The organism is Marinobacter sp. EN3, assembly GCF_000475315.1.
In the GTDB taxonomy this organism is placed as follows: domain Bacteria; phylum Pseudomonadota; class Gammaproteobacteria; order Pseudomonadales; family Oleiphilaceae; genus Marinobacter; species Marinobacter nauticus.
Genome location: NZ_AXCC01000025.1, coordinates 1 through 57671 on the forward strand (window position 1 = coordinate 1; position 57671 = coordinate 57671).

54 protein-coding genes (1 of these 54 running past the window's edge) are annotated in these 57671 nt (G+C 56.8%); 29 read left to right on the forward strand and 25 right to left on the reverse strand.

Going from position 1 to position 57671, the window contains the following annotated elements:
• Positions 1-156: 156 nt before the first annotated feature.
• Positions 157-636 carry a pilin gene (locus Q675_RS38405; protein WP_051995620.1) on the reverse strand — a complete coding sequence of 160 codons (480 nt, stop codon included), beginning with the start codon at positions 634-636 and terminating at the stop codon, positions 157-159.
• A 391-nt stretch (positions 637-1027) separates the two neighbouring features.
• Between Q675_RS38405 and pilB the strand changes: the two genes are divergently transcribed.
• The 12 genes from pilB to Q675_RS29295 all read left to right on the forward strand — a co-directional run bounded on the left by pilB (position 1028) and on the right by Q675_RS29295 (position 14984).
• Complete coding sequence (gene pilB, locus Q675_RS29240) at positions 1028-2746, forward strand: type IV-A pilus assembly ATPase PilB (RefSeq protein WP_023011308.1); 1719 nt, start codon at positions 1028-1030, stop codon at positions 2744-2746.
• Positions 2747-2748: 2 nt separating this feature from the next.
• Entirely contained in the window at positions 2749-3966 is a 1218-nt protein-coding gene (locus Q675_RS29245; protein ID WP_023011309.1) for a type II secretion system F family protein, read from the forward strand.
• 81 nt (positions 3967-4047) lie between these two features.
• Positions 4048-4923, forward strand: a complete 876-nt coding sequence (locus Q675_RS29250; protein WP_031211381.1) for a prepilin peptidase — start codon at positions 4048-4050, stop codon at positions 4921-4923.
• Positions 4924-5541 carry a dephospho-CoA kinase gene (coaE, locus tag Q675_RS29255; protein WP_023011311.1) on the forward strand — a complete coding sequence of 206 codons (618 nt, stop codon included), beginning with the start codon at positions 4924-4926 and terminating at the stop codon, positions 5539-5541.
• An 88-nt stretch (positions 5542-5629) separates the two neighbouring features.
• Positions 5630-6619 carry a hypothetical protein gene (locus tag Q675_RS29260; RefSeq protein WP_023011312.1) on the forward strand — a complete coding sequence of 330 codons (990 nt, stop codon included), beginning with the start codon at positions 5630-5632 and terminating at the stop codon, positions 6617-6619.
• An 8-nt stretch (positions 6620-6627) separates the two neighbouring features.
• The gene (gene tsaA, locus Q675_RS29265) at positions 6628-7377 is read left to right on the forward strand and encodes a tRNA (N6-threonylcarbamoyladenosine(37)-N6)-methyltransferase TrmO (RefSeq protein WP_011786131.1); all 750 of its coding nucleotides are present in this window, start codon (positions 6628-6630) and stop codon (positions 7375-7377) included.
• A 44-nt stretch (positions 7378-7421) separates the two neighbouring features.
• A complete protein-coding gene (locus Q675_RS29270) occupies positions 7422-9776 on the forward strand; it encodes a response regulator (protein ID WP_023011313.1) in 2355 nt (784 codons plus the stop codon).
• A 33-nt stretch (positions 9777-9809) separates the two neighbouring features.
• The gene (yacG, locus tag Q675_RS29275) at positions 9810-9998 is read left to right on the forward strand and encodes a DNA gyrase inhibitor YacG (protein ID WP_011786133.1); all 189 of its coding nucleotides are present in this window, start codon (positions 9810-9812) and stop codon (positions 9996-9998) included.
• A 142-nt stretch (positions 9999-10140) separates the two neighbouring features.
• A complete protein-coding gene (locus Q675_RS29280; RefSeq protein WP_023011314.1) occupies positions 10141-10701 on the forward strand; it encodes a YfaZ family outer membrane protein in 561 nt (186 codons plus the stop codon).
• Between the two features lie 118 nt (positions 10702-10819).
• Positions 10820-13051, forward strand: a complete 2232-nt coding sequence (locus Q675_RS29285; protein WP_023011315.1) for a hypothetical protein — start codon at positions 10820-10822, stop codon at positions 13049-13051.
• Between the two features lie 69 nt (positions 13052-13120).
• Positions 13121-14053 (forward strand): glucosaminidase domain-containing protein, encoded by a 933-nt coding sequence (locus Q675_RS29290; protein ID WP_031211385.1) that lies wholly within the window; start codon positions 13121-13123, stop codon positions 14051-14053.
• Positions 14054-14084: 31 nt separating this feature from the next.
• A complete protein-coding gene (locus tag Q675_RS29295; protein WP_023011317.1) occupies positions 14085-14984 on the forward strand; it encodes an acyltransferase in 900 nt (299 codons plus the stop codon).
• Positions 14985-15010: 26 nt separating this feature from the next.
• Here the strand turns inward: Q675_RS29295 and Q675_RS29300 are convergent, their stop codons facing one another.
• The 5 genes from Q675_RS29300 to zapE form a co-directional block, all read right to left on the reverse strand.
• The gene (locus Q675_RS29300) at positions 15011-17686 is read right to left on the reverse strand and encodes a helix-turn-helix transcriptional regulator (protein WP_023011318.1); all 2676 of its coding nucleotides are present in this window, start codon (positions 17684-17686) and stop codon (positions 15011-15013) included.
• Positions 17687-17956: 270 nt separating this feature from the next.
• Positions 17957-19318, reverse strand: a complete 1362-nt coding sequence (locus Q675_RS29305; protein ID WP_023011320.1) for a DUF1329 domain-containing protein — start codon at positions 19316-19318, stop codon at positions 17957-17959.
• Positions 19319-19351: 33 nt separating this feature from the next.
• Entirely contained in the window at positions 19352-21205 is a 1854-nt protein-coding gene (locus tag Q675_RS29310; RefSeq protein WP_031211386.1) for a DUF1302 domain-containing protein, read from the reverse strand.
• Between the two features lie 218 nt (positions 21206-21423).
• Complete coding sequence (locus Q675_RS29315; protein WP_023011322.1) at positions 21424-22608, reverse strand: thiolase family protein; 1185 nt, start codon at positions 22606-22608, stop codon at positions 21424-21426.
• A gap of 35 nt (positions 22609-22643) precedes the next feature.
• Positions 22644-23741, reverse strand: coding sequence for a cell division protein ZapE (gene zapE, locus Q675_RS29320; RefSeq protein ID WP_031210185.1), 1098 nt, complete (start codon positions 23739-23741; stop codon positions 22644-22646).
• A 236-nt stretch (positions 23742-23977) separates the two neighbouring features.
• Between zapE and Q675_RS29325 the strand changes: the two genes are divergently transcribed.
• Entirely contained in the window at positions 23978-24415 is a 438-nt protein-coding gene (locus Q675_RS29325) for a YhcB family protein (protein ID WP_023011323.1), read from the forward strand.
• Between the two features lie 43 nt (positions 24416-24458).
• Here the strand turns inward: Q675_RS29325 and Q675_RS29330 are convergent, their stop codons facing one another.
• The 11 genes from Q675_RS29330 to Q675_RS29380 all read right to left on the reverse strand — a co-directional run bounded on the left by Q675_RS29330 (position 24459) and on the right by Q675_RS29380 (position 33129).
• Entirely contained in the window at positions 24459-25202 is a 744-nt protein-coding gene (locus Q675_RS29330) for a Nif3-like dinuclear metal center hexameric protein (RefSeq protein WP_031211388.1), read from the reverse strand.
• A 221-nt stretch (positions 25203-25423) separates the two neighbouring features.
• Positions 25424-26485: a histidinol-phosphate transaminase gene (hisC, locus tag Q675_RS29335; protein WP_023011325.1), complete on the reverse strand. Its 1062-nt coding sequence runs from the start codon at positions 26483-26485 to the stop codon at positions 25424-25426.
• The gene (hisD, locus tag Q675_RS29340) at positions 26478-27782 is read right to left on the reverse strand and encodes a histidinol dehydrogenase (RefSeq protein ID WP_023011326.1); all 1305 of its coding nucleotides are present in this window, start codon (positions 27780-27782) and stop codon (positions 26478-26480) included. The genes hisC and hisD overlap by 8 nt, the downstream gene beginning before the upstream one ends.
• A 26-nt stretch (positions 27783-27808) precedes the next feature.
• Positions 27809-28453, reverse strand: coding sequence for an ATP phosphoribosyltransferase (gene hisG, locus Q675_RS29345; RefSeq protein ID WP_011786147.1), 645 nt, complete (start codon positions 28451-28453; stop codon positions 27809-27811).
• A gap of 29 nt (positions 28454-28482) precedes the next feature.
• Positions 28483-29745 carry a UDP-N-acetylglucosamine 1-carboxyvinyltransferase gene (gene murA, locus Q675_RS29350; RefSeq protein ID WP_011786148.1) on the reverse strand — a complete coding sequence of 421 codons (1263 nt, stop codon included), beginning with the start codon at positions 29743-29745 and terminating at the stop codon, positions 28483-28485.
• Positions 29746-29764: 19 nt separating this feature from the next.
• Positions 29765-30013, reverse strand: coding sequence for a BolA family protein (locus Q675_RS29355; protein ID WP_014422100.1), 249 nt, complete (start codon positions 30011-30013; stop codon positions 29765-29767).
• A gap of 60 nt (positions 30014-30073) precedes the next feature.
• Positions 30074-30391, reverse strand: a complete 318-nt coding sequence (locus tag Q675_RS29360; RefSeq protein WP_011786150.1) for a lipid asymmetry maintenance protein MlaB — start codon at positions 30389-30391, stop codon at positions 30074-30076.
• The gene (locus tag Q675_RS29365) at positions 30388-31041 is read right to left on the reverse strand and encodes a phospholipid-binding protein MlaC (protein ID WP_014422102.1); all 654 of its coding nucleotides are present in this window, start codon (positions 31039-31041) and stop codon (positions 30388-30390) included. Before Q675_RS29365 ends, Q675_RS29360 begins: the two co-directional genes overlap by 4 nt.
• 26 nt (positions 31042-31067) lie before the next feature.
• A complete protein-coding gene (gene mlaD, locus Q675_RS29370; RefSeq protein WP_011786152.1) occupies positions 31068-31517 on the reverse strand; it encodes an outer membrane lipid asymmetry maintenance protein MlaD in 450 nt (149 codons plus the stop codon).
• Positions 31518-31537: 20 nt separating this feature from the next.
• Entirely contained in the window at positions 31538-32320 is a 783-nt protein-coding gene (gene mlaE / locus Q675_RS29375; RefSeq protein WP_023011327.1) for a lipid asymmetry maintenance ABC transporter permease subunit MlaE, read from the reverse strand.
• Entirely contained in the window at positions 32317-33129 is an 813-nt protein-coding gene (locus Q675_RS29380; protein ID WP_011786154.1) for an ATP-binding cassette domain-containing protein, read from the reverse strand. The genes mlaE and Q675_RS29380 overlap by 4 nt, the downstream gene beginning before the upstream one ends.
• Positions 33130-33303: 174 nt before the next feature.
• Between Q675_RS29380 and Q675_RS29385 the strand changes: the two genes are divergently transcribed.
• The 12 genes from Q675_RS29385 (at position 33304) to yjgA (ending at position 42580) form a co-directional block, all read left to right on the forward strand.
• The gene (locus Q675_RS29385) at positions 33304-34293 is read left to right on the forward strand and encodes a KpsF/GutQ family sugar-phosphate isomerase (protein WP_023011329.1); all 990 of its coding nucleotides are present in this window, start codon (positions 33304-33306) and stop codon (positions 34291-34293) included.
• On the forward strand, positions 34293-34862 hold the full coding sequence (locus Q675_RS29390) for a KdsC family phosphatase (RefSeq protein ID WP_022992008.1): 570 nt from the start codon (positions 34293-34295) through the stop codon (positions 34860-34862). The genes Q675_RS29385 and Q675_RS29390 overlap by 1 nt, the downstream gene beginning before the upstream one ends.
• Positions 34859-35458 (forward strand): LPS export ABC transporter periplasmic protein LptC, encoded by a 600-nt coding sequence (gene lptC / locus Q675_RS29395; RefSeq protein ID WP_023011330.1) that lies wholly within the window; start codon positions 34859-34861, stop codon positions 35456-35458. The genes Q675_RS29390 and lptC overlap by 4 nt, the downstream gene beginning before the upstream one ends.
• On the forward strand, positions 35442-36008 hold the full coding sequence (lptA, locus tag Q675_RS29400; protein WP_031211390.1) for a lipopolysaccharide transport periplasmic protein LptA: 567 nt from the start codon (positions 35442-35444) through the stop codon (positions 36006-36008). The genes lptC and lptA overlap by 17 nt, the downstream gene beginning before the upstream one ends.
• Positions 35986-36711, forward strand: a complete 726-nt coding sequence (gene lptB, locus Q675_RS29405; protein ID WP_023011332.1) for an LPS export ABC transporter ATP-binding protein — start codon at positions 35986-35988, stop codon at positions 36709-36711. The genes lptA and lptB overlap by 23 nt, the downstream gene beginning before the upstream one ends.
• A gap of 188 nt (positions 36712-36899) precedes the next feature.
• The gene (locus Q675_RS29410) at positions 36900-38429 is read left to right on the forward strand and encodes an RNA polymerase factor sigma-54 (protein WP_036193341.1); all 1530 of its coding nucleotides are present in this window, start codon (positions 36900-36902) and stop codon (positions 38427-38429) included.
• Between the two features lie 73 nt (positions 38430-38502).
• Positions 38503-38811 (forward strand): ribosome hibernation promoting factor, encoded by a 309-nt coding sequence (gene hpf / locus Q675_RS29415; RefSeq protein ID WP_011786161.1) that lies wholly within the window; start codon positions 38503-38505, stop codon positions 38809-38811.
• 88 nt (positions 38812-38899) lie between these two features.
• Positions 38900-39370, forward strand: a complete 471-nt coding sequence (ptsN, locus tag Q675_RS29420; RefSeq protein WP_023011334.1) for a PTS IIA-like nitrogen regulatory protein PtsN — start codon at positions 38900-38902, stop codon at positions 39368-39370.
• A gap of 54 nt (positions 39371-39424) precedes the next feature.
• Complete coding sequence (rapZ, locus tag Q675_RS29425) at positions 39425-40309, forward strand: RNase adapter RapZ (RefSeq protein WP_023011335.1); 885 nt, start codon at positions 39425-39427, stop codon at positions 40307-40309.
• Between the two features lie 6 nt (positions 40310-40315).
• The gene (locus Q675_RS29430; protein WP_011786164.1) at positions 40316-40585 is read left to right on the forward strand and encodes an HPr family phosphocarrier protein; all 270 of its coding nucleotides are present in this window, start codon (positions 40316-40318) and stop codon (positions 40583-40585) included.
• Positions 40586-40676: 91 nt separating this feature from the next.
• Entirely contained in the window at positions 40677-42038 is a 1362-nt protein-coding gene (mgtE, locus tag Q675_RS29435; protein WP_023011336.1) for a magnesium transporter, read from the forward strand.
• Positions 42039-42055: 17 nt separating this feature from the next.
• Entirely contained in the window at positions 42056-42580 is a 525-nt protein-coding gene (yjgA, locus tag Q675_RS29440) for a ribosome biogenesis factor YjgA (RefSeq protein ID WP_023011337.1), read from the forward strand.
• Here the strand turns inward: yjgA and Q675_RS29445 are convergent, their stop codons facing one another.
• The 7 genes from Q675_RS29445 to Q675_RS29475 are packed head-to-tail and all read right to left on the reverse strand — an operon-like array spanning position 42581 to position 51664.
• On the reverse strand, positions 42581-43405 hold the full coding sequence (locus Q675_RS29445; RefSeq protein WP_023011338.1) for a carbon-nitrogen hydrolase family protein: 825 nt from the start codon (positions 43403-43405) through the stop codon (positions 42581-42583).
• A gap of 10 nt (positions 43406-43415) precedes the next feature.
• Complete coding sequence (locus Q675_RS29450; RefSeq protein WP_023011339.1) at positions 43416-47126, reverse strand: YhdP family protein; 3711 nt, start codon at positions 47124-47126, stop codon at positions 43416-43418.
• Positions 47127-47163: 37 nt separating this feature from the next.
• Positions 47164-48645 carry a ribonuclease G gene (gene rng / locus Q675_RS29455; RefSeq protein ID WP_011786169.1) on the reverse strand — a complete coding sequence of 494 codons (1482 nt, stop codon included), beginning with the start codon at positions 48643-48645 and terminating at the stop codon, positions 47164-47166.
• Positions 48642-49244 (reverse strand): Maf family protein, encoded by a 603-nt coding sequence (locus tag Q675_RS29460; RefSeq protein ID WP_023011340.1) that lies wholly within the window; start codon positions 49242-49244, stop codon positions 48642-48644. Before Q675_RS29460 ends, rng begins: the two co-directional genes overlap by 4 nt.
• Positions 49245-49248: 4 nt before the next feature.
• The gene (gene mreD, locus Q675_RS29465) at positions 49249-49725 is read right to left on the reverse strand and encodes a rod shape-determining protein MreD (RefSeq protein ID WP_011786171.1); all 477 of its coding nucleotides are present in this window, start codon (positions 49723-49725) and stop codon (positions 49249-49251) included.
• On the reverse strand, positions 49725-50591 hold the full coding sequence (gene mreC, locus Q675_RS29470; protein WP_081698865.1) for a rod shape-determining protein MreC: 867 nt from the start codon (positions 50589-50591) through the stop codon (positions 49725-49727). Before mreC ends, mreD begins: the two co-directional genes overlap by 1 nt.
• A 29-nt stretch (positions 50592-50620) precedes the next feature.
• On the reverse strand, positions 50621-51664 hold the full coding sequence (locus tag Q675_RS29475) for a rod shape-determining protein (RefSeq protein ID WP_011786173.1): 1044 nt from the start codon (positions 51662-51664) through the stop codon (positions 50621-50623).
• Between the two features lie 392 nt (positions 51665-52056).
• Between Q675_RS29475 and gatC the strand changes: the two genes are divergently transcribed.
• From gatC to gatB, 3 genes are read left to right on the forward strand one after another with little or no spacing between them, the layout of a single operon-like run.
• Positions 52057-52344, forward strand: a complete 288-nt coding sequence (gene gatC / locus Q675_RS29485; RefSeq protein WP_014422114.1) for an Asp-tRNA(Asn)/Glu-tRNA(Gln) amidotransferase subunit GatC — start codon at positions 52057-52059, stop codon at positions 52342-52344.
• A 33-nt stretch (positions 52345-52377) separates the two neighbouring features.
• Complete coding sequence (gene gatA, locus Q675_RS29490; RefSeq protein ID WP_031211393.1) at positions 52378-53835, forward strand: Asp-tRNA(Asn)/Glu-tRNA(Gln) amidotransferase subunit GatA; 1458 nt, start codon at positions 52378-52380, stop codon at positions 53833-53835.
• A 22-nt stretch (positions 53836-53857) separates the two neighbouring features.
• Positions 53858-55309, forward strand: a complete 1452-nt coding sequence (gene gatB, locus Q675_RS29495) for an Asp-tRNA(Asn)/Glu-tRNA(Gln) amidotransferase subunit GatB (protein WP_023011344.1) — start codon at positions 53858-53860, stop codon at positions 55307-55309.
• Between the two features lie 474 nt (positions 55310-55783).
• On the opposite strand, the gene Q675_RS29500 is transcribed toward gatB, so the two are convergent.
• On the reverse strand, positions 55784-56731 hold the full coding sequence (locus Q675_RS29500) for a LysR family transcriptional regulator (RefSeq protein WP_023011345.1): 948 nt from the start codon (positions 56729-56731) through the stop codon (positions 55784-55786).
• A 131-nt stretch (positions 56732-56862) separates the two neighbouring features.
• Between Q675_RS29500 and Q675_RS29505 the strand changes: the two genes are divergently transcribed.
• A protein-coding gene (locus tag Q675_RS29505; protein WP_014422118.1) for an acetyl-CoA carboxylase biotin carboxylase subunit crosses the window boundary here: on the forward strand, positions 56863-57671 show its 5' portion. It continues 607 nt past the right edge of the window; 809 of the gene's 1416 nt are visible here — the first part of the coding sequence; the start codon lies at positions 56863-56865; the stop codon falls past the right edge of the window.

A 57671-nucleotide genomic window follows, 5' to 3' on the forward strand; every position in this document is an offset into this window, starting at 1 on the left:
GCTAGTGCCTGTCCACTATCATCCTTCCACTATCACTTACGTGTCCACTATCACTTCACGAACCAGAAACAACAAAGGCCCGGGTCGAAACGACCGGGCCTTTCAGGGGCTAGTCCGAATAGAACCGCTAACACCTAGATTCGAATAACATCGAATTTAACTGGCATTGCGACAACTTTGCGGCAAATATTTCGGATCAACTGTTGAACCTGAACCAGTTCCACACGTGGTTACCAGACCAGTATTAGTACCTGTGAACTTGAAGCCTACAGCATTTTTGCTGGCGTCTGAGGTGGTACCACCTAAGTCTTCAAGGGTCATAACATACTGTAGCGAGTCATCGGTTCGGGTGATGGCAACAGAATTTACTGTTGGCAGAGCAGTCAAGTTAGTTTGGATATCAGTTACAATACTATCTGTACTCAGCGGCATAACTCCTGCGGCCGCATAAGCCTCATAAATTGAGTTCTTCGCAGCAGCCGCAGCGTTAACCGGCTCCGCAATTTTCGCCCGAATCGTATAATCCTGATAAGCCGGAATAGCCACAGCCGCCAAAATACCAATAATCGCCACAACGATCATCAGTTCGATCAGAGTAAAACCCTGCTGACCTTTGTTCATCTGAATCTTTTGCATGTTCTCAACCTCAAAAGTTGTCATTTTTCGATTATCCAGCTCCGGGGCGGTGGAGCTTTGCCCCGTGTCCGCGCTGAGCGTGCTGTAAACTAAGCAGCTACCGTGCCAATTGCAAAAAAATGCTAAAACGTCCTTTTTTCACAGCACGCCGCAAGCTTTTGTGACGCATTTCACACACTGATTCGAAGTCGTTTTCCCGCCAAACAGCGTCTCGAAGTGACATTTTTCGTCACCCCAACCCGCGCATTTCGACGTGGCGCAGAGTGCGACAGATTATTGCGAATGATCAAGTCTGGGACGGGCTGCGCTTTCCAAACGTGAAGGACACATCTAAACTCTCTGAGCATAAACACGCGATTCAGCCACTTAGACGACTTTTCTCAGAGCATTTATGGCGAACAGCAACCGAAACGTGACTTTGACGGGCCTTGCTCGTCGTTTTGTAGACGACGGCCTTCTCGATGAAGAAACTGCAAAAGATGCTTTCATACAGGCATCCCAGAACCGAATACCACTGATTACCTACCTGACTCAGAATCAACTTGCAGACAGCTCCAAGCTTGCCTTCTCAGCAGCCATGGAATTTGGTGTTTCGGTGCTGGACCTGGATTCCTTTCTTCCGGAAATGATGCCGGAGAAAGTGGTCGACGAAAAACTGGTTCGCAAACATAACGCTCTCCCGCTCTATAAAAGGGGCAACAGACTTTTTATAGCAGTTTCAGACCCGACGAATATTCAGGCTTTGGATGAGATCAAGTTCAATACTGGCCTGAGTACCGACGCAATTCTTGTAGATGACTCCAAGCTCCGCGCTGCTATTGATAAATATCTGGAGTCCCAGGACACGACAATGGGCGACCTGGACGATGCGGATTTGGAAGGCGTTGAAACGGAAAGTGGTGAAGGCGAGGACGACGACGGTGCCGTATCCGCCACAGATGTTGATGATGCACCCATTGTTAAATATGTGAACAAGATGCTGCTGGACGCCATTCGGGGCGGGGCTTCAGATATTCACTTTGAGCCTTACGAAAAAATCTACAGGGTGCGTTACCGCACCGATGGCATTTTGAAGGAGGTTTCGCGGCCGTCCATCAAGCTGGCGCCCAAGATTTCGGCCCGTGTAAAGATTATGGCGCAGCTGGATATCTCCGAGCGCAGGGTGCCTCAGGATGGCCGCATAAAGATGAAACTGTCCAAAACCAAGGCCATCGACTTCCGGGTAAACACACTGCCCACCCTTTGGGGTGAGAAGATCGTTCTGCGGATTCTCGACCCAAGCCAGGCGAAGCTTGGCATTGACGTACTGGGTTACGAGGAAGACCAAAAGCAACTATACATGGATGCCCTGGCCCAGCCGCAAGGCATGATTCTGGTCACAGGCCCAACAGGTTCCGGTAAAACCGTGTCGCTCTACACCGGCCTCAATATTTTGAACACCCCAGGCATCAACATATCCACGGCAGAAGACCCGGCGGAAATCAACCTTGAGGGCATCAACCAGGTAAACGTAAACAACCGTGTAGGGCTTGGATTTGCCGAGGCACTGCGCGCCTTCCTCCGTCAGGATCCGGACGTCATCATGGTGGGTGAGATCCGGGATCTCGAAACCGCTAACATCGCCATCAAAGCCGCGCAAACCGGTCACCTGGTACTTTCCACGCTGCACACGAACAGTGCAGCCGAGACACTCACGCGTATGATGAATATGGGAGTGCCCGCGTTTAACATAGCCACATCGGTAAGTTTGATTATTGCCCAACGACTGGGCCGGCGACTCTGCAGTAGCTGCAAACAACCCGCGGATGTACCCAAAGACGTGCTTTTGAAGGAAGGGTTCACACAAGAACAAATTGATACAGGCTTCACGTTGTACCGCCCCAAGGGCTGTGATAAATGCAATGGTGGATATAAAGGCCGCGTTGGTATTTACGAGGTGGTCAAGATTACCGACGAGCTGGCAAGCATGATTATGGAAGAGGCCAGCTCCATCAAAATTGCAAAGCAGGCTCAGGCGGAAGGCTTCCGCAACCTCAGGCAATCGGCGCTACTCAAGGTTATTGAAGGCGTGACCAGTCTGGAAGAAGCCAACCGTGTGACGAAGGATTAAGCATGGCAGAAAAAGCGCAGAAGCTCGAAGCATTCGTATGGGAAGGCAAAGATCGCAAGGGCAATAAAGCCAAAGGCGAACTAGCTGGCTCGAATATAGCACTAGTAAAAGCGCAGTTGCGTAAGCAGGGCATTATTCCCGATAAGGTTAAAAAGAAACCTAAACCTTTGTTCGGTGGCAGCAAGAAGATTACGCCTTTTGATATTGCAATGCTCACCCGGCAGCTGGCAACCATGATGAAAGCCGGTGTTCCGCTAGTTCAGAGCTTCGATATCGTGGCCGATGGCCTCGAAAATAAAGGCTTACAGGAACTGGTGATGACTATTCGGAACGATATTTCTTCCGGAACCGGTTTCGCCTCATCTCTGAGAAAACACCCGAAGTATTTTGACGATCTGTATTGTAACCTCGTGGATTCCGGTGAGAAGGCCGGCGCACTGGAGCAGATGCTTGATCGTATTGCGACTTACCTTGAGAAAACTGAAATTCTCAAGAAAAAAGTTAAAAAGGCCATGACATACCCCATCGCGGTTGTCGTTGTTGCGATAGTGGTTACGGCCATCTTGCTGGTTAAGGTGGTTCCCCAGTTTGAAAGCTTGTTCCAAGGTTTTGGGGCCGATCTGCCAGTATTTACCCAATTTATTATCAGGATCTCGGAATGGATGCAGTCCTGGTGGTTTGTGGTTTTGCTCGGCATTGTCGGTACCATCTTCCTGTTCAAGGAATCCAAGCGGCGATCGCAGAAGTTTTCGGATTTCGTTGATAAATATGTATTGAAGTTGCCCATTGTTGGAGAAATCCTCGATAAATCCGCAGTAGCCAAATTCGGCCGCGTACTCTCTACCACGTTCGCGGCGGGCGTCCCGCTCGTTGACGCACTCGATTCGGTCGCCGGCGCAACGGGCAATGCCGTGTATAGGGACGCTGTGATGAACATCAAAAACGATGTCTCCAGTGGTACGCAACTGCAAGCTTCCATGCGGCAACAAGGCGTATTCCCTGTGATGGCAGTTCAATTGACCGCCATCGGCGAAGAGTCGGGCAATCTGGACGATATGCTGTCAAAAGTGGCCGAGCATTACGAAGGTGTCGTCGACGATATGGTTGATAACCTCACAGCCCTGATGGAGCCCATGATTATGGCCGTACTTGGCGTATTGGTTGGCGGCCTGATTATCGGCATGTACCTGCCGATCTTCCAGATGGGTCAGGTTGTCTAAAGGTTAACTCACCACACCTTTTTCATCTGCCCCTCTCCTCCAGGGAGAGGGGTCAAAACAAAGATTTAATTGAGTCTCTGAATGCTCCCCCTAGAAACCATCTTGTCCACCCCTTGGCTACTCTATCTCGCGGTCGTTTTCGTCTCTCTCTGTGTCGGCAGCTTTTTAAACGTCGTCATCTTGCGCCTGCCAAAAATGATGAAACAGGAATGGCGCTGCCAGTGCGAGGAGTTTCTGGAAGTACCGGAGAGCGGCCGCAAGCCGGATGAGCGGATTACCCTTTCCAAGCCGGCGTCCACCTGCCCCTCCTGCGGCCACAAAATTCGTGCCTGGGAAAACATTCCGGTCATCAGTTGGCTAATGCTTGGTGGCCAATGCTCTTCGTGCAAAACACGTATTTCGCCACGTTACCCCATCATTGAAGCACTGACTGCGGTTTTTTCCGTCGTAACGGTTTATCTGCTGGGGCCATCCGAGTCCGCACTCTGGGCGTTGCTGATGGTCTGGGCGCTGGTGGCGCTGACCATGATCGATTTCGACACTCAGCTCCTGCCAGACGGCATCACCCTGCCCCTGATGTGGCTTGGCCTGGTGCTTAACTACTTTGGTGTGCTGACGGATTTTGGCAGCGCTTTCTGGGGCGCTGTGGCAGGTTACCTCTCGCTCTGGAGCGTGTACTGGTTGTTCAAGCTGGCCACCGACAAGGAAGGCATGGGGCACGGGGATTTCAAGCTGTTGGCGGCGTTGGGCGCCTGGTTGGGTTGGCAACTGCTGCCTGCCGTCATTCTGCTTTCCTCCCTGGTGGGCGCCATTGTAGGTATCAGCCTGATGGTATTCCGTAAACACGGGCGCGAAGTACCGATTCCTTTCGGCCCTTACCTGGCCGCTGCAGGCTTACTCTCGTTGTGGTTTGGGCCTGAAATCCAGGCCATATGGTTCGGGTACCTAGGAGTCTGAATGTCCCGCTATTCGGTTATCGGCCTCACCGGTGGTATTGGCTCTGGAAAATCCACCGTTGCCCGCATGTTTGGCGCTCTTGGCGTGCATTGGGTGGACGCTGACGATGTCGCCCGACAGGTCGTAGAACCAGGCACACAAGCCCTCAGAGCCATCGCTGATCACTTCGGCGAAAGTATTCTTCAGGGTAACGGCGAACTGGACCGTGCTGCCCTGCGCCAGAAAGTATTTGAGGATCCGGAACAACGACGCTGGCTGGAGGGGTTGTTGCACCCCATTATCCGCCAGGAACTGATCCGCCAGCTGTCACCCGAGGATTACAATCTACCCTACGTGATGCTGGTCTCTCCCCTGCTTCTGGAGACCAACCAGCACGAACTGGTGGAGCGGATTGTTGTGGTGGATGTACCGGAAGAAACTCAGATTAACCGCACCATGACGAGAGACGGGAATAGCCGCGAACAGGTGGAGCGGATACTCGCCGCACAGATGCCCAGGGCCGCCCGGCGCGAAAAAGCCGATGCGATTATCAACAATGCGCAACCGCTGGAGCGCGTGGAAACTTCAGTACGCGCCCTGCACCAACGTTTTCTAGCGGATTTCAGCCAAGGAGCATAGTCTGATCCGCCCCGCACTTATTCGTACTGCACTTGCCACCGGCCTCCTCGCTTGTTCCTTCACGAAAGCGGCAGAACCGGTTATCACCATGCGTGATATCTCGGTGCCCGCCCTTCTGGCGCCGGAGCGCCTGCCGATTTCGTTCTATACCTTCAAACCCGATGAGTTCTGGGCAGAGCCCAGGGATTCCTGGTGGCTGGGAGTCAGCGACTGGGTTATTCGGCAGGAACGTCAGCATGGCCCAACAGTGCAGTCCCTGGGTGCATGGGCGGATCGAACACTGTCCGGCTCTTCCCAGGCGCTGCCAAATAACGAAAGCTACCTGAGACTGGGGTTTGCAGCAGAATCTGAATACAGCGATCCGGCCCAGTTTGAGCCGGAGCTCCGCTTTCGTCTCGATGTTCCCACCGCTGAGGAGAAGCTGAGGCTGGTGGTGGAAAGCGAAAGCGAAGAACTGATCCCGCTGGCGGAACGTGAGCGGGACAGGCAACTGACGGAACCGGAGCGAACCGACACCGAGACAACCGGCGCCCTGAGATTCCTGACGGATGTCGGAGATTCCATCAATCTCTCGACCGATATTGGTGGCCGGCTGAGACTACCGCCCGAACTCTTCTGGCGTATGAAAGCTCGAAAAGGCTGGAAGATTGACAATGACTGGTCACTGAATACTCAGCAACGCCTGTACTACTATCACACCGAAGGTTGGGGGGCACGCAGCTGGATCGGCCTGGATCGCTCACTAGGCAACGGCTGGCACTACTACAACTCGTCCGAACTGGAATGGGTTCATAGTGACCGCAAGTTTGTAGCGGCCCACGTTCATAGCGTGCAGAAACGACTGAACACTCGTTCGGTAATTACCCCTCGAGTTGGCATTCTTGGCGAAAACCAGCCAACCTGGCGAACCACAAGCTATTTCGCAGACGTAACCTGGCGCTACCGGATGTACAGCAACTGGCTTTTTGCCGAGTTGATACCAGCTCTGGAGTATCAGCGGGATGAGGGGTTTGACGATCAGGCCTCTATCGTATTCCGAATCGAAATGTACTTTGCAGGCACCATTGACCGGGAATGACATCAGAAATGAGCAGACCACTGCATAAAAGCCGGCCCGCCGAGGAAGCTCTGACACTCACACCGATTGCCATCACTCGCTCCTGCTTTCAGGACAAGTTCGGCGTTCCCAGGCAACCCGGCCTTACCCGCCACGCCCACGCGGAACTGGTTATACAAAGTCCCTTTGATCGTGAAGACGCTTTCCGGGGCCTTGAGTCAGCGAGCCATATCTGGCTTACCTTCCAGTTTCATGAAGCCGTTCGCGCCGAATGGCGCCCGGTGGTTCGGCCCCCGAGGCTTGGGGGTAACAAGAAAATCGGTGTGTTTGCCAGCCGTTCGCCTTTTCGCCCGAACAGTCTTGGTCTGTCAGTCGTCAGGAACGAAGGGCTCGCTCGCAAGAATGGCGAACTGGTCCTGAAGATCAGTAATCACGACCTGATTGAAGGCACACCGATTCTCGACATCAAGCCCTACCTGCCATTCTCGGATTCTGTCCCGGAGGCATCACTGGGCTGGGCAGACAGCGCGCCGACCGACAGATTGGAGGTGACCTTTGCACCGGAAGCCTCTGACCAGCTAAGCCAGCTTCCGGAGGCCGACTATCCGGATTTCCGCGCCCTGATTGAGGACGTCGTTAGTTACGACCCGCGCCCCTCGTTCCGCCGAGGACGGGATGAACAACGAATCTACGGAGCCAACCTGTTCGACAAGAATGTTCGGTTTCGATTTGTGAACGAAGATTCAATCATGCGTGTGGAAGTGATATCCGTCTGTTAAGATGCACCTTGGTGATTTTGTAGTCGACACAGGGAACTTGTGCCTTGCCTTCAAACCAGTTCTTCAAGCGTTTGGGTTTGCGCCCACTGGCACTGCGGTTGCTTGGGTGGGTGCTGCTGTACAGCCTGATATTGTCACTGGTGGCAACGGGTGTTCAGATGATTGGCGAATTCGAACGCCAGAAATCGGAATTGCAGAGCAGTCAGGAGCGCGCCGCTGACCTTATCGCCGGCGGCATGAGCACCAACCTGTGGGTGATGAATTTCAGCGAAGTAGCCAACAGCCTGGACGACATGCGTTCCATGCCTTTTATTGGCTATGCACGGGTAATCACGACCACCGGCGAAGAATTCAGTACCGGCTCCTACCCTGAAGGCCGGGTAATTACCCAGACATTCCCCCTCGAATTCAACCGTTCCAGTTTTGACCGTCCGCAACGGGTGGGTGAACTGACCATTGTTTCGTCGATTGAGCAGGTATATCAGGACATCTTGGAGCGCGCCCTGCTGAATCTCCTGTTCCAGTCCATTGTGGTGATGCTGGGCACATTGGGATTGCTGTTGATTGTACGGGTAGCACTGTCCCGCCACCTGGAAACCATGGCGGACTATGCGGCCAAGCTGAATCTGGATGCGCTTGTTGAACCTCTCAAGCTGCGCCGGCGCAACCCTTCCCGGCCCGATGAGCTTTCAGAACTGGAACAGGCATTGAATAAGATGCGGTTGCAGATTCTTGAGGACACCCGCTCCTTAAGGCAGACCACCATCCAGACTCAGGGCGAACGGGACGAAGCCATCCGAGCCAATCACGCCAAGAATCAGTTCCTGGCCAATGTCAGCCACGAGCTGCGTATTCCGCTTCAGTCTGTCCTCGGTTACGCCAATTTGCTGACCGACACGCCTCTAGACCAGGAGCAACGGGAGTATGTGAACACCCTCCTCAATGCCTCGGAAAGCCTGTCTTCCATCATCAATGACCTGCTGGATATCTCCAGCATGGAAGCCGGCAAGCTGGAGCTTGAGGCTATTCCTTTTGACCTGCGCGAAACCCTGAACGACCTGATTCATATGCTTGGCTCCAGGGCCCGGGAAAAAGGTCTGGCCCTGGAAGTACGGGTGGATGAAAACCTGCCCTGGGCGCTGACGGGAGACCCGGTACGCATTCGCCAGGTGTTGCTGAACCTGTTATCCAATGCCATTAAATTCACAGATTCCGGCCACGTGCTGATCAGCATCGAGTTTCTTGGCAGAAAAGAAGGCAAAGTGCGCCTTCGATTGGCGGTTGAGGACACCGGGGTTGGTATAAATCCGGAGGATATACCTCTGGTATACGAGCCCTATGTTCAACTTGGTCAGCGCTTCCAGCGTCAGTTACCTGGTGCGGGGCTCGGGCTCACCATCTGCCGTCAACTGGTCGATCTGATGGGCGGCTCGATGGATCTGGAGAGTCGCCCGGGTGAGGGCTCGACCTTTTGGGTGGAACTGTCACTCCAGGAGGCGACCGATGGCTCTGCCAAGGTGCGGCCGGATTCTCGGCAGGTGCAGGGCCGGCGGGTACTGGTCGTTGATTCCTACGAGCTGTCACGCAAGATTACTCTGGAGATGCTATCCCGGTACGATGTTCACATTGATGCCGTGCGGTCAGCCGGGGAAGCACTGACCGCCTTGCGACAAGCCTTTGATGCAGGCATACCCTACGACGCTACAATTCTGGACGGCTTCGTGCCCGACATGGATGCGGATTTACTGTGCCGCCAGGTACGGAGCAACCCGCAATGGGCCGAAATGAGGCTTCTGATCCTGTCCTCCAACCCCCAGCGAGGGGACGCCGAGCATTTTCGCCAGGCCGGTGCTGATGCCTTCTTGAGCAAGTCTCTCCGGGAATCCTACCTGATTCCGATCCTGAACCAGCTGTTTACCCATGACACTCAACAGGAACGCCGGTTTCTTACCCGCTTTTCTCTGAAAACCATGGCGGATGCCGGAAGTCGCCAGCGAGAAATCCCTTGCGGGCGGATGCGGGTGCTGCTGGTGGAAGACAATCCCGTAAACCGTACCCTTACCCAGCGGTTGCTGGAAAAACTGGGTTGCGAAGTACTGACGGCAAACGATGGCCAGGCCGCCACCTCTCTTTGGCAATGGCACCAGTTTGATGTGGTTTTCATGGACTGCGTTATGCCCCGGATGGACGGTTACGAAGCGACACGCCAGCTCCGCGCCTGGGAAACCAACCATGGTCGCAGACGAGTACCGGTTGTCGCGCTGACAGCCAGCGCCATGGAGGAAGATGAGGAACGCTGCCGCCAGGCCGGCATGGATTCCTTTGTGGCTAAACCTGTCAACCTTGAAATGCTACGGGCAGTGCTGGAACAATATTGTCAGGCTTCAGCAACCTCCTGATGGAGCCGCAAGTCACCTGCCCGGAATCAAGCTATGAATGTAGAGTGCCCCACCTGTAAGAAATCCGTGGAGTGGAGTGAGACCAACCCCTGGCGCCCCTTCTGCTCTGAGCGCTGCAAGTTAATCGATCTGGGCGCCTGGGCCAATGAGGAGTATCGGGTGCCCGCTGAAAATGCTTCTCCTGATGATCTCGATCAGGGTGGCGAGGTTACCCGCCATTGACGTTTTGGTTGCCAACCACTTACGGGCTTTTAAGTTGTTAACCCGCAGGCAGATGTTTAACATCCATCGAAGTTGAAACTATCGTTTATACCGGCAGTTACGCCGGCCACGCTTTCATAACGACAGCAATAAAGGTGTACACATGAAGATTACCCGCATCTCAGCACTGGCATTTTCTCTTGCCGCTGCGCCGGCTCTGGCCAGTGATCTGGACCTGAGCCTCACCAACGATTCGGTTAAGGGTCAGGTTAACTTCTTCGGCAGCCAGGACGAGCTGCAACTGGGTGCTGGATACACCTACCATGAAGGTAGTCGCCACATTATCAACGCCGATTTTCATGCCCAGGGCCGCACCGCCCTTGGGAATCTGCCAACAACTGCCGGCATCGGCATGCGTGGCGTCGGCTGGGATGACGACGATGTTGATGGCGGTGCCATCGGCCTTGGCGGTTTTGCCACGGTGAACATTCCGACCGTGCCCGGTCTGTCGTTTGGCGGCAGCCTGCACTACGCTCCAAGCATTCTGTCTTTCGGAGATTCCGACGACATGACCAGCGTAGAACTTCGGGGCAGCTACCGTGTTATCCGTAATGCGGAAGTGTTTGCCGGTTACCGTTACCTGAATACAGAACTGGATTTTGCCGGTTCTCCAGATGTGAATCTGGATGAGGGCGTGTTGGCCGGTATCAAGATCTTCTTCTGACCCCTTCGCCTCGGTTACCCGGCGCCTTGCCGGGTGACCGATTCGTGCAGCCATTCACGCCCTGCCCTCCTGATTACTGCTAGTCTGTCCGGACATTTGCAAACCGGACTGCGCTTTCATGAGACTGACAATCCCTTCCATACTGGCTACTTCCCTGTTGCTTTCCGCCTGTGGGGGCGGAGATAGTGCGATTGACGGCGCCAAAGACATTCCCAACCGGTTCGGCAACACTCAAAACGCGCTGGACGATTTCAGTTCCGGCAGTACCGGGGATTCCAGCAACGCCCGGGGCCTGGAGCCAAACCAGGTACGGGTTACCATGGAGCTACCCGCCAATCTGGCGCCAGAAGGCGAGCAAACCCGGCGAAATCTTCGCATTGTGATTCCCGACCAGGTTCGGGTGTACCGAACCAACACCAGCGAGCAGAAATTTGACGATGTTCGCTATTCCACCGAGAAGGGAACCGACGGCCATTTTATTCTGACCTTTGATAATGGCGTTCCGATTGGCCCGGATGTGATCATTGAGGCACGTTACGGCACGGCCACCATGACAGCCCTGGCGGCAGACGCCGACCGGGATGTGAAGGTGAACCCCTTCTCCCATTATCTGGTTACGGAGGTTCTCTGGAACCGGTATTCCACCAATGATTTTCAGACAGTCATGGCCTGCGTGGATAACGCGTCCTGCCTTAATAAATATGTATGGGGAACCCTGGCCGACCAGGTACACGATTTCGAGATTGATATCCCGGAGAACGCCAACATCAGCCAGGCGACGGCCAGCTTGGGAGCCCGGGCTGATTTTGCCAGTTATGTTGGAGATATGGCGGATTACGCACTGCTCGGCCAGGCATCCTCAGACCGTATTTCCGCCAGTGCGGCGGATTACAACTCCGTGTTTCTCGGCCTGGAGTTGGGCCAGACATTTCGCGAATCCAATGTCTCTGGGGCCGGCCAATGGGGCGTTCGTATGGCTCAGGAAGAACAGCTGACTGAGGACAACCGTGCCTTTTTGTATCCTGCCCTGACACTCACATCGTTCGATGCCTTTAACCTGAACATCACCTCGCTGGCCACCGATATTCCCTATGACCGACAGACACAGCTTCACGGTTTCTATGACCTGACTGAATCCGGCATCTCCGAGCAGGTCTTCTTTGAGCGGGGTACAGAAACCTGGGAACGAAACAGCCATTCCAGCGCCCCGGGTGCTGCCACACTGACCACCGAAACACCGGCTCGCTTGCTGGCAGGAAGAGCCCTGTACCAAACCATCACCAAACGAAACAGCAGCCTGATCAACGGCTGGACCAGAAACCCCTACTATCTGGATGCCTTCACTTCCGAACCCGTCGATGAACAAAGCGGGCCGGACCGGGTGCTGGCAAGCTATTTCACAGGTGGCAAGGCCATTGCCCTGGAAGATGATAACGGCAAGCTCAAACGCCGGGACACGCTCGAAAACCATTACCTGAGCATGTTCGAGTTGCACCTCCAGCGTGCGGAAGAGTTTCAGGTTTCCGATATGGCCGGACAGGCTTATAACGTGACCTACCTCACCACCCGCTTTTCCGATGAAGCCCCTGCGACATTCGAAACCGGGCACGGTCAGTGGACATTCGGCTCAGCGAGCGATCAGACCCTGAACGGCACCACCAATGTGGATCAGTTCACCCTGGCCCGCGACGCCTCCGGTGGCGTAGCCACACCCGATACCAGCAACGACACCTGGAATCTGATTAACCGACGTTCCCGCCTGAGCTCGGGTGATATTTATATGGGGCGGCTGGGGTTGTTCCGCAACGAGATCGACGAACGAACCGACTTCAACGACCCCAACTTTGGCATCCCCGACATGGGCCTGGGGGCGGCAACTCCAAATCAGGACCTGATGGCCTTCAATCTCAACGATGGCACGTTGGGCAGTGGCCTGCTAGTGGCAGGAAAAACACTCACAAACGGCGCACTGACAGAAGGCACCTATCGGTTACAGGGCGCCATAGTTGGCGTGACCCAGGAGGAAAACCGGCTCTACCACGTGAACAACGCGCGGCTGAACCTGGCGAATAATTCTGCCAGCTTCGAGGGCACAACCATGATGGTGAACCACCTTATCGAAGACAACGATGTGGAGGCCCCTGAAGAACTACCGATGCAGTTTAATGGCAGCGTCACAACAACATCGGAAGGGGGTATTTCGATTACCGGCGCCGGAGAGTACGAGATGCACGGTTTCTATACCACGGCCGGCAACCAGATCTTTTTGGTGATCAGCGACAGTACCGGGCTGGAAGTGAAAACCGGGCTATTGCTCGCAACCCTTGTTGAGGAATCCTCCGCGCCTTAAAACCTGAACCGCGGACAGCCCCGTATAACCTGTTATAATTCAAGCCATATCGATAGTAACGAGGGGTTTATGACTGCAGTTAACCGGGCGCTAATGCTGTTCGTACCGTTGTTTGCGTTTGCTTTTGCAGGTGCCATCTACACGCCAACCGCCAGTCAGAACACCCTGCCGGGAGAAGGGGAAGGAGAGGTTATCCTGTCTTCCCTGCCTCCACTTCCAAAATGGGCGAATGAGGGCCTCCCGGACTTTTCCAGGTATCAGGACACCACTGAAAAGAAAGTCGCCTTCTTCTCTTACCTCTACCCCAGAATTGTTCTCGCCAATTCCCGTATTCTGCTGGAACGTGAATATCTGGCATCACTTGAGGAAAAGGCAACACTGAGCAAAGATGAACTCGCCTGGTTAACGAACCAGGGAGATCGGCTGCGTATTGATGCTGAGCCTGGAAGTGACAAGCAGTTTGCCTTGCTTCGGAAACGCCTGGATGTCATCCCCCCTTCACTGATCCTGGCTCAGGCAGCGAATGAATCCGCCTGGGGGACCTCCCGGTTTGCGACCGAAGGTAACAATCTCTTTGGTCAATGGTGTTTCTCCCGGGGCTGCGGGCTGGTTCCGCAGAGTCGAATCGAGGGTGCCAATCACGAAGTGGCAAAATTCCCGTCACCTTATTACTCCGTACGCTCCTACATTCAGAACCTGAACCGTCATCCCACCTACCAAACGGTTCGGGATATTCGGCTCGCTGATCGCAAAGCCCGGAAACCCCTGTCTGGATGGGAGCTTGCAGAGGGCCTTCTGGGCTATTCCGAACGCGGTGAAGAGTACATAAAAGAGATTCGCGCCATGATCCGTTACAACAACCTGGAGTTCTACGACAAGGAGTTCAGAACCTTGCTGGGTGACCGGACCCCTGCTCAGTTTGAGCGCCTGGCATCGGCTATCCCGGATACAACACTCCTGCCCGGTGGTTCCGGTGGCCAAGCGACCCCATTCGAAGGCTGATTCCCGAACCTGACAAATCTGAGATTTTCCAATGCTTGATTTCTTGCCTGCACCGCTAAAAGGTGCTCTTGCAGTCCTGTTGATACTGATCAACACCCTGGTGTTTCTTCCGCTACTGCTGCTGGTAGCGCTGGCCAAACTGATTGTTCCTGTCCGGCCGTTTCGTAAAGCGTGCACCATCGCGCTGAACACCATTGCCTGGTACTGGATCGGCTTCAACAACACGTTGGTTAAACTGCTCCACAGAGTAGAGTGGGATGTTCGTGGAACAGAGAAACTCAGCAAGGAGCACTGGTATTTTGTCACCTGCAATCATCAGAGCTGGGCGGATATTCCCGCCATTCAGTATGTGCTGAACAGTAAGATCCCATTGCTGAAGTTTTTCCTGAAAAAGCAGCTGATCTGGGTGCCTCTATTAGGGGTTGCCTGGTGGGCGCTGGATTTCCCGTTTATGCACCGACATACCAAGGAACAGATAGCCAAACGGCCGGAACTGAAAGGCAAAGACATTGAAGCGACAAAGGCCGCCTGTGAAAAGTTTCGGTACACACCCGTGACCATTTTCAATTTTATGGAAGGCACCCGTTTCACCCCGGAAAAACACCGCCGCCAGAACTCACCCTACAAACACCTGCTTAAACCCAGAGCGGGCGGCACGGCCTTTGTATTCGGCGCCATGGGCGAGATGATTCATACCATGCTGGATGTCACTATTGTGTATCCCGGTGGCCGACCGGGTATATGGGACTATCTGTGCGGACGGGTGCGCAAGATCGTGATCGATATTCGCACCCGGGAGGTGCCGGAGCGTTTTCTTGGAATGGATTACGAAAACAACCGGGAGGTCAGGGTCGACTTCCAGCGATGGGTAAGTGAGATCTGGGCGGAGAAAGACCAGCGAATTGAAACACTGTTGGCCGAAAACAGCTAACGAATAATCCCTGCGGGGCTGCGGTATTACAGCAGCCCCAGCTCCCGGGCCCGGACAATTGCCTGTGTCCGTGATTTAACATCCAGCTTGGCGTTTATCCTTCTGGCGTGGGTTTTCACGGTATGCAGCGAAATGTGCAATTTGTCGGCGATTTCCTGGTTCGATAGCCCCTGGGCGATCAATTCCAGAACGCCCTGCTCTCGATCACTGATAGGCTCGGCCAGGGGGTCTGCCGCCGGTGCCACGGGCTCACAACCAAACAGCCGCCCAAGCGCTGCGGTGAAGTCCCCGTTATCAAGATGGCGATAACATTTGTCCATCAACGGGCCAAGCTCTTTCATAAGCTCTGCAAAGGGGCTTATAAAATGCTCCCGGCTCGCCTGGGCAACGACGCTCTCCAGCCTCTTCCGGGCGGCAGGAAGGCCTTTCTCGGCTTCCAGCAGAACAGCATCCAGCAAACCCGCATGCAGCTGCAGCCCCCAGGGCATGCCGCCCTCGTATTTCTCTGAGACAGCATCCAGATGTTCCCGGGCTCTCACCAGGTCGCCATTGGCCATATCAGCCCGCACCTGCAAGCAATCCAGCAGGCCTGGCATCATCGGGAAAAGCTCTGGAACACATCCACCTTTACGGTAAGGTTCCAGTTTGGCGATCGCCTGCGTCGCACTGTCGTGTTGGCCTTGAGCCAGCCAACAGCTGGCCTTCAACGCTTCCAGAACCGGTACGTACAGGCTCTCATCCACCTGCCAGGTATGCATGGTGCGCTCTGCCCGGCCCACCCAGACGAAGGCATCATCCATCCGGCCCTGGGCGCGACACATCAGTACCCTCAACGCCATGGCGAGCAGCAACCCGAGATCACGGGTCTGTTCGGCATGACGGGCACAGTTGACCAATAGTCGATCGGCTTCCGTCAGACGCCCCTGATGCCAGAGCACCAGAACCAGATTCAGCTGCAGGCGGGTTTCCCCGATTCGTGCAGGCCGGCTAAGCTCCTGCATGGCCGTATCCAGCCCGGTTCGCAACAGTTGCTCCGCGTGGCGCAGTGCCCCTTTGCCCAGTTCAATGCGGGCATGGGCGTATACCGCCAGGGCCTCGGACCCCGAATCGCCAGCTTCGCGGGCCAGCTTGGAAGCAACACGATTGGCATCCCGAGCCTCCTGAAAAGACCCGGCCGCACAAAGCGCGCTCGAACGAACAATTTGAGTCACCAACTGCGCCTGGGTCGACATACTACCCATCGCCAGCGCCTTGTCAGCCATGGCCAACGCGGGCTGCACAAAGCCCTCACCGCGCAATATAAACGCCTTCAAAGCGTAGATGCGGCCCTCATGCTCGTTCCGGTCCCGGTCATTGAAGCCTTCAAGAAGCTGCTTTGCCTGCTGGAACTGACCACCAATGGCATGTACCCAGCCGTAAACAATACGCAGCCGGGCGCTTCGCTCCAGCAATTCTGCAGGCAGGTTTTTTCTCAAGCTCAACAAAGAGGCAGTATCCTGGCCCAGTAACAGCGCCTCGGTACTCTCGGAGGCAATGCGCACGACCTCATCGCTATCACCGGCCAGGACCGCATACTTTAATGCTTCCGGGAATTGCTGGCGCTGCTCGAACCATCGGCTGGCCATAAGCATTCGGGTGATGTAGCCCCCCATCACCGGGGTTTTCAGCCAGGCCTGTAGCAATGGGTTCAGGCGATACCACCGGCCCCGGCCAGGGACCGGCTTCAAGGGCAGACCACGATCAGCAGCCTCAGACGGTGGCATCCCCGACTCTGACACGGAAGGCTCGATAGCGAAAAACAACTCATCCGAACAGCTGTCCAGCTCGGCAATCGCCCTCATTGATTTCAACTGAGCGGACCCCAGCTGGGCCGCAATACAGTCTTTCAGGAAACGCTCTACCGAAGGGGTTTCGTGCAGGGCCCGACGCTCCCCGCCCTGTTTCAGCTCCCGCCGATACAATGCCAGTGGCGTTGGCCAACCTTCAGTCAGCCCGAATAAATGATCAATCGCGACGCTGGTAATCAGGCTGTCGGAGCGTGCTTTCGCAAAAAACTCAAAGGTTTCAGACCGTGAAAACTCCAGGATATCTGGCCCCAGCCTGGTGTAGTTGCCATTCAATTCCAGTGTGTGACTCTCAAATGGCACCGGACGCCGAGAAGCCATAGCAACTGAAAGACCCGAAGGCAGATGGGTGACCAGCTGATGCAATAAGCCACTGACCGCCGGGTTGGTAAGATAATGGACATTGTCGAGGACCAGCACTTCTCTGGCCTCGCGGGCCTGCCGACCTCGATTGACCAGAAGCATGGTCATATGATCTTCAAAGGTTCCGCCATTGGGCGGAAGCACCTCTGCCACCCCCAACGCCATCGCAAGTATTGACAGAAAACGGGAGGGTGCGTTGTCTCCGGCATTAAGGGCGATCCAGCGAACATTCACATCCGGTGCACTGGCAAGCGCGCTGACTAGCGCATGGGTTTTGCCATAGCCTCCCGGTGCTTCTAACTGTAGCAGTTGCCCCGGCTGCAGAGCCTGACAAATCATTCGGTCCAGACTCGGCCTTGCCAGGATATCGCCCGTTACAGATGGAACCCGCAGCCGGTGCTCCATAAGATCCCGCACCAGCTCACCGCTCTGTAGACTACTGTTCGCTATTTGGAACTCGTCGTTGGCTGCACAGCCTTCTTTAAATGATTTCACGCACTGCCCCGTTTGAAACCGGCCAGGCGAACGCCTGAACCAGAAAATAAGAGTCTTGCTTTGGCCGAATACGGCATGGCGCCCTGCATGGGGTACGCCTTTAGTATGAGTCTTCAGGGAGAGGTTAAACTAAAGCAGGTGCCCGCTGCAAAAAATTGACGGGGAAAAAAGAGGTTAGAGGCGATTTTTTAACGCAGAGACACGTAGGAGTGACGAAAAAAAAGCGAGCCATGAAGGCTCGCTTTTTCTAACAGCTTTAAAGAGCCGCTATCAACGGGTTCCAGCCCGACGCAGAGCCGCGGGCGTGTAGTCCCGGGACTGACGCTCAACACCAAAGGTGTACGGCTGGTTTTCCTCGTTGGTCAGACCAAGGGCCAAATAACGACCGGAGAGCAGATCGTACAGTACTTCGATAGCGTACCAGGGCACGTTCTGGTCGTAGAACTGCATACCGTGCGCTTCTGCCACACGCCAGAGTTCGCCGCGACCGTCGTAATGATCGATAACCGCCGCCTGCCAGGAGTCCTCATCAATGTAGAAGTCACGCTGGGCGTAGACGTGGCGTTCACCGTCTTTCAGAGTCGCACGTACGTGCCACACGCGGTGCAGCTCGTAACGGGTCAGATCCTGATTGATGTGGCCAGGCTTGATAATCTCATCGTAGCTCAGGCTGCGATCCACCAGCTTGTAGGAGTTGTACGGAATGTACATTTCCTTCTTACCCAGCAGTTCCCAGTTATAGCGATCGGGAGCACCGTTGTACATGTCTAAGTTGTCAGAGGTACGCATGCCATCGGCCGCGGTACCCGGACCATCGTAGGCAACCTGCGGAGCACGGCGAACTCGACGCTGACCGGCGTTATAGATCCACGCCCGGCGCGGCTCTTTCACCTGATCAATCGTTTCATGTACCAGCAGTACGTTACCCGCCAGACGTGCTGGCGCAGTAATAGCCTGCTTGAAGTAGAACAGAACGTTGTCGTCCTCACCCGGCTGATAATCGCTCAGGTAAGTACGCCATGTCAGCTCGTCCTGGAAATTCACCACTGAGTAGTCGCCGCCGGCCGTCGGGGTAACCTGGCCAACGTTCCGCTGCACCGAACCACCGCGATATCGGGTGATATGGTTCCAGATAGCTTCCAGGCCGTTCTGGGGAATCGGGAACGGGGTCGCGCTCTCGTAATTACCCAGACCGTTACCGTTCTGAATCAACTCCACCTTGGTGGCGTTCTCAACGGTCTCATCCATCACTTCCTTTGGGTAGGCCGCCGTACGATGGGTCGGGTACACCGGAATCTTGTAATCAGAGTATTGACGAATCATCGCCACCTGGCCTGGAGACAGCTTGTCGGCGTACTGATCAACATTGCTCTGATCGATAACAAACTCAGGCTGCTCATCAGGGAACGGATTCACATAAATACCGTCGCCTTTGTAACCGGCTGGCGGAGTCGTTAACCCGCCGGTCCACGCCGGGATGGCGCCACCGTTACCGGACTTCTCTGCACCCATCGGGGTCAGAGTGTCTCCCAGTTTGGCCGCTTCTTCTGCAGAAACCGCGCCCCAGGCCTGACCGGTAAAGAGACTTGCAGCCAGTACACCTGTGGCCAGTAGTTTCTTGTTCAGTTTCATCTAAGTTACCTCGTTGAACGAATTCGGTCCGGTTCAGAATGAGTAGGAAACGCTCGCACTCACGAAATCACGGTCGGTCAACTCGTTATACGGTTTGCCACCGAAAAAGTTTGTGTAGCCGATGTTGCCTGTGATCTTGTTCTGGTAGACACCAGTCAGCGAGAGACCAATAGACTTGTTACCCTCATTGAACGCGCCTCCTGGCTGCGGTGCATAGCCTTTCACATCATGGCTCCAGGCAATCTGCGGTGACAGATTAATACCTGCGACAACGTTCGGATAATCCCAGACGAATCGCGCACGATAGCCCCAGGAGAAGTCGGTTACAAAACCATCGTTGGTGCAATAGTTAGTGTTGATGTTCGCGGATTCCCCGGACTCACACTGCCCATTGGGCAGAACACCAATACCAAAGGTCCCTGAACGGCCATAACGAGCCTCGTCCTTGCCTGGGAGATCGTGCACATAGGTTGCACCGAACTCTGTAATAAACGACAGGCGGCTTGCACCCATGACCTGATCGAAGAACTTGATCAATGTCATTTGAGCCTGCGATACACCGTAGCGGTCATAGCCTGATACTTCTACGTTATCAGTTGTGCCAAACTCTGCCTGCAACCGCTCCGCTTCACGCTGATACAGCAAACTGGTATCACGCTGAAGGCCACCATAGATAAGTTCAAAGGCGTTCCACTGAATTGGCAACTTATCCCGATAACTATATTCGGCACCAAGGGACCAACCGCCAGGTGTGGTCGTGTTGATACTGATTCCGTAAAGATCAATACCTTCCGGATACTCGATGAAGTAGCTCGGGAAACGCCCCCCAGCCGCCTGGTTACTGGTAACACCACTGATGTAGGGAAGTCGACTGTTGTACTTGATGTAGTAGAAGCCCAGCTCGGAATCATTAAGTGCAGGTACATACCATCGCAGCGCAACACCAAACTGGTCCTTCGAATCTGCCTCACGATCCCCGAGACGTGGCGCAATGAAACCCTGCTCATAAGCTTGACTGTCTGACAACTGACCGGCAAGGAGAATCGGACCACAGCCATCAGCTACGAAATCATTTGTGGAGAAAAAGGTACCGCAGTCATCTATGCGAACCTTTTCCCAGTCCGTCTGCACAAAAGCCTCAATAGTGACGTTTTCGGTAACGCCCGCAGAAATGTAAAACATCTCAACTGGCAGCAAAGCGTCCTTCAACTCCGCACCTGGCGCCCTGAAGGCCGGTACATCAATCGGGTTTATCGTATTGATACCACCTTGAATGAAGGTGCTTTCGCCCCAGGATACCACCTGTTTGCCATAGCGGGCGCTAACTGGGACATTACCGAAATACCAATCAGAAAACACATAAGCGTCGAGAATCTCACCGCCAGAAGCATTGTCCTGACCATCAGCACTCAGTTGCCGCCGCTGGCCCACCGGATCAACAGCGCGGTTTTCATCTTTGAGTTCAAAATCATACCAGTAGCGACCACGGAGCAAACCACCAACCCGCGTCAGGAACTGACTATCTACTGAATAATCGAGAAAAAGTTCGCTGTTACCCTTTACAACTTTGGAGTAGGTGTCACCTTTCTCAAAGTTCAAATTGCCATCATCGTAGTTATTCGTGGATGCACCGATATTGGAAAATTCGGGATCACCCCCAAACTGGACAGGAGCGTATTCGGGGCCGAGGTTACCCTGAGCAATCAAACGCTTATCTGCATCCTGGACTCGCCAGCCAATACCCGCACTTAGCGTGGTATTGAACTGAGCCTCAACATCACCCATGTAGAACGAGTATGCTGCTGCCTGGCCGGACACACCGGCGGCTATGGCTACGGCAAGTGGTAACTTGGTCCAACGCTGCCACGGTTGAGTTTTTCTTGTCATTGGAAGGCTACTCCGTTGTTGTTCTGAGTCGCTGCTCGATTGTTCTGGTGTTAGATGTCCTGACGGCTGTACACACAGTGCCGTGATGATTGCACTATAGCTAAGCCTTTCGGGGGCTTTGATCAGTCAAAAGTATGATTTTGCTGTCACTCTCTGTTCAGCCGGGGCTCGCACTCCCTCACTATAGACAAGATTCAGGAGTGCAACCACCTGTCGTCTTACAGCATTTCAATCGCCATTGCTGTGGCCTCGCCACCGCCGATACACAGTGCAGCGACGCCCTTCTTCTTGCCATAGCGCTTGAGGGCATGCATCAGGGTAACCAGAAGACGGGAACCGGTAGATCCAACCGGATGCCCCTGGGCACAGGCGCCACCGTGAATATTGACTTTGTCCGGATCCAGGCCCAGCTCTTTGATAGGCATCATGGCCACCATGGCGAAAGCTTCGTTGATCTCGTAAAGGTCGACGTCATCCTTGGTCCAGCCAGTTTTCTCAAAAAGCGTCTGGATCGCGCCCACCGGCGCACAGGTGAACTCGCTGGGATGCTGGGACTGGGTGCTATGGGCGACGATCCGCGCCAGGGGCTTGAGGCCACGCTTTTCGGCTTCGGATTCACGCATCAGCACCAGTGCTGAGGCGCCGTCGGAGATAGACGAAGAGTTGGCTGCGGTTACGGTTCCATCCTTGGCAAAGGCCGGGCGCAGGGTCGGAATTTTTTCGATATTGGCTGCGTGGGGCTGCTCGTCATCCTCTACGAGAACGTCGCCTTTGCGGGTCTTGACGGTAACCGGGATGATTTCGTCTTTCAGGGCGCCTTCTTCAATGGCTTTCTTGGCGCGGGTAAGGGACAGAATGGCGTACTCGTCCATTTCTTCCCGGGTATAGCCTTTCTTGTCCGCCATTTCCTGGGCGAAAGATCCCATCAAACGGCCGGTCTCGGCGTCTTCGAGGCCATCCAGGAACATATGATCCTGGGGCGCCTGCCCTGGCCCCATGCGGTAGCCCTGGCGGGCGCCCAGCAAAATGTGAGGCGCGTTGGACATACTCTCCATGCCACCGGCTACCATAATGTCGTTTGAGCCGGCTTTGATCAGGTCATGGGCGAACATTGTGGCTTTCATGCCGGAGCCACAAAGCTTGTTTATGGTGGTGGCGCCAGTACTGTCTGGCAGTCCCGCCTTGCGCATGGCCTGGCGAGCGGGCCCCTGTTTCAGGCCAGCTGGCAGCACGTTACCCATAATGACTTCCTGAATATCGGCAGGCTGCAGGCCGGCGCGCTTCACCGCCTCAGCGATGGCAATTGCGCCCAGTTCCGGCGCGGAAACCGGGGCAAGACTACCCATAAAACCACCCATGGGGGTGCGAACACCGCTCACGATGACAACGTTGTCCTGACTCATGCTGTGACCTCTCTGTTGGTTCTTTTTGGTTCTGGTTATGGTTTGTGGGGCGCTTCGAGATACTCCTGGGATTGCATTTCCAGCAACCGGGATTCCGTGCGCTCGAATTCAAAGCTCAGGCGCCCGCCCGAATAGAGCTCGGTGATGGGCGCCGCAGCGGAGATAATGACCTTGACGTTGCGGTCGTAGAACTCATCGATCATGTTGATAAAACGGCGCGCCTGGTCGTCCTTGTCGCCACCAAGCACCGGTACATTGCTGACGATAATGGCGTGGAACTGGCGCGCCATTTCGATGTAATCGTTCTGGCTTCGGGGGCCGTCACACACGTCTTTGAAGTCAAACCAGACCACATCGTCTGCGTGGGCCTGGGCCGGAATCTTGCGGCCGTTGATTTCCATGGTTTTACTGTGCTTTGCCGCTTCGACGGCCAGGGCGTCGAAACTGTTCCGCAAGCTGATATCCGCCTCATCATCCAGCGGACAGTGATAAAGCTCTGCCTGCTCCAGGGTACGCAGGCGATAGTCCACGCCGCCATCCACATTCACCACATCGGTGTACTTCTTTACCAGCTCAATGGCAGGCAGGAACCGGGCGCGCTGGAGGCCATCTTTATACAGGCCATCGGGGACGATATTGGACGTACACACCAAGGTAACCCCACGACCAAAAAGGCCATCCATCAGCGTGGCAAGGATCATGGCATCGCCAATGTCGGAAACAAAGAACTCGTCGAAACAGATGACACGGGTCTCGTCCGCAAACTTTTTAGCCACCATCTCAAGAGGGTTTTTCTCCCCCTTCAAAGCCTTTAACTCGTTGTGAACGCGCTGCATAAAACGGTGGAAGTGCACCCGCATCTTGCGCTCGAACGGCAGCGACTCAAAAAAGGTGTCCATCAGATAGGTTTTACCCCGGCCAACGCCGCCCCAGAAATACAGGCCTTTAACCGGCTCTTCCCGGCCCTTCTTGAGTTTGCGGCGCAGTTTGGCCAACCCTTTGTTGCGCTCGTTTTCAGCAGCCACCAATTTATCGTACAGTGCCTGCAGGCGTTGCACCGCATCGACCTGGGCGGGGTCCTTGTGAAAATCCGGGCGTTCAAGATCCTTTTGGTAACGCTCCCAAGGGGTCAGGTTCGCAACGGTATCGGAGGACGTGGCTGCAGTCATCAGGCTTCCTGAATAGTTGAGTCGAGTGAAAAATCGGCGCGGTATTGTCGCCTATTTCGCGTTTTTTCGCCACGCCGGGCGGCTCTCGGGGCAATACGACGATTGGCTCAGTGTTTCAGCATGGGCTCAATCGGTTTGGGGCGTTATACTCCGTTTACGGGGATTGGCTCACTTCCAGGCAATATAAGGACGATTTTCATATGACAAACCTGATTCTGGCGGCAGTTGCCGCGTTGGTAGTTGGCATTGTCATCGGGATTCTGGTTGGCCGTTCCGGCCAGGGAGCAACGTTGCGGCAGCGCCGGGCGGAGCAGCAGATTGAAGAGCTGCGCAGCGAGTTTACGCGCTATCAGGCCCAGGTGAACGAACACTTTATGGAATCCGCGCACTTGTTGCGCCGGTTCAACGACGCCTACCGGGATGTGAACCAGCATATGGCCCGGGGCGCCAACCGTCTGTGCAATGACGAAGACTGGATGGAAGAGCTGGACCAGGAATCCAAGGGCAGACTGGAGCATGGCAGTGATGGCGAGCCTTCAGAGCCGCCCAGAGATTATGCACCCAAGGCCGACCCTGAGGCCAAAGGCACGCTTGCCGAGGACTATGGCCTGGACAAGGGCGAGAAGCGCCCGGCTTGATTCGAAATCAGAGGCTGCGCCACGCGCAGCCTGACAACGATCTTCATACCGGATTATCACAATCGATGAAACGGTGTGTAACACCAAACGCCTCAGCAATCGCCGCCCCTAACGCCTGCACTCCATAACGCTCTGTCGCGTGATGGCCCGCCGCAAAGTAATGAATGCCGCATTCCCGGGCGGTATGAGTTGTCGGCTCCGAGATTTCACCGCTGATGTAGGCGTCTACGCCCGCCTCCAAAGCAACGTTGATAAAGCCCTGAGCGGCGCCCGTACACCAGGCGACGGTTTTGATTTTGTCTGCCCCGGCACCAACGTGCAACGGCTGCCTGTGCAGAGCCCGAGCCATCTCTAACTCAAACTTTTCCACTGACAAGGGCTCCGGCAACTCACCCTGCCAGACCAGCCCCCCCAGCGGCCTCGGATTCTGGATTCCGAGCACTTCCGCCAGTTGCCGGTTGTTGCCATACTCCGGATGATCGTCCAGTGGCAGATGGTAGGCGACGAGGTTGATGTCGTTGTCCAGCAACTGCTTGATCCGGTTTTTCTTCATGCCACGGATGGCCTGATCTTCGCCTTTCCAGAAGTAGCCGTGGTGGACAAGGATCATGTCTGCGTTTTGTGCGACTGCTGCGTCGATCAGTGCCTGGCTGGCCGTTACACCGGTAACAAGGGTCGTAACCTGCTCGTTACCTTCAACCTGGAGGCCATTCGGGCAGTAATCCTGGAAATTTTCAGGCTGGAGCCACTCATTGATTTTGGCAAGGATCTCGTTTCGATTGGCCATACTTTTCAACGCCCCATCTGTAATGTGTTTCAGATCGGAACGGCGCAGGAAGCTTGGGAGTGGTGCAAGGTACAGGACAGCCCTTCCAAAAACCGCTACAAGCACATCCATGTGCGCTTCTCTCCGGCCATCCATGGCCTCCGAAATTTTTGGAAGGGCTGTCCTGCACCTCGCAATCAACGCTGTTGCGCGCCGATTCCTCGTTCTACATAGATATTAGACTACAGCGCATCCAGGCCTTTTATCAGTGCATTGTTCTGGTCACTGGTACCAATCGTGATACGCAGAAAATCGCTGATTCTTGGCTTATTGAAATGCCGGACAATAATGCCCTGCTCCCGAAGCTTCGCCGCAATCGCAGCGCCTTCATGGCCGGGATGGCGGGCAAAAACAAAGTTTGCCTTGGATGGCAACACCTCAAAACCCAGAGTTTCCAACTCCCTGGTCACCCGCTCGCGCTCGCGGATCACGCCACTGCAGGAATCCTCGAACCACTGCTTGTCCTCAAACGCAGCCACGGCACCAGCCAGAGCCAGACGGTCCAGCGGATAGGAATTGAAGCTGTCTTTGACGCGGTTCAGAGCTTCTATCAGCTCCTCGTTGCCCACAGCAAAACCAACTCTCAAGCCGGCCAAGGACCTGGCCTTGGATAGAGTTTGGCAAACCAACAGGTTCGGGTACTGGTTCACCAGACGAATCGCCGTCTCGCCACCGAAATCAACATAGGCTTCATCAACCACTACCACGCTATCCGGGTTGGCCTGCAGGATATCCTCTACGTGCCCAAGTCCGAGGTAGCGTCCCGTCGGCGCATTCGGGTTCGGGAAGATAATGCCGCCGTTGTCACGCTTGTAGTCGTTCGGATCGATCTCGAAGCTGTCGGTCAGCGGAATAACCGCACTCTCGATCTGGAACAAGCCACAATACACAGGGTAGAAGCTATAGCTGATGTCCGGAAACAGGATCGGCTTGTCGTGTTTCAGTAGCCCCTGAAAGATATGCGCCAGCACTTCATCGGAGCCGTTGCCAACAAACACCTGTTTGGGGTTGATTCCAAAATCCACGTGGTATTCGGCAATGGCATCTTTCAGGGCCTGGCCTTCCGGGTCCGGATACAGGCGCAGGCTGTCATTTAACTCTCTCTGAATGGCTTCAATCACTTTTGGCGATGGGCCGAACGGGTTTTCATTGGTGTTCAGCTTCACCAGATCGGCCATTTTCGGCTGTTCACCCGGCACGTAGGGCTTGAGTTCACTGACCAGGTCGCTCCAGTACTTACTCATTGATCCGGTACTCCGCTGAACGTGCGTGTGCAGTCAGACCTTCGCCACGAGCCAGAACCGATGCCACCCGCCCCATACGATCGGCGCCCTGAGCGGTAAAGCCAATAAGGGAAGAGCGCTTCTGGAAATCGTACACACCCAGAGGTGAACTGAATCGTGCGGTGCCGCTGGTTGGCAAAACGTGATTCGGGCCTGCGCAATAGTCACCCAGGGCTTCGGCCGTGTGCCTGCCCATGAAAATCGCGCCGGCGTGGCGGATGTCGTCGAGCATGGCCTGCGGGTCTTCCACTGAGAGCTCCAGGTGCTCCGGCGCAATCCGATTACTCACTTCTGCGGCTTCTTTCAGATCTGCCACCTGAATCAGTGCACCCCGTCCCAGCATGGAGGTGCGGATAATTTCTTCTCGCTCCATGGTCGGCAGCAGCTTGTTGATACTGGCTTCCACCGCATCCAGGAAGTCTGCGTCCGGGCTGACCAGAATGCTCTGGGCCTGCTCGTCGTGTTCGGCCTGAGAAAACAGGTCCATGGCGATCCAGTCCGGGTCGGTCTTGCCGTCACAGATCACCAGTATCTCCGAAGGGCCGGCAATCATGTCGATACCGACAACTCCGAATACTTCGCGCTTGGCGGTGGCCACGAAGATGTTACCGGGGCCGACGATCTTGTCGACAGAGGGCACGGTGTCCGTGCCATAGGCCAGCGCAGCCACGGCCTGGGCGCCACCGATAGTAAACACGCGGTCTACCCCGGCAATGGCGGCCGCTGCCAGCACCATGTCATTCACCACACCATCCGGGGTCGGCACCACCATGATAACTTCAGAGACACCAGCGACTTTGGCCGGAATCGCATTCATCAGTACCGACGAAGGATAGGCCGCCTTGCCACCCGGCACGTACAGACCGGCGCGATCCAGCGGCGTTACCTTCTGGCCCAGCACGGTTCCGTCTTCGTCCTGGTATTGCCAGGATTGCTGATTCTGGCGTTCGTGGTAGTCACGGATGCGTTCCGCCGCTTTTTCCAGACCCTCACGCTGATCCTGGGGAATTCGGTCCAATGCTGCCTGCAAACGGCTTTTATCCATTTCCAGCTCAGCCATGGAGCCAACGTCCAGGCGATCAAACTTGGCCGTAAACTCCAGCACTGCCGCATCGCCCCGGGTCTTCACCTCGTGCAGGATATGCCGAACCGACTCATTCACCTGATGATCCACACTGTCGTCCCAGGCCAGCAGCTGGGCCAGCGCACTGTCAAAGTCGCTCTGGGTGGTGTTCAGTCTGGTGATTCTGTCGGTCATTTTTCAGATCCTGTCTTGGAGTAACACTACGAATCGCGGCGTCGTTCAACGGCCGCGGACATCTTCTCGATTATGGGGTTTATCTGGCCGTGTTTCATCTTCATGGAGGCCCGGTTAACCACCAGTCGGCTACTGATGTGGTCAATCAGTTCTCTTGGCTCCAGCCCGTTGGCCTTGAGGGTATTGCCGGTATCCACGATATCAACAATCTCATCGGCCAGATTCAGGATCGGTGCCAGCTCCATTGCCCCGTAGAGCTTGATGATATCGGCCTGCCGGCCCTGAGCCGCATAGTAGCGCCGGGCCAGGTTGACGAATTTGGTGGCAACACGAATCCTGCCTGCCGGTGGCTGCTCGCCTTTTTTGCCTGCGGTCATCAACCGGCAACGGGAGATGTTCAGATCAAGCGGTTCGTAGAGGCCGTCGCCACCGTGCTCCATCAGAACATCCTTACCTGTAACGCCCAGATCGGCGCCACCGTATTGAACATATGTGGGCACATCGGTCGCCCGGATGATCAGAATCCGCACGTTCGGGTCGGTGGTGGGAAACACCAGCTTGCGGGACTTTTTCACGTCGTCGACAAGCTCAATGCCCGCTTCCGCCAGCAGCGGCAAGGTTTCTTCCAGAATGCGACCCTTCGACAAGGCGATGGTGATGGAATCTGTCATGTATCCTTCCGGGTTCCCGTTGGTCAAATTCAGGCTGGCAGACGGCGGATGCTGGCACCCAACAGCTGCAATTTCTCTTCAATGCACTCGTAACCGCGGTCAATATGGTAAATGCGGTCGACAATGGTATCGCCGTCTGCCATCAGACCGGCGATCACGAGACTGGCTGAGGCCCGCAGATCAGTTGCCATCACCGGAGCACCGGTCAGGTGCTCAACACCCTTGATGATGGCAGCGTTACCTTCAAGGGTAATGTCTGCGCCCATCCGGATCAGTTCCTGCAAGTGCATGAAGCGGTTTTCAAATACGGTTTCGACGATGGTTCCGGAACCCTCGGCGACCGCATTCATGGCCGCAAACTGAGCCTGCATATCCGTTGGGAACGCCGGATACGGCGCAGTCCGCAGGCTGACAGCCTTGGGCCGCTTGCCCTTCATGTCCAGTTCAATCCAGTCCGGGCCGGTAGTGATGTGCGCCCCCGCCTCTTCCAGCTTGAGCAGCACCGCTTCCAGAATATCTTCCCGGGTATCTTTTACTTTCACCCGGCCACCGGTCGCAGCCGCCGCCACCAGATAGGTTCCGGTCTCAATCCGGTCAGGCAACACGTTGTAGTGGCATCCGTGCAGGCGCTCCACACCATTGATTTCAATGGTCGCGGTACCGTGGCCTTTGATATCGGCGCCCATGGCGATCAGGCACTCGGCCAGATCCACCACTTCCGGCTCGCGGGCCGCATTTTCGAGGATGGTTTTACCCTCGGCCAGCGCAGCGGCCATCATCAGGTTTTCGGTACCCGTTACGGTGACCGTATCCAGGAAAATGTGGGCGCCCTTCAGCCGGCCATTGGTCTTGGCCTTGATGTAGCCATTCTCCACCTTTATGTCGGCACCCATCATTTCCAGACCGTGGATGTGCAGGTTAACCGGTCGGGTACCGATGGCACAGCCACCCGGCAGGGAGACTTCGGCTTCGCCAAAATGTGCCACCAGCGGGCCAAGCACCAGTATGGAGGCGCGCATGGTCTTTACCAGCTCGTACGGTGCATGGAAGTGCTTGATGGTGTTGGCGTGCACTTCAACACTCATCTTTTCGTCAATGAGCAGCTCCACCCCCATGCGACCGAGCAGCTCGATCATGGTGGTAATATCGTTCAGATGCGGCAGGTTGCCGACGGTGACCGGCTCATCCGCCAGCAGTGTCGCCGCCAGAATGGGCAGGGCCGCGTTCTTGGCACCGGAAATGCGAATTTCGCCATCCAGGGGCTTTCGACCCCTGATCAATAGTTTGTCCACGGTAATTATCCTGTTCGGTTCAGGCGCCGGCCTGCTGATCGGCCCACTCGCTCGGGGTAAAGGCTTTCGGGTGAAGGGCGTGAATGGTGCCGTCCATGACATGCTGGAATAGCACCTTGTTGATCATTTGCTGCCGTTTGATGGTGGGCAGTCCCTCAAATACGTCACCCACCACCACAACAAGATAGTGGTTGCCATCAACCTGTACCTGAACCTCGCAACCGGGCAGGGCTTCTTTGACAAGTTCGGTAACCTGGGCGGCGTCCATAAGGATTCCTCGACTAAGTTGAAATCAGGGGCGGAATTGTAACCAATTCCCGGGCGCCGGTCAGCTGTGCTCGGCAAATCCGGGAATCTGATCCTGAAGATTACTGAGTGCGGCCAGAGAACGAAGTCGCTCACTGGCGCCTGTGAAGGAGAGATGGCAATGTCGGCTTAGCGCCAGACGCTGCCAACACAAAAGCATCGAAAGCACCACACTGTGCGCGGTGCCAAGCCCGGACAGATCAACCTCAAGCGTCCCATCGGCCTGCCGTATTTCCTGTTCGCCCTGCTTGCGCAACGCCAGGACCGTGTCGGCATCGACATCGCCGGTTACGCAAAGAGTTTTGCCGTTCCGGACGATGCCCGGCAACCGATCACTCATGAACGATCCACCTGCTCGTCCAGATTCAGGGCCTCAACCGCGTCACCCCAGCCGTCAATGACCGCCTGAACCTGGCCGCGATTCTCTTCCATTTCCTGGGCAAAGCGATCCCGGAAGGCAAGGCCGATGTTCACGCCCTCTACGATGACGTTTTCCATCATCCAGCGGTCGTCACCTGTCCGGTACATTGAGTAAGTGACCGGATAACGGTTGCCGGAGGCACTGATCAACTCCATTTCTACCGAAGCGCGATCCTCATTCTGAGGAAGGATGGTGGCTTCCTTGACGATGATCTCGAAATCTTCCGCAGAAACCAGGGCCTGGGCATAACTGTCAAACAGGCTGCGCTTGAACTTCTCGACAAAAGCATCCCGCTGCTCTGGCGTGGTCTGGCGGGCATATCGACCCATCACCCGGGCAGCAATCCGGCGAAAATCGACAAACTCCTGAAGGGTTTCATCCATGCTGGCATAAAACGCCTCAGGGTCCTTTTCGTACAACCCTTTCTCGGCATTGAGCTTCTGCACCAGCTTCTGGGTATTCTCGTCCACGTAACGCTTCAGATCCTCCTCCGGGCCGGCCCAGACCTGGCCCACCATCAGGGCGACCATGGCAATCATCAACGTCAAACGGTGTTTCAGGACACTCATTAGTTTCTCCTGTGCATGGCTCTGGCTCAGCGGCCGGAGGCAAAGTTACTGATCAGCCGTTCCAGATTCATGGCGGACTGGGTGGAATAAAAGGTATCCCCCGCGTTCAGCGACTCCAGGTCCCCGCCAATCGATATATCAATGTACTGCTCACCCAGCAGTCCGGATGTACGTATTACTGCTGCACTGTCGGCCGGGATGTTATCAACCTCAGCATGGATAGACATGGTTACGCGCGCCTGGAAAGTGTCCCTGTCCAGGGTAATGGATTCGATGGTACCGACAGTGACACCAGCCATGGAAACCTTGCCTCGGGGCGTCAAGCCACCGGTATCGTTGAAATTGGCATACAGCGTATAGGTCTGCTCCGCGGATTTCGGCGACAGGCCACTCACCTGCAGCGCCAGAAACATGAGCGCGGCCAAACCGGCAATCATGAACAGCCCAACAATGATTTCTGTGCTTCTTTGTGCCATGAAAGGCTCCCTGAATCCTGTTAAAAATCACCGAACATGACGGCAGTCAGTACGAAATCGAGACCGAGCACTGCCAGCGATGAGTAGACCACGGTTTTGGTGGTCGCCGAACTGATACCAACAGAGGTGGGCACGCAGTCATAGCCCTGGTAGACCGCAATCCAGGCACACACGAACCCGAACACCACACTCTTGATAAAGCCGTTAAGCACGTCATCCACAAAATCGACGGAGGACTGCATGTTGCCCCAGAAGGAACCCTCAAACACGCCCAGCCATTCCACACCAACCAGCATGCCGCCCCAGATCCCCACTACCGAGAAAATCATGGCAAGTACCGGCATGGCGAGAAAACCGGCCCAAAGTCTCGGTGCAACGACCCGGCGCAATGGATCCACCCCCATCATTTCCATACTGGAGAGCTGTTCCGTCGCCTTCATCAAGCCGATCTCTGCCGTCAGGGCGGAGCCCGCGCGACCCGCGAACAGCAGGGCCGTCACTACCGGCCCCAGTTCGCGCACCAGCGTGAGCGCAATCATCTGACCAATCGCCGACTCCGAGCCGTAATCGCTGAGAATGGTATAGCCCTGAAGCCCCAACACCATCCCGATGAACAAGCCAGACACCACCACAATCGCCAGCGACAACACGCCGACTGCGTAAAGCTGTTTGACCAGCAGGGGAAAACCTGTTGCAGGCCTGGGGACGCCGGCCAGCACGCCGAAAAGAAACTGCCCGGAACGACCGAAGGAGGCGATGATCGCGAGCCCGAGCCGCCCCAGGCCGGCAATACGATCCATCATGAAGACCGCCCTCCCACACCAAAATCAGCCGCCGCATCGCCACTCGGGTAATGGAACGGCACCGGGCCATCAGGCTGCCCTTCAAGAAACTGCTGAACCCGCTCAGACGGATGTGCCCGCAGCTCCTCGGGAGTGCCCTCACCGATCACCTTGCCGTCGGCAATAATGCAGGCGTAATGGCAAATACTCAGGGATTCAGGCACGTCGTGCGACACCAGAACGCTGGTTAGCCCCATGGAACTGTTGAGATCCCGGATCAGCTTGACCAGCACGCCCATGGCAATCGGATCCTGCCCGGCAAAGGGCTCGTCATACATGATCAACTCCGGGTCGAGTGCGATACTGCGGGCCAGAGCGACGCGCCGGGTCATGCCACCGGACAACTCTGAGGGCATCAGCTCTCTGGCACCACGCAAGCCCACCGCCTCCAGCTTCATCAGAACAATGTCCCGGATCATATCTTCGGGTAACGACGTGTGCACACGCAGCGGGAAAGCGACATTCTCGTAGACACTGAGATCGGTAAACAGCGCGCCACTCTGGAACAGCATGCCCATTTTTTCGCGCAGCTGGTAAAGCGCCTTGCGCTTTAGCCGGGGCACGTCATGGCCTGCCACACTCACCTGGCCGGAATCCGGGCGAAGCTGACCTCCGATGAGCCTGAGGAGCGTGGTTTTACCGGTACCACTGGGCCCCATGATGGCAGTCACCTTCCCTTTGGGAATATCCAGACTGATTCCATCAAAAATCCGGCGCCCGGAACGGGAAAACACCACATCCCTAAGTGTTATGTACGCAGATGACTCCATAATCCATCCCTTTCAAGGAGCGCCTACATTATGACAAGCTCTCCCAGACCTCAATTAAAGCAACGTAAAATGTCTTGATGGCAATGATCAGAATCCCTGATGCAGGCGAGCCGGGGGCACCAGAAGTGATATACTTCGGCCTCAAATCCCAGATCGAGCAGACAGCCAGCCGACATGACCGAATCAAATACCTTCAACACCCAGGACTTTTGCAACTCGGCCCTACGGGCAATCCGCATCGAGCGCGAAGCCATTGAAGCGCTGGAAAGCCGTATAAACGATGATTTCAGCCGCGCCTGCGAGGTCATCATGGCCTGCAAAGGCCGGGTTGTGGTGACAGGCATGGGCAAATCGGGGCACATCGGCAACAAGATAGCCGCCACGCTCGCCAGCACGGGCACGCCCGCCTTTTTTGTTCATCCAGGCGAAGCCAGCCACGGCGACCTGGGTATGATAACACCCCAGGATGTGGTCATCGCCATTTCCAACAGCGGCAGCACCAGCGAAGTGGTCACCATTCTCCCCCTGATCAAGCGCATGGGCGCGCCATTGATCAGCATGACCGGCAAACCCGATTCGGTACTGGCACAAGAGGCCGTTGCCAACCTGGATGTCAGCGTGGCCATTGAAGCCTGCCCGCTGGGCCTGGCACCCACCTCCAGCACAACCGCCACCCTGGTCATGGGCGATGCCCTGGCCGTGGCGCTGCTTGAAGCCCGGGGATTCAGCGCCGAGGATTTTGCGTTTTCCCACCCTGGCGGCAGCCTCGGACGCCGTTTGCTGCTGCGGGTATCCGACATCATGCATACCGGTGACCAGATTCCTCAGGTTGCCGAGGGCACAACCCTGAGCGGGGCACTGCTGGAAATAACCCGCAAGGGCCTGGGTATGACCACGGTCGTTAATGCCGCCGGCACCCTGACGGGCATCTTCACCGACGGCGACCTGCGCCGGACCCTGGACAAATCCGTGGATGTGCACACTACCCCCATCCAGGACGTGATGACCCGCAACGGCAAAACCATCCGGGCAGACCACCTGGCGGCAGAAGCCTTGAATATCATGGAAGAAATGAAGATCAACGCCTTGCCGGTTACCGACGCAAACGGCACCCTGGTGGGCGCTATTAATATGCACGACCTGCTGCGGGCCGGAGTGATTTGATGACTCAGACAGCGCATCCGTTACAAACCCACTGGGACGCAGCCCTGAAGGCCAAAGCCTCGGACATTCGCCTGATCGCCCTGGACGTGGACGGCATTATGAGCGATGGCCGCCTCTATTTCAGTGCCAGCGGCGATGAACTCAAGGCCTTCAACATTCTTGACGGCCTGGGCCTGAAACAACTGATGCAGGCAGGCATCACCGTGGCGGTGATTACCGGACGGCGCTCGCCCCTCACGGAAAAGCGGATGTCGGATCTGGGCATCCCGCACCTGATGCAGGGTCGCGAAGACAAAAAAATCGCATTGCTGGAATTGATCCGGGATATGAACCTTAAGCCGGAACAGATTGCCTATATGGGCGACGACCTGCCCGACCTGCCTGCGCTGCGTTTTGCCGGCCTTGGCATCACGGTACCCAACGGCTACTGGCTGGTTCAGCAACACGCCGACTACTGTACCCGCAGCCACGGTGGACAGGGCGCTGTGCGCGAGGCCTGCGATCTCCTGCTCTGGGCTCAAGGGCATCTGGACAACACTCTTGCCCCCTATCTGGACGAGCCAGCATGATCACCGAGCGGCTTTTCGGCGATCGTGGCAAACGGCGGATTACAGCCCTGGCCCTTGCCGCCACCGTAACAGCAACCGTTTTTTTGCTGTGGCAAAGCGACGAGCCTGTCAGCTCACGGAATGCCGCCAGCGACCTGCGGGGGCCCGCAGAACCCGACGGCTTTGTGGTGGGCGGCCAATACCGTGCATGGGATGAACAAGGCAACCTCCAGATTGATCTAACAAGCCCCAGAATTGAACAGTTTGAAGAAACCGGCACGGCTCATCTGGACACGCCGAGAGCCCGGCTTTTCAGTGAGGGCAGCCCCGACCCTTGGCTCGTCGAGTCCAATGAAGGTAGCCTTCTGCAGAACAATGAAAAGCTGGAGCTTATGGGGGACGTCCGATTGACCCGACAGTCCGAGGGCCGCGAAGCCGTTCTTGAAACCGAGGCACTGACCCTGGACAACAGCGAAGGCACCGTCTACACCGACCAGCCGGTGACCATCACCGAGCCTTTCGGCGTCACCCGCTCCACCGGCATGAAAGCCTGGATCGACGAACGCATTCTCGAACTCAACTCCCGGGTAGAGGGACAATATGAAACCGTCAGGTAAACGATCTTTCTGCCGGCCAGTGATTCTGGCCATGGCATTGCTGGCCGGCCCTGTATCGGCATTCAACCTGGATTCCGACATCCCCATAAAGGTCAGTGCCGATTCGGCCCGCCTGGATGAAAGCGCCGGAACGGCCGTTTACACCGGCGCTGTCGAACTGATTCAGGGCGAAACCCGACTGGACGCGGATCGGGTGGTACTTTACCGCAACCAACAGGGTGTCAGCCGGATTGAAGCCGCCGGCAACCCCGCCCATTACCGGCAACCCGGCCAGGAAGGCGAAGGCACGACCGATGCCAAGGCCCTGAACATCACCTGGTCTGGCGATGAAAACCTGGTTATTTTTGAACGCCAGGCCGTTATTGAACAAGACGGCAACGTATTCCGGGGCGACGTCATCCACTACGACACCGTTCGCCGCGTTGTTACTGCGGAAGGCGGCACGCCATCCGACGGCGGCTCCGGCCGGGTGGAAATGGTGATTCAGCCTCGTAATTCAGCTCAATCCAGTGACGGGAAAGGTTCGGATGGCAGTTCTCAGGGCCAGTAATCTGGCAAAAAGCTACAAGCAGAAAAAAGTGGTGCTGGACGTTTCTCTGGAAATTCGCTCCGGCGAGATTGTCGGCCTGCTCGGCCCCAACGGCGCCGGCAAGACCACCTGCTTCTACATGATCGTGGGCCTGGTGCCTGCGGATCACGGCCGGATCACCATCGACACCCAGGACATCACCCCGCTGCCAATGCATGGGCGCGCCCGCAAGGGCATCGGTTACCTGCCCCAGGAGGCCTCCGTGTTTCGCAAACTGACCGTGCGGGACAACATCACGGCCATCCTCGAAACCCGCAAAGGCATGAGTCGGGCGGAACGGGAAGCCAAGCTGGAAGAGTTGCTGGAAGAGTTTCATATTACTCACATCCGTGACAGCGTGGGTATGGCGCTATCCGGCGGCGAACGCCGCAGGGTTGAAATCGCCCGGGCGCTGGCCATGGAGCCCGCGTTTATCCTGCTGGACGAACCCTTCGCGGGCGTAGACCCTATCTCCGTCAGTGACATCAAGCACATTATCCGGCACCTGCGGGATAAAGGCATTGGCGTATTGATTACCGACCATAACGTTCGGGAAACCCTCGACATCTGCGAGAATGCCTACATCGTTTCCGGCGGCCACATCATCGCCTCCGGCAATGCCGAAGCCATTCTGGCAAACCAGCAGGTGAAAGAAGTGTATCTGGGTGATGAGTTCCGGCTCTGACCTGATAAAACAGGGTTTATCCGAGGTCTGATTGTTTTGATGATCTGTAGCAAGTAAACTCGGCAAAAAACTTGCTTATACTGTTCACAGACAATGGCAAGTAACCAGCGTACAACATTTTTTTCGGCCTGTGCGCCGGCAAAGCAACAACCGGGATGCCCATGAGTTATGGATCTTGAGCCATGGTTATGAAAGCCTCATTACAGCTTAAGCTGGGCCAGAGTCTGACCATGACGCCCCAGCTGCAGCAGGCCATACGCCTGCTACAGCTTTCTACCCTCGATCTCCAGCAGGAAATCCAGCAGGCGCTGGAGTCCAACCCCATGCTGGAAACCTCAGAGGACGATGAGCAACCTGAAGGCGACGAGCGCGAAGAGCACGAGCACAGTGAAGCTTCCAGCTCTGAGGCCAACCAGGACGACAGCCACCAGGACGCGAGCCCGGACTGGGACGAAACCGAGAACGGCCCAGACTGGTCGTCCGAGAACGACATTCCGGACAACATCCCGGATGATCTGCCGGTGGATACCGCCTGGGATGACATCTACCAGTCTGCCCCGGCTCCGGCCAGCAAGGGCGAAGACGAGCACGAATCGGATTTCGAAACCCGTAACTCGCCCACCGAAACCCTGCAGGATCACCTCGAGTGGCAGCTGAACCTGACGCCCCTGAGCGAGCGGGATCAGGCCATTGCCCACGCGCTGCTGGACGCCGTGGATGAGCGCGGTTACCTGACGTCTGATATCGAGGACATTCACGCAGGCCTGCTGGACGAAACCGAAGAAGACCCGTTGGAACTGGACGAAGTGGAAGCGGTACTCCACCGCCTGCAACACTTCGACCCGCCAGGCGTGTTCGCTCGGGATCTCCAGGAATGCCTGCTGATTCAGCTCAACCAGCTGCCACCGGATACCCCCTGGCTGCGCCAGGCGAGACTGGTGGTTACCCAGTTCCTGCATCTGCTTGGCAACCGGGACTACGCACAGCTGTTGCGTCGCAGCCGGCTCAAGGAAGACCAGCTGAAACAGGTACTGGCCCTGATCACCAGCCTGAACCCGCGCCCTGGCGATGTCGTGGATCGGGCCGAACCGGATTACGTTATCCCGGACGTTATCGTACGCAAACACGAAGGCCGATGGCGGGTTGAACTCAACCCGGAAATCGCTCCGCGTATCCGGGTGAATGCAAGTTACGCGTCGCTGATCCGTCGGGCTGACAGCAGTGCCGATAACACCTACCTGCGCGACCAGCTGCAAGAGGCGAAGTGGTTCATCAAGAGCCTGCAGAGCCGGAATGAAACCCTGTTGAAAGTGGCCACCCGCATCGTTGAACACCAGCAAGGGTTCCTGGATCAGGGTGAAGAAGCCATGAAGCCTTTGATTCTGTCTGACATTGCCCAGGCGGTGGAAATGCACGAGTCCACGATTTCCCGGGTTACCACCCAGAAGTACATGCACACGCCCCGCGGTATTTTCGAGCTGAAGTACTTTTTCTCCAGCCACGTCAGCACCGCCGAGGGCGGCGAATGCTCGTCTACAGCCATCCGGGCGATGATCAAGAAGCTGATTGCCGAGGAAACCCCGAAAAAGCCATTGAGCGATAGCAAAATTGCAGCCATGCTAGGGGAACAGGGAATCAACGTGGCGCGGCGTACCGTGGCCAAATACCGGGAGACCATGCATATTCCTCCCTCGAACGAACGAAAACGCCTGGTTTAAACTTTCGCCGGTGCAAGATGCACTGGCACGCAATCCGGCAAGCACGCCGGCAGTATGACAACAGGAGACGCCTATGCAACTCAACATTTCAGGCCATCACGTAGAACTGACTCCCGCTCTGAAGGATTACGTCAACACCAAGTTCGAGAAGCTGGAGCGTCACTTCGACCACATCAGTAACTGCCAGGTCACCCTGGAGGTCGAGAAGGTGCGCCAGATGGCGGAAGCCACGCTGCACGTGATTGGTGGTGAGATTCACGCAAAGGCAGAAAATGAGGACATGTACGCCGCAATCGACGCTCTGGTCGACAAGCTGGACCGTCAGATCCTCAAGCACAAAGAAAAGAACGTAGACCGGATGCACGGTAACGGCGGTCGCTGAAGCGCGAACCTTACCGGGTGTTTCATGAAACGAGCTGCGGCGGGGCTAACCGGCCGCAGCCTTTTTTTTACGGACATGCAGTCGATCCATGAGCGAGCCATCCCTGACCATCGACAATATTCTTGCCCCTGAACTGACCCTCTGTAAGGTGCCGGCCTCAAGCAAGAAACGTGTGCTGGAGTTCATCGCTGAACGGATTCACTTTCAGGATGAAATCCTCAGCGACACCCAGATCTTCAACAATCTGGTCTCCCGCGAACGCCTGGGTAGCACCGGTATCGGTGAGGGTATTGCCATCCCCCACTGCCGACTGGAAGGCCTGGACCGCGTCATCGGCGTACTGATGACTCTGGAAGAGCCGGTAGACTTTGATGCTATCGATAACCAGCCGGTAGATCTGGTGTTTGCCCTGATCGTCCCCAAAGAAGCCACCAGTGAACACCTGGAGTTACTGAGCCAACTGGCGGAGCGATTCAATGACAGCACTTTCTGCGCCCGGCTGCGCCAGAGTGAAGATCCCGCGACCCTTTACCAGCGTATGGCGGAAAGTCATCACTGAGATCAGCCTGATATCTGGACAGGCTGCCAGGCAGATTGAAGGAGAAACAGTCCCATGAAGCTGATTATCGTCAGTGGCCGATCCGGTTCCGGCAAGAGTACGGCCCTGCATGTGCTGGAAGACCTGGGATTCTACTGCATCGACAACCTGCCCATTGGCTTGCTGTTCCCGCTAACCCGGGAGGCGGCCACCCAGGAAGCACCGGGCCGGCTGAAGAAAATGGCCGTCAGTATTGATGCCCGGAACCTGTCTGCCGAGCTGGCCAATTTTGAAACCATCTACCAGCAACTGAAGCAGACCGGTGTCGAGGTTGAAATCATTTTCCTGGATGCCGACGAACAGTCACTGCTGCAACGCTTTCACGCAACCCGCCGCAAGCATCCACTGAGCGATGACAAGACTTCGCTGCGGGAGGCAATCACCAACGAAAAGCAATTGCTGGAACCCCTGTCAAAGCTGGCCGATCTTTACGTCAACACGACCGGGCTCTCCATGTACGAGCTACGCGACATGATCAAGCAGCGCGTGGCCGGCCGCAAGGATCAGGAACTGGCACTGCTGTTCCAGTCCTTTGGTTTCAAGCACGGCGTGCCGGTGGATTCAGACTACGTCTTCGACGTACGCTGCCTGCCCAATCCATACTGGGACACCAGCCTGCGCAAACACACCGGCGCTGATCAGCCGGTCATCGAATTTCTGGAACGGGAACCGCTGACCCGTCAGATGGTGGATGACGTCACTGGCTTCCTGAATACCTGGCTGCCCTCGTTTGCCGACAGCAATCGTAGTTACATGACCATTTCCATCGGTTGCACCGGTGGTCAGCACCGCTCCGTTTATGTGTGTGAGCAGCTCGGGCGCTATTTCCGCGATCATTACCGTAATGTGCAGGTGCGCCACACCGAACTGCCACACCTTCAAACCCGGGGAGAAATCTGAGCGCCTATGATTTGCCGCCCCATCACCATCATCAACAAACTCGGCCTGCATGCGCGGGCTACGGCAAAGCTTGTGGCCACCGCATCAGACTTTGACAGCAAGGTGCGAATCCGTGGCAAAGGCCGGGACGTAGACGCCAAGAACATCATGCAGGTGATGATGCTGGCCGCCAGCCAGGGTACCGAAGTGGAACTGGTTGCCGATGGTCCGGACGAACAGGATGCCATCGACGCGCTGGCTGCCCTGATCAACGATTATTTTGGTGAAGGAGAATAACCTCCGGTTTCGTCATTCACCTACAATCCTTTCTCACGTGTGCCACCTAACTCCGCTATAATGCAAAGGTTTTCTGATCGCAGGTGGTTCAATGACCGACATTCTGGAAAAAAGCCAGGCCCGCCAACGCCTTCGCTCACTCAGTGAAGCGCTGGACAGTGGTGCCCTCAAGCAGGTGGCCCGCATTCTGAATGGCGGTCTGAGCCCCAGCGATATTGCTCACCTTCTGGAATCTTCGCCACCACGCCAACGGGCTCTGCTGTGGAACCTGGTCGACAAGCAGCTGGAAGGGGAAGTCCTCCAGTACCTTGGCGACGATATTCGTAGCTACTTCCTGAGCCAGCTGAACGCGCAGGAGCTGGCGGACATTCTGGAAGATTTCGAGTCGGATGACCTGGCCGACTTGCTTCAGCAATTGCCGGACACGGTGATCCAGGAAGTCCTGGACACCATGGACGAGCAAGACCGTCAGCGGGTAGAGGAAGTCCTCGCTTACCCGGAGGACACTGCCGGCGGCCTGATGAACACCGACACCATCACGGTGCGGCCGGACATCAGCATCGACGTTGTGTTGCGCTATCTGCGCCGTCACCGCAGCCTGCCCCCGATGACCGACAGCCTGATTGTGGTCAGCCGTCGGGACGAGTTTATCGGCATGCTGCCCATTACCCGGATGCTGGTATCCAATCCCGCGGCTACCGTTCGGGAAGTGATGGACACAGACATTGAACCCATTCCCGTGTCCCTGTCCGATACCAAGGTCGCCACTCTGTTCGAACGCTACGACCTGATTTCTGCCCCTGTGGTGGATGAGACCAACAGGCTGCTGGGCCGGATCACAATCGATGACGTGGTCGACGTTATCCGTGAGGATGCCGACCACTCCCTGATGAGCATGGCCGGTCTGGATGAAGACGAGGACACCTTTGCCCCGGTGATGAAGACCACCCGCCGGCGCGCGGTCTGGCTGGGCATCAATCTGATTACCGCCTTTACCGCATCCGCGGTGATTGGTCTGTTCGAAGATACCATCGCCAAGGTCGTTGCCCTGGCTGTTTTGATGCCTATTGTGGCCAGCATGGGCGGTATTGCCGGTAGCCAGACCCTGACCCTGGTGATCCGGGGCATGGCCGTTGGCCAGATCAGCGGCGCCAACGTGGGCTGGCTGCTGAACCGTGAGTTTCTGTCCGGGGTACTGAACGGCCTGCTCTGGGCCGTGGTGGTTGCCACCGCCGCCGTGGTCTGGTTCCAGGACTGGCTGATTGGTGCCATCATCGCGGCGGCACTGGTGATTAACCTGGTGGCGGCGGCGCTGGTGGGCACCGTCTTGCCGCTGTTCCTGAAATCCCGGAACATCGACCCGGCCCTGGCCGGCAGTGTGATACTCACCACCGTAACCGACGTCGTCGGCTTCATGGCCTTCCTGGGACTGGCCACCATTTTCTATGCCTGAGCAACCTGTGACCTACCATGACTGACCAATTTGACGACGAATTCCAGGACGACCTTGGCCCCAGCAAATCGCAGCTGAAGCGCGAAATGCACGCGCTTCAGGATCTGGGCAAACGCATGCTGGACCTGAACGACGAACAGCTGGCCACCCTGAGCATCAGCGAGACCCTGAAAGCGGCGATCATTGAATCACGCCGGATTCCCCAGCGTGAGGCCCGCCGGCGACACTTGCAGTACATTGGTAAGGTGTTGCGCCAGGAGGACGACCCCGAAGCCATTGGCCGCGCCATCGACGCCTTCCACGCCGGCAGCGAAGAGCATACCCGCCGACACCATCTGGCCGAGCGCTGGCGCGACCGGATGATTTCCGAAGGCGACAAGGTGGTAGGAGAGTTTATTGATTACTGCCCAGTGGCCGACGTGCAGCACCTGCGCAATCTGGTCCGCAACGCCCGCAAGGAAGTCGAGAAAGGTAAGAATACCGGCCAGGCCCGGAAGCTGTTCCGGGCTCTTCGGGAATGGATCGACGACGCCGAGCAGTAATCAGAGCCGCCGGTGCTCCCACACGGGCATACGGCTTCGTAACTGATGCAGTTGCTCCAGGTCCAGATCGGCGCAAGCCATGCCTGGGCCTTCGTCGAACTCACTGACGACCTTACCCCAGGGATCGCAGATCAGGCTGTGGCCGTAGGTTCTTCGCCGGCCACTGTTCTGCCCCCCTTGCCCCGGCGCCACCACCCAGACCTGGTTTTCAATGGCGCGGGCGCGTATCAGGGCATGCCAATGGGCATTGCCCGTCTGCCAGGTAAAGGCGCTGGGCAGGCAGACCCATTCGGCGCCCTGCTCTCTCAAGGCCCGGAACAGTTCTGGAAAGCGAAGGTCGTAACAGATCGCCAAGCCCAGTCGTCCGGCCGGCGTATCCACCGTAATCGCCTGATCACCGGGCTCAAAGGTATCCGATTCCCGATACTGGCCGTGGGCGTCTTCAACCATGGCGTCAAACAGGTGAATCTTGTCGTAGCGGGCCACTTCTTCGCCATGATCGTTGTACACCAGACAGGTGGCGCGCACCCGATCTGTTATCTCTGAACCATCTCGCCGACTGGCCAACGGCAGGGAACCGCCGACAATCCAGAGCCCCAATGACCGGGCCTGCTCGGCCAGAAAGCGACGGATAACAGGCTCGCTACTCGCCTCCCGGCGGCCGCACTCCAGCATCTGGGCGGTGGCCAGAACGGCGAAGTTCTCGGGCAACACCGCCACCTTCGCCCCTGCGCCTGCCGCTTCAGCCAGCAGCTTGCGAGCCTCTTCAAGGTTGGCATCGATGTCATGGGTACTGACCATTTGTATTGCCGCGACCTGAACCATCATGGCCTCCTTACTCACCGGTATCGAACACGCCCCGCAGATCCACTTCCGGATCACTCCAGGTTCCTGTGACACTGTACGTCGCACTGGTCAGTTTGCTCAACGGGTCGCCCAGAATTTTATCGAGCACGAACAAGGCGCCGCCGATGGGGGCGCTCGCCCCCATCAGTATGGCAGCCAGGGGCAGATTCTGTGTCACGGGTAGTACCAGTACCAGGCGCATATCCAACGTTTCTTCGGCCATGTTGGTATTGCCACTGAGTTTGAACGCGCCGGACGGACCCACCAGTTGCAGTTCCGGATCCATGGTCACCAGGCCATTTATGATGTTGGCTTTACCGGAAATGGCGTCAAAGGCGACGCCCCGTTCGTACAGATCCGAGAAGTCCAGCCGCAACCTGCGCCAGAGCGTATCAGTGTTCAGCAGGTTGAAGATCCGGAACAATTGCGCCGAATTGCTCTGCTCCATGATCATGCCGTCGTCCAGGCGGGCACTGACCGTGCCGCTTATCTTGCTGAGAGCAATGTTGTTCGGGCTTCCCGGCCAATCCAGATCCAGTTCAACCGCCGTTTCTTCGTTGGTCATCGGAATGGTGCTGCCAGTCAGCGCTTCCAGATCCTTAAGGGCCCCGCCCTCCAGCTTACCAGTAAACCGGGTCGTTTCCCGGTCATCCACAATGCTCCAGGTCATATCGCCGGACAACACCAGGGATCCAAGCCGGCCTTCCACCTCCTGCACACGCAACCGATAGGGCTCAGGGCGCAGCTTGAAACGCCAGCTTCCCGCAGACTCGCCATCCAGCCGGAGGTCCGAGATTCTGGCATCAATGTCGGGCCAGTTCCCCATATCCAGTTCCCGGAACGCCTGCAGTTGTTCTTCAAGGGTAAGAAATTCGGTGTCTTGCTCCGCTGCACTGGCCTCGCGCATCAGGCGCAGGGTTTCAAAATCCGCCTCTACTGTCCCTGCTTTCTTGGGTAACACCACCCTGCCCCGGGCTCGATCCGAGTCGGTATGCACAACCCACCGGTCCTCCAGCTCAAGAGCATCAATGCTGATATTGGTCAGGTGGTGTGCCCCCAGATTCAGATACCCGAACACCACCTCAAAGCCCGTTTCTTTAAAACGGAGTTCCGCGTCCAGACGATCCTGCCACTGGGCCGAGATGGACACGCCCTCACCCTGGAACGGGTCAACCCGGACCGACAGGGGGGTCCGCTCGCGCGCGGTCTTTGCCAGTGGTTTGGGCCAATCCACCTGCAGACCTTCAAGGTCTGAAAACAGGGAAATCACCGGCTCGCTGGCACCGCCTAATTCCAGCTCTGCGGTGTAGACAAGCTCTCCGGAAAGCCCGCGCGCCGCATCGTTGGCCAGGCCAAAGGCCGCCAGGGAGCCTGGCAGCTTCAGACCACCTTGCTGGCGTATCAGCATGGCATCGCCGGCCTCCGCGGTGGAAAAAACGACACTGATCGGTTGATCGAAAAAACGGGCAGTGACCGGTGGCCCGGAAAATCCATCAACACTGTCATAAGTCAGGTCAGCCCGAATATTCTGCCAGTGAAGTCCCGCATCCGGTAATTGGAATCCGGCATTGTCGGTTTTTACCTGCGCCGTAACCCGGGTGTCCTGCCCTTGCGATAGCGGTAGCTCCAGCCCAAGGTCCAGCTCAAATTCCCCCTCATAACGGGCCCGGGTGTTACCGTATCCCAACAATTCCCCTAACGGAGTATTGGTCAGCCACCAGGGTATTCTCTCTGCCGGAACCGTCGACGCGGCATCTACGCGCACCAGCGTGCCAGTTTCCCCATCTCCGGGAAGGACCCGAACACTGGCGTTTTCCAGCTCCAACCCACCGATCTCGCCCCGAGCGAGCGCTACCCGGGTGTCGGCATTCTGGATCTCCACCCGCCCACTGGCCTGCTCCACGGCGGGCCAGCGCTGGTCGTATCGAATCCTGGCCTCTTCGAATTCATACCACATGGAGGAAACAAACGATCCAGACGGCGCGGCGGAATCGATACGGCCGTGGCCATAGTACTGCCCCCGGATACCGGCCTCCGGAATACTGTTGGTAAGCCATTCGTAAAGCCCTTCGCCCACAGCATTCGCCGGCACGAAATCCGCCAGCATACCGGCATTGCCGCCTTCTACGCCGACGTTCAAACCAAGGTTGTCTTCTCCGTATCGGTCCAACCGCAGATCAAAGGCGCCGGTTAACCGGGTATCTGTCTGATAGACAAACTCCAGATCATCGGAGAATACCCTGGTTATTCCGTCTGCCAGGGTCCAGGCGACGGTTCCGGATAAAGAGTCGAGTGTCCAGTCGGTGTTGAACAATTGCGGAAAGCCCAGCACCGCAGGTTCAGGCGTATCCAGGGTTACCCTGCCGCTGTCTGCAGTCATCTGGATAAAGCCATATAAACCCTCGGCGCGGGGAGCGCCAGACCAGGCCCGCACCCCGAACTCCCGCAATCTGGCACTTAACGAGAACCGGGAGCCCTGCTCTGGCAGAGTAAACAACATATCGTCCAGAAAACCCGCAGGCTGATAATGCTCCAGCGCCTCGCTGGCGGCATCCGGCAGCAGCTCCAGGGCCTGAACCAATCGCCGCAAAGGCTTGAGCGGCAGTGAGTCTGCCACCAGCTTAAGCTCATCCTGACCGTCTTCGATGCGAACACTGAACGGCAGAACCTGATCGCCGATCCAGTCCCAGCGAAGCTTCTGCAAACGTAGGGCCTCCCCCCGCCGCCAACCGAAGTGAGCGTGAATATCTTCAAGAGGCGCCAGCGATTCACGGTTAACACCTAACTGAAGATAGGGGGTGCGAACCTGGCCCTGAACCTGCTGCAGCTCGCCATCCTCAAAGCTTAGCCAGGCACTGCCCCCCAGATCGAAGCCTTCAACCCGTATGCCTCGCCAGTTCAGATCATCAATCAGGCCGTCGAACAGTCGACCGGAATCCACATCCAGGTAGAGTTGACCGGTAAACTCACCCCTGAAAAACCGCTGTCCTACCAGAGCAAAACTGGCCAGCTGTGTGGTTGTACCGCTCTGCATGGCCCGGCCTGCGGCCTGGAACAAGCCGCCCTGGTAGGACAGATCAAGCTGTGGAATATCCAGAAAACGCAGGTTCTGCCGGCTTGGGCCCAGCGCCAGGCTGACCCGTGTCACCCGGACTTCCGGATTCGACAACCAGCGGCCAGCCAGGCGAATCCACTCCTGGAGTTCCGGCGCACCCGGCTCGGCCAGCTCCGCAATCTCTTCGACCGGATTGATAAACGGATCCTCGGTAGGGCGCACCACCGTTAACGCCAGACCGTCAGCGTCAAAATTGCGGAACACCAGGCGGAAGCGGAACAGGGAGGCAAAAAAATCGAGCCGCAATTCCAGGTGCTCAAGTTCCGCGGCAATGCGGTCTGAATCCGGAGAATTGATGGTGATGTCTTTGGCGGTAATGGAAGGATCCAGCCAATACCATTGGGAGGATAAACGGCCAACAGACACATCCAGGCCTGTGGCTTCGGAGAGCGAAGCCGCCAGTTCATCAGAAAAGCTGTTGATATCAGAGGTGAGCTGGCGACCGACACCAACATAGAGTGCGAATAACACCAGCAGCGTCAGGATGGACCACCAGACCACACTGGCAAAGACCGCCAACCCGCGGGCAACCAGACCGCGCTCATCCTCGGCTGGTTGCGAACTGTCCGGCTCGCGGATCGACATAAGACTCAGCTCCCTGCAACGCCCTGCTGCTCAGGTGTCAGAGCAAAACAACGTCGTACTGTTCCTGGCTGTAGAAAGGCTCAACCTGGAAGCGAATGGTTTTACTGATAAAGGTTTCAAGGTCCGCAACGTTGTCTGACTCTTCATCCAGCAGGCGGTCCACCACCTTCTGGGACGCCATCACCAGGTAATTCTCGGCCTCATAGGCACGGTTAACGCGCAGGATTTCCCTGAAGATCTCGTAGCATACGGTTTCGGCGGTTTTCAGGAATCCCCGGCCATCACAGATCGGGCACGGCTCGCACAGAACCTGGCCCAGGCTTTCGGTGGTGCGTTTTCGGGTCATCTCCACAAGGCCCAGCTCGGAAACGCCGGTGATCTTGGTTTTGGCGTGATCCCGTTCCAGCATTTTCTCCAGCATCCTGTGCACCTGGCGCTGGTGTTCGGGATCTTCCATGTCGATAAAGTCGATGATGATGATCCCGCCCAGATTCCGCAGCCGAAGCTGACGACTGATCGCCCGGGCGGCTTCCAGGTTGGTTTTGAAGATGGTCTCTTCCAGATTGCGGTGGCCCACAAAGGCACCGGTGTTGATGTCGATGGTCGTCATCGCTTCGGTCTGATCGATGATCACATAGCCACCGGATTTGAGCTGCACCTTGCGGCTCAGGGCTTTCTGGATTTCATCTTCAACCGAATACAGGTCAAAGATAGGCCGCTCACCGGGGTAGTACTCCACCTTGTCGGCAAACTCAGTGACGAACTCTTTGACAAACTCCATTACCCGCTGATAGCTCTCGCGACTATCAATACGCACTTTCTCCGTTTGCGGTCGGATCAGATCCCGGATGGTGCGAATAAACAACGGCAAATCCTGATAGACCACTGAGGGTGCCGGCGCTTTGGCAATGCGCTCCTGGATCGACTGGCTTAGCCGGTGCAGGTAGGTCATATCAGCAATCAGATCTTCGGCCGAGGCAGCCTCCGCCGCGGTGCGGATGATATAGCCACCCTGCACATCATCATGTTCCGCTGCGCCTTCCTCAATCAGGGATTTCAGCCGCGCGCGCTCATTATCATCTTCAATGCGCTGGGAAATCCCGACATGGCAAACGCCTGGCATGAACACCAGATAACGGGAGGGAATGGAAAGCTGGGTGGTGAGTCGCGCACCCTTGGTACCAATCGGGTCCTTGGTTACCTGCACCACCAGGGACTGCCCCTCCCGCAACAGGGTACGGATATCGGGTACGGTCCTGGGGGCGTCTGACGGTTCGTCGCCAGATGTCTGGCCACTGACGACGTCGGACGCATGAATGAAAGCCGCCCGTTCCAGGCCGATGTCCACGAACGCGGCTTCCATGCCGGGCAGCACCCGAACGACCTTGCCCTTGTAGATGTTGCCGACAATCCCCTTGCGACTGGTGCGCTCGATATAGGCTTCCTGCAACATGCCGTTTTCAACGAGGGCGACCCGGGTTTCCACCGGAGTCACGTTGATCAGGATCTCTTCACTCATGCTTGGCTCTCCTTACTGCATGGCCAGTGGCGCCAGACAGGGTCGCCGGCATCTGCCAATAACTCTGCGGTTTCCTGCAGAGGCAAACCCACCACAGCGCTGTAGCTGCCCTTGAGTTCCCGAACAAAGATACCACCAAGTCCCTGAATTCCGTAGCTTCCCGCTTTGTCCATGGGTTCACCGGTGGCGACGTAGGCGACGATTTCGGCTTCTGAGAGCTCCCGAAAGCTGACATCGGTGACCACCACCAATGACCGACACTTCTGATCCTGGGCCAGAGCGATCGCGGTCATCACCTGATGGGTTCTTCCAGATAACCGGCGCAACATCTCACAAGCCTGCGTATCGGACTCCGGTTTCCCAAGAATCTCTCCGTCTATAACCACAGAGGTGTCAGACCCCAGTACCCAGGCACCCGGGGCCTCACCGGCAACACAAGAGGCTTTCTCCCGGGCCAGGCGCTCAACATAGTGCTGAGCCCCTTCACCCGGTTGCGGTGTCTCGTCTATCTCGGCAGGCGCCACCTGAAAGTCAGCACCGATCTGTCTCAGCAACTCAGCCCGGCGCGGTGATGCCGAGGCCAGAATGAGGCAGCTCATACAGTTATCCCAGTTTACGGTTGATTGTGTCCAGTACGCCACTGACCACAGGCCAGGCCAGAGCGCTCGTCAAGGCTGGCCACAAGTAGCTGAAACCGGCGCTTTCAGCACCCAGTAACTGTTTCACGAAATGCACCAGCATCTGGTTGATGCCCAATAACAGAAACACCATCAGGCACTGCTGAGGCAGCGGATACATCCGCAACCGCTGGTGAATAGTCAGCACCAGAAAGGCGATCAGGGCCATGCCCATGGCATTCACGCCCAGCGGGGTAGACTCGAGAATATCCAGTAACAACCCCAGGCACCAGGCCATCAAAATGCCAAACTGGGCCGGGGCGCGGAAGGTCCAGTAGAAGACAATCAGTCCGAGCCACTCCGGGCGAAACTGAAACCAGTCCACCGGAAACAGGGAGATACTCAGCACCAACGATAACACCACGGTGATGGCGAACAGCGGATAACTGATGACAGACAACATCAGTTTGCCTCCTCGTTATCCGGGGCCGTCTGCCCATTTTCGGGCACCGAGCGCTCTTCCGGCTGAAACACGATCAGCACCAGCCGGCTCTGGTTGAGGCGGGCTTTCGGCGCGGCCTGAATGGTCACAAAAGGCTCCCCCGGCTCTTTCTCGATCGAGCTGACCTCAGCCACCGGATAACCTCTGGGGAAGCGCCCGCCAAGGCCGGAGCTCACCAACATGTCGCCCTCGCGGATATCGGCAGTATCTGGTACGTGAACCAGATCCAGTTCATCGGTTTCGCCGTTGCCCAACAAAATCGAACGCAGACCGTTACGTACCACCTCAACAGGAACGGCGTGACTGCTGTCGGACACCAGGAGGACACGGGAGGTGAACTGGCTGGTCTGGATCACCTGGCCCATCAGGCCCTCTGCGTCCAGTACCGCCTGACCAGTCGTGACACCATCACTCTCGCCTTTGTTAATGATGATCTCGTGGGAGAACGGATCCGGGGAGACCCCCACCACTTCGCCCACAATGACCCGGTCATCCAGTACTTCGGAAGAATTCAGCAGCCGGCGCAGCTCGTTATTCTCCGACGCCAGAGCCGCGTACTTGAGAGCACGGCGTTCCAGAATCAGCAGTCGGGTTTTGAGCTCTTCGTTCTCCTGCTGCAGATCATCACGGCTGACAAACAGGCCGGAAAACCAGTCGGCAAAGGAATATGGGGCATTGCCAAGCCAGTACACCGGAGCCAGCCCGGTGGCAAGAGTGCTGCGGACGGTGGTGAGCTTGTCAAAACGGGCATCGGCAGCGATTAACGCTGCCGATAACAGAACGACGAGAAACAGCCGGAAACCGGGTACCGGTCCCTGGACAAATATGGTCTTAATGGCTTAGCCCTCCCACGGGGTTACCCCTCCTGGGAGAACATTCCGATGCCACCGCGATCAATCACTTCCAGGGCTTTACCGCCGCCACGGGCTACGCAGGTCAGCGGATCTTCCGCAATAATGACCGGCAGGCCGGTCTCTTCGCTGATGAGCTTGTCCAGGCCCCGCAGCAACGCTCCGCCACCGGTCAGCACAATGCCGCGCTCAGCGATGTCGGAGGCCAGCTCAGGCGGAGACTGTTCCAGGGCGCTCTTCACGGTCTGGACGATCTGGGCCAGGGATTCCTGAAGCGCGTCGAGAATTTCTTCGCTGTTCAGGGTGAAGGCCCGGGGCACACCTTCAGCCAGGTTGCGACCACGAACGTCGATTTCTCGCACTTCAAGGCCTTCATAGGCACAGCCGATTTCATGCTTGATACGCTCGGCTGTGGAATCGCCGATCAGGCTGCCGTAGTTGCGACGGACGTAAGTAACGATGGCTTCGTCGAACTTGTCGCCACCAACCCGGACGGATTCGGCATAGACGATGCCATTCAGGGAGATAATGGCGATCTCGGTGGTACCGCCACCGATGTCGACAATCATGGAGCCGCTGGCTTCTTCCACCGGCAGGCCGGCACCAATGGCGGCCGCCATGGGTTCTTCGATCAGGAACACCTCGCGGGCGCCTGCACCCAGGGCCGATTCGCGGATGGCCTTGCGCTCTACCTGGGTAGATTTGCTGGGCACACACACGAGTACGCGGGGGCTCGGGGTAATGAAACTGTTTTCGTGCACTTTGTGAATAAAGTGCTGGAGCATTTTTTCGGTCACGACGAAGTCGGCGATCACACCATCTTTCATGGGACGGATGGCGGTAATATTGCCCGGGGTGCGGCCCAACATGCGTTTGGCTTCGGACCCGACGGCAGCGACCATTTTCTGGGAGTTATTGGTACGGATGGCCACGACAGAGGGTTCGTTAAGTACAATGCCGCGTTCGCGCACGTAGATAAGGGTGTTGGCGGTGCCCAGGTCGATGGACAGGTCGCTTGAGAATAAGCCTCGGAGTCTTTTGATTAACATTCGTGTTGTTTCAACCTGAGAGTTGCGGTTGCAGAAAAGAATGCGGCAACTTTAGCAGTGAGCACCTACTCAGGCAAGGCGCCATCGGGGCTTCGGGGCTTACCATTCTCACATTTTATGGCTTTAGACGGGGCCAATGTTGCGCGCGGTTCTGGTAATATGTCGGGCTTTGTTGTCGCCAGGGTTCCGCGCGCAGTTAACCGTGGAGCATGGCTGCTTGTGAGGATGGCTTTCCAAAACACGCTCCTTCGGCACATCCCTGTGTCGCTTGAGCTCCGCCATCCATGGCTTCGCACAGTTTTGGAAAGCCATCCTCACAAGCATCCCCATACGTTATTCCTGGCTTCTAACCTGACATTAAATTGTTTTCACACACGCTTTTTGGAGGCAACGTGAGCATTTCCCGCGAGGACATCGAGAAAGTTGCCGTGCTCGCCCGCATCAAAGTGGACGGCGAGCAGGTTTCGGCTCTGGAGAAGGATCTGGGCAATATCCTGGACCTGGTGGATCAGTTGAGTGCCGCGGATACCGATTCGGTGGAGCCCATGGCCCATCCGCTGGATGCGGTGCAGAAGCTGCGGCCGGATGTGGTTACCGAAACCAATCAGCGGGAGGCGTTCCAGGCGATTGCGCCGGCTACCGAGGATGGGTTGTATCTGGTGCCCAGGGTTATCGAGTGATTTGGTCGTCCATCAGAGATTTCGGGATTTATCATGCATAACAAGTCTGTAGCAGAGCTTTCCAGAGAGCTGGAGAGTGGCAGGATTTCGAGTGTGGAGCTGACTCAGCAGTTCCTGGACCGTCTGAAAACGGAAGACGGCAAGTACAACAGTTTTATTACCATCTCAGACGAGCAGGCGCTGGCTGAGGCGAAGGCCGCTGATGAGATGCGCGCAGCCGGTAAGGCCACGGTGTGGACCGGGGTGCCCTTTGCTCACAAGGATATCTTCTGCACCAGCGGCATTCGCACCAGTTGCGGGTCGAAAATGCTGGATAATTTTGTGCCTCCCTACGACGCGACCGTGACGGCTAACTTCAAGGCGGCTGGCGCGGTGTGCCTTGGCAAGACCAACATGGACGAGTTCGCCATGGGCTCGTCTAACGAGTCCAGTTTTTATGGCGCCGTGACCAACCCCTGGGGCCTGTCCGGTGGTGACAAGCGGGTACCAGGTGGTTCATCCGGTGGTTCTGCGGCTGCGGTAGCGGCACGACTGGTGCCGGCGGCGACGGGCACGGATACCGGTGGCTCAATCCGTCAGCCGGCGGCATTGTGCGGCATCACCGGTTTGAAGCCGACCTATGGCCGGGTATCCCGGTACGGGATGATTGCCTTTGCCTCTTCCCTGGATCAGGGCGGGCCGATGGCGCGCACGGCAGAAGATGCCGCGCTGATGTTGAATGTGATGGCGGGGCACGATCCGAAGGACTCCACCTGCATTGACCGGGAAGTACCGGATTACACGGCCACCCTGAACGAGCCGCTGAAGGGCCTGAAGATTGGCCTGCCGAAGGAATACTTCAGTGACCAGCTGGCTCCGGCTATGGAAGAGCAGGTTCGTAACGCGATTCGCGAGTATGAAAAGCTGGGCGCGACGGTAAAAGAGGTGTCGCTGCCCAACGCCAAGCTGGCCATCGCAGCGTATTACGTGATCGCTCCGGCGGAGGCGTCCGCCAACCTGTCCAGGTTTGACGGTGTTCGTTACGGCTACCGCTGCGACGATCCGAAAGACCTGATGGATATGTACACCCGCACCCGGGCGGAAAGTTTCGGCAACGAGGTTAAGCGCCGGATTCTGGTGGGAACCTACGCCCTGTCCGCTGGTTACTTCGATGCCTATTACCTGAAGGCCCAGAAGGTGCGCCGCCTGATCCAGCAGGATTTCATCAATGCGTTCAAGGAAGTGGACGTGCTGATGAGCCCTGTGTCACCAACGCCTGCGTTCAGGCAGGGCGAGAAGAACACCGATCCCGTATCCATGTACCTGGAAGACGTGTTCACCATCGCCATTAACCTGGCGGGCATTCCGGCCATGTCGGTGCCGGCCGGGTTTGTCGACGGCTTGCCGGTGGGACTGCAGATCATCGGGGATTACTTCTCCGAAGCGCGCTTGTTGAACGCCGCCCATCAGTTCCAGCAGGTGACCGACTGGCACCAGCGTGAACCTCAATAAGCCCGGATTAGGAGACGAACACATGCAGTGGGATATCGTGATCGGGCTGGAAATTCACGTTCAGCTCGCCACCCAGACCAAGATTTTCTCCGGCTCCAGCACCGCCTACGGTGCCGAGCCCAACACCCAGGCCAACGCGGTTGACCTGGCGATGCCCGGCACCCTGCCGGTACCCAACGAACAGGCGTTCCGCTACGCGGTGATGTTCGGCCTGGCCACCAACGCAGAAATCGGCCGTCGCTCGGTGTTCGAGCGCAAGAACTACTTCTACCCGGACCTGCCCAAGGGCTACCAGACCACCCAGCTGGCCCAGCCCATTGTCGGCCCCGGCTACGTGGACATCGACCTGGCTGATGGCAGCACCAAGCGCGTGCGCATTCACCACGCGCATCTGGAAGAAGACGCCGGTAAATCCCTGCACGAGGATTACCACGGCATGACCGGCATCGACCTGAACCGCGCCGGCACACCGCTGATCGAGGTGGTGACCGAGCCGGATATGACCAGCGCCGAAGAAGCTGTGGCCTTTGCCAAGAAGCTGCACAGCATCGTCACCTCGCTGGGTATCTGCGATGGCGATATGTCCCAGGGCTCCATGCGCTTTGACGTGAACATCTCCCTGAAACCGAAAGGCTCCGACACCCTGGGTACCCGAACCGAAACCAAGAACCTGAACTCGTTCCGGTTCATGGAACAGGCCATCGCCCACGAGGTGGAGCGGCAGATGGATATCCTGGAAGACGGCGGCGTGATTGTGCAGGAAACCCGCCTGTACAACGGTGACCGGGACGAGTCCCGCTCGATGCGCACCAAGGAAGAAGCCAACGACTATCGCTACTTCCCCTGCCCGGACCTGCTGCCGGTGGAAATCGACGATGCCTTCATCGAAGACGCCCGCAGCCGCCTGCCGGAACTGCCGGACGCTCGCAGGGCGCGCTTCAAGGAGCAATACGGCCTGAACGACTATGACGCAGGCATCCTGTCTGCCGACGCCAAACTGGCTGCATTCTTTGAAGAAACCGTGGAACACGGCAAAGATGCCAAGCTGGCCGCCAACTGGATTCAGGGCGAGTTCTCCGCGCGCCTGAATGCGGAGGAGAAGTCCGTCGCCGAGGCGCCGATTACCGGCGCACAACTGGGCGCCATGGTGACCCGCATCGCCGATAACACACTGTCCTCCGCCGGCGCCAAGAAGGTATTCGAAGCCCTGTGGACGGGCGAGAACGACGATGTAGACGCCATCATCGAGGCCAAGGGCCTGAAGCAGGTGTCTGACACCGGCGCTCTGGAATCCATGGTTGACGAGGTTCTGGCAGGTATGCCGGATCAGGTGGCTCAGTATCAAGGCGAGGAAGATCCCAAGAAGCGCAAGAAAATGCTCGGCGGTTTCATGGGGCCACTGATGAAGGCCTCCAAGGGCCAGGGCAACCCCAAGCTGTTCAACGAGATTCTTGTTCGCAAGCTTGGCGGTTAGCATTGGCGTGGGCCGTCTTGTTTCGGCCCTAGCCTTCGGATTGTGGGGAGGGCGGCTTTGTTCGCAGCCTGCCCAGTATGCGGGAGGGCCTTGGCGGGAGGCTCCTCCCAAAAACCGCTCCTTACGGCACATCCCTGTGGCGCTTCTGCTCCGCCATCCATGGCTCCGCAAATTTTTGGGAGGAGCCTCCCGCCAAGGCTTTCCTGACTCTGCACAATAGTCCGCCCACTGCACCCTGCAGGAATATCAACGCAGTCTCAGTTACAAACTGAATGCATACGTGAAGCCCCAGTGCGCTCTCCGTTCAACAGACTATTACTACGATGTCCGGATGGCAGTGTTTGGGGCCCCTTCCCAAAAATTTCGGAGGCCATGGATGGCCGGAGAGAAGCGCACACGGATGTGCTTGTAGCGGTTTTTGGGAAGGGGCCCCAAACACAGCCCACCACCATAGAAAGCAGGCTAGGGCCGAAACTAAGACCCCATGCGCCGAAACAATCTCTCAAACTGGGCGATGTTTTGCTGGATGTAGTCAATAAAGGCCTGCATGGCCGGCGTCGGGTGCCGGCCCTGAGGATAGACCACGCACCAGCTGCGGCGCAGGGGGAAGCCGGTTATGTTGAGGGCATGAAGCGAGCCCAGCGCCAGCTCTGAAACGACACTGAGCTTCGGCACCACCGCCACTCCGAGCCCCGCCAATACCGCGTGTTTTACCGCATCGTTCGAACCCAGTTCCATGGTGGATTCCATTTTCAAACGGTGCTGCTGACAATAAACCTCCAGCGCCAGCCGACTGCCGGAACCGGGCTCACGGGTCAGAAGCTGGTTATCCAGAAATTCCTCGGCACTGACAGAACACTGATCCAGCAATGGATGTCCATCAGTAACAATCGGAATCAACTCGTTATCCAGAAAGGGAAACGAGGTCAGCGGCCGGTCTGGAGGCACCATGCCCATAATGACCAGATCGCCACTATTATCGTTCAGCCGTTCCAGGGCCGCCGCCCGGTTGACGACAGCCACAGAGACGTTCACCTGCGGGTTAATCTGCAGAAACGACCGCAACAGGTAGGGCACCACATATTGCGCGGTGTTGACCGCCACCAGCTTGAGATCACCGGCCACCCGCCCTTCCAGCGCCGCCAGCCGGTTCTGCATGTCCGTCAGCTCGCGAAATACCGCGCCCACGCACGCGGCCATCTCCTCGCCGGCGGCGGTGCAATACAGCTTCCGGCCCACGTATTCGAACATGGGCATGCCCACGGCCTGCTCCAGATGACGCATCTGGCTGGATACGGCGGGCTGGGTCAGTCCAAGCAGGTCACCGGCCTTGCTGTAGCTTTTCAGATCGTAAACGGCCTTGAACACCTGCAGCTGCCGAAATGTAAGGCGGCTAGCCAGTTTCTGGACACTTAATGGCACAACTTCTCCCGCCTCACCTATTCATAAGTCATTACTTATATATAACCCAAATAATATCAATTTTAACTCATCAGTTGCCATCGTTAGGCTTTTAACACCTTCATTCGGGACGACGAAACGAGGAATCGCCCATGTTGAAGAAAGTACTGATCGCCAACCGAGGCGAAATTGCGGTGCGTATCGTGCGGGCCTGCGCCGAGGCCGGGATCCGGTCTGTGGCGATCTACACCGAGCCCGATCGCTACGGCTTGCACGTCAAGCGCGCTGATGAAGCCTACTCCCTGGGCGAGGATCCGATTGCCGGCTACCTGGATCCCGCCCGCATCGTCAATCTCGCCCTAGAGGTGGGCTGCGATGCCATCCATCCTGGTTATGGCTTCCTGTCGGAGAACGCCCGCTTCGCTCAGCTGTGCGAAGAAAAGGGTCTGACCTTTATTGGCCCGAAATCCGACGTTATTCACAAGATGGGTGACAAGACCCAGGCCCGCGACAGCATGCGGGCGGCCGGCGTGCCCATTACTCCCGGCTCCGAGGGCAATCTGGCCGATCTGGATGAGGCCCTGAAGCTGGCTAATGAGATTGGCTATCCGGTGATGCTGAAGGCCACCTCCGGCGGTGGCGGCCGGGGGATTCGCCGTTGCGATACACCGGAGGAGCTTAGAACCCAGTACCCACGGGTGATTTCGGAGGCCACCAAGGCTTTCGGCTCGGCCGAGGTGTTCATGGAAAAATGCATCGTCAATCCGCGCCATATCGAGGTGCAGATTCTAGCGGATAGCCGGGGCAACGCCATTCACTTGTATGAGCGCGATTGTTCCATTCAGCGTCGTAACCAGAAACTGATTGAGATCGCCCCCAGCCCGCAACTGACACCGGAACAGCGCCAGTACATCGGCAGCCTCGCCGTCAAGGCCGCAAAAGCAGTGGGCTACGAGAATGC

Excerpts from the sequence above, each read along its gene's own strand:
- Q675_RS29445 (WP_023011338.1), bottom strand. The coding sequence starts at position 43,405 with ATGGTTCAGGTCGCGGCAATACAAATGGTCAGTACCCATGACATCGAT.
- hpf (WP_011786161.1), top strand. The coding sequence starts at position 38,503 with ATGCAACTCAACATTTCAGGCCATCACGTAGAACTGACTCCCGCTCTG.
- gatA (WP_031211393.1), top strand. The coding sequence starts at position 52,378 with ATGCATAACAAGTCTGTAGCAGAGCTTTCCAGAGAGCTGGAGAGTGGC.
- gatB (WP_023011344.1), top strand. The coding sequence starts at position 53,858 with ATGCAGTGGGATATCGTGATCGGGCTGGAAATTCACGTTCAGCTCGCC.
- tsaA (WP_011786131.1), top strand. The coding sequence starts at position 6,628 with ATGAGCAGACCACTGCATAAAAGCCGGCCCGCCGAGGAAGCTCTGACA.
- Q675_RS29360 (WP_011786150.1), bottom strand. The coding sequence starts at position 30,391 with ATGAGTGATCGGTTGCCGGGCATCGTCCGGAACGGCAAAACTCTTTGC.
- Q675_RS29355 (WP_014422100.1), bottom strand. The coding sequence starts at position 30,013 with ATGGACGCCGCCCAGGTTACCGAACTTGTCAAAGAAGCCCTGCCCGGT.
- coaE (WP_023011311.1), top strand. The coding sequence starts at position 4,924 with ATGTCCCGCTATTCGGTTATCGGCCTCACCGGTGGTATTGGCTCTGGA.
- Q675_RS29310 (WP_031211386.1), bottom strand. The coding sequence starts at position 21,205 with ATGACAAGAAAAACTCAACCGTGGCAGCGTTGGACCAAGTTACCACTT.
- hisC (WP_023011325.1), bottom strand. The coding sequence starts at position 26,485 with ATGAGTAAGTACTGGAGCGACCTGGTCAGTGAACTCAAGCCCTACGTG.
- Q675_RS29295 (WP_023011317.1), top strand. The coding sequence starts at position 14,085 with ATGCTTGATTTCTTGCCTGCACCGCTAAAAGGTGCTCTTGCAGTCCTG.
- lptA (WP_031211390.1), top strand. The coding sequence starts at position 35,442 with ATGAAACCGTCAGGTAAACGATCTTTCTGCCGGCCAGTGATTCTGGCC.
- Q675_RS29450 (WP_023011339.1), bottom strand. The coding sequence starts at position 47,126 with ATGTCGATCCGCGAGCCGGACAGTTCGCAACCAGCCGAGGATGAGCGC.
- lptB (WP_023011332.1), top strand. The coding sequence starts at position 35,986 with ATGGCAGTTCTCAGGGCCAGTAATCTGGCAAAAAGCTACAAGCAGAAA.
- ptsN (WP_023011334.1), top strand. The coding sequence starts at position 38,900 with ATGAGCGAGCCATCCCTGACCATCGACAATATTCTTGCCCCTGAACTG.
- lptC (WP_023011330.1), top strand. The coding sequence starts at position 34,859 with ATGATCACCGAGCGGCTTTTCGGCGATCGTGGCAAACGGCGGATTACA.
- Q675_RS29250 (WP_031211381.1), top strand. The coding sequence starts at position 4,048 with ATGCTCCCCCTAGAAACCATCTTGTCCACCCCTTGGCTACTCTATCTC.
- Q675_RS29305 (WP_023011320.1), bottom strand. The coding sequence starts at position 19,318 with ATGAAACTGAACAAGAAACTACTGGCCACAGGTGTACTGGCTGCAAGT.
- Q675_RS29460 (WP_023011340.1), bottom strand. The coding sequence starts at position 49,244 with ATGAGCTGCCTCATTCTGGCCTCGGCATCACCGCGCCGGGCTGAGTTG.
- Q675_RS29390 (WP_022992008.1), top strand. The coding sequence starts at position 34,293 with ATGACTCAGACAGCGCATCCGTTACAAACCCACTGGGACGCAGCCCTG.
- rapZ (WP_023011335.1), top strand. The coding sequence starts at position 39,425 with ATGAAGCTGATTATCGTCAGTGGCCGATCCGGTTCCGGCAAGAGTACG.
- mgtE (WP_023011336.1), top strand. The coding sequence starts at position 40,677 with ATGACCGACATTCTGGAAAAAAGCCAGGCCCGCCAACGCCTTCGCTCA.
- Q675_RS29475 (WP_011786173.1), bottom strand. The coding sequence starts at position 51,664 with ATGTTAATCAAAAGACTCCGAGGCTTATTCTCAAGCGACCTGTCCATC.
- Q675_RS29260 (WP_023011312.1), top strand. The coding sequence starts at position 5,630 with ATGCGTGATATCTCGGTGCCCGCCCTTCTGGCGCCGGAGCGCCTGCCG.
- Q675_RS29380 (WP_011786154.1), bottom strand. The coding sequence starts at position 33,129 with ATGGAGTCATCTGCGTACATAACACTTAGGGATGTGGTGTTTTCCCGT.
- Q675_RS29330 (WP_031211388.1), bottom strand. The coding sequence starts at position 25,202 with ATGGCCAATCGAAACGAGATCCTTGCCAAAATCAATGAGTGGCTCCAG.
- Q675_RS38405 (WP_051995620.1), bottom strand. The coding sequence starts at position 636 with ATGCAAAAGATTCAGATGAACAAAGGTCAGCAGGGTTTTACTCTGATC.
- Q675_RS29290 (WP_031211385.1), top strand. The coding sequence starts at position 13,121 with ATGACTGCAGTTAACCGGGCGCTAATGCTGTTCGTACCGTTGTTTGCG.
- Q675_RS29245 (WP_023011309.1), top strand. The coding sequence starts at position 2,749 with ATGGCAGAAAAAGCGCAGAAGCTCGAAGCATTCGTATGGGAAGGCAAA.
- hisD (WP_023011326.1), bottom strand. The coding sequence starts at position 27,782 with ATGACCGACAGAATCACCAGACTGAACACCACCCAGAGCGACTTTGAC.
- Q675_RS29430 (WP_011786164.1), top strand. The coding sequence starts at position 40,316 with ATGATTTGCCGCCCCATCACCATCATCAACAAACTCGGCCTGCATGCG.
- yacG (WP_011786133.1), top strand. The coding sequence starts at position 9,810 with ATGAATGTAGAGTGCCCCACCTGTAAGAAATCCGTGGAGTGGAGTGAG.
- Q675_RS29285 (WP_023011315.1), top strand. The coding sequence starts at position 10,820 with ATGAGACTGACAATCCCTTCCATACTGGCTACTTCCCTGTTGCTTTCC.
- pilB (WP_023011308.1), top strand. The coding sequence starts at position 1,028 with ATGGCGAACAGCAACCGAAACGTGACTTTGACGGGCCTTGCTCGTCGT.
- mlaE (WP_023011327.1), bottom strand. The coding sequence starts at position 32,320 with ATGATGGATCGTATTGCCGGCCTGGGGCGGCTCGGGCTCGCGATCATC.
- Q675_RS29385 (WP_023011329.1), top strand. The coding sequence starts at position 33,304 with ATGACCGAATCAAATACCTTCAACACCCAGGACTTTTGCAACTCGGCC.
- Q675_RS29410 (WP_036193341.1), top strand. The coding sequence starts at position 36,900 with ATGAAAGCCTCATTACAGCTTAAGCTGGGCCAGAGTCTGACCATGACG.
- Q675_RS29365 (WP_014422102.1), bottom strand. The coding sequence starts at position 31,041 with ATGAGTGTCCTGAAACACCGTTTGACGTTGATGATTGCCATGGTCGCC.
- yjgA (WP_023011337.1), top strand. The coding sequence starts at position 42,056 with ATGACTGACCAATTTGACGACGAATTCCAGGACGACCTTGGCCCCAGC.
- Q675_RS29280 (WP_023011314.1), top strand. The coding sequence starts at position 10,141 with ATGAAGATTACCCGCATCTCAGCACTGGCATTTTCTCTTGCCGCTGCG.
- Q675_RS29325 (WP_023011323.1), top strand. The coding sequence starts at position 23,978 with ATGACAAACCTGATTCTGGCGGCAGTTGCCGCGTTGGTAGTTGGCATT.
- rng (WP_011786169.1), bottom strand. The coding sequence starts at position 48,645 with ATGAGTGAAGAGATCCTGATCAACGTGACTCCGGTGGAAACCCGGGTC.
- mlaD (WP_011786152.1), bottom strand. The coding sequence starts at position 31,517 with ATGGCACAAAGAAGCACAGAAATCATTGTTGGGCTGTTCATGATTGCC.
- hisG (WP_011786147.1), bottom strand. The coding sequence starts at position 28,453 with ATGACAGATTCCATCACCATCGCCTTGTCGAAGGGTCGCATTCTGGAA.
- mreD (WP_011786171.1), bottom strand. The coding sequence starts at position 49,725 with ATGTTGTCTGTCATCAGTTATCCGCTGTTCGCCATCACCGTGGTGTTA.
- Q675_RS29315 (WP_023011322.1), bottom strand. The coding sequence starts at position 22,608 with ATGAGTCAGGACAACGTTGTCATCGTGAGCGGTGTTCGCACCCCCATG.